Origin of the sequence: Streptomyces sp. NPDC029041 (genome assembly GCF_040637515.1) — a bacterium.
GTDB lineage: Bacteria > Actinomycetota > Actinomycetes > Streptomycetales > Streptomycetaceae > Streptomyces.
In genome coordinates this window covers 16,086-73,756 of sequence record NZ_JBEZWO010000008.1, presented here as the reverse complement: position 1 = coordinate 73,756, position 57,671 = coordinate 16,086, and the positions used below count along the sequence as shown (strand labels likewise).

General features: G+C 68.4%; 49 protein-coding genes and 2 tRNA genes (1 of these 51 only partly in view). 22 read left to right on the top strand and 29 right to left on the bottom strand.

Annotated elements, in window-relative coordinates; genetic code table 11:
* Window positions 1-132, bottom strand: the 5' portion of a protein-coding gene (locus tag AB0F04_RS21600; protein WP_362043586.1) for a peptidylprolyl isomerase. Its footprint begins 396 nt before the window's first position; 132 of the gene's 528 nt are visible here — the first part of the coding sequence; it begins with the start codon at window positions 130-132; its stop codon lies off the left edge, out of view.
* A gap of 338 nt (window positions 133-470) precedes the next feature.
* Here AB0F04_RS21600 and AB0F04_RS21595 point away from each other — a divergent pair, with 338 nt between their 5' ends.
* Complete coding sequence (locus tag AB0F04_RS21595) at window positions 471-1,172, top strand: DUF5324 family protein (RefSeq protein ID WP_362043585.1); 702 nt, start codon at window positions 471-473, stop codon at window positions 1,170-1,172.
* A 155-nt stretch (window positions 1,173-1,327) separates the two neighbouring features.
* On the opposite strand, the gene AB0F04_RS21590 is transcribed toward AB0F04_RS21595, so the two are convergent.
* Window positions 1,328-1,400 (bottom strand) — tRNA-Ala (locus AB0F04_RS21590).
* 181 nt (window positions 1,401-1,581) lie between these two features.
* Here AB0F04_RS21590 and AB0F04_RS21585 point away from each other — a divergent pair.
* Both AB0F04_RS21585 and AB0F04_RS21580 read left to right on the top strand, forming a co-directional pair.
* Window positions 1,582-2,130: a DNA-binding protein gene (locus AB0F04_RS21585; RefSeq protein WP_053670162.1), complete on the top strand. Its 549-nt coding sequence runs from the start codon at window positions 1,582-1,584 to the stop codon at window positions 2,128-2,130.
* A 299-nt stretch (window positions 2,131-2,429) separates the two neighbouring features.
* Window positions 2,430-3,899: a protein kinase gene (locus AB0F04_RS21580; RefSeq protein WP_362043584.1), complete on the top strand. Its 1,470-nt coding sequence runs from the start codon at window positions 2,430-2,432 to the stop codon at window positions 3,897-3,899.
* Window positions 3,900-4,118: 219 nt separating this feature from the next.
* On the opposite strand, the gene AB0F04_RS21575 is transcribed toward AB0F04_RS21580, so the two are convergent.
* Together AB0F04_RS21575 and AB0F04_RS21570 are read right to left on the bottom strand one after the other, a co-directional pair.
* Window positions 4,119-5,405 (bottom strand): hypothetical protein, encoded by a 1,287-nt coding sequence (locus tag AB0F04_RS21575; RefSeq protein WP_362043583.1) that lies wholly within the window; start codon window positions 5,403-5,405, stop codon window positions 4,119-4,121.
* 246 nt (window positions 5,406-5,651) lie between these two features.
* Complete coding sequence (locus AB0F04_RS21570) at window positions 5,652-5,780, bottom strand: DLW-39 family protein (protein ID WP_003999697.1); 129 nt, start codon at window positions 5,778-5,780, stop codon at window positions 5,652-5,654.
* Between the two features lie 337 nt (window positions 5,781-6,117).
* Here AB0F04_RS21570 and AB0F04_RS21565 point away from each other — a divergent pair, with 337 nt between their 5' ends.
* Window positions 6,118-6,480, top strand: a complete 363-nt coding sequence (locus tag AB0F04_RS21565) for a DUF6344 domain-containing protein (RefSeq protein ID WP_362043582.1) — start codon at window positions 6,118-6,120, stop codon at window positions 6,478-6,480.
* A 166-nt stretch (window positions 6,481-6,646) separates the two neighbouring features.
* On the opposite strand, the gene AB0F04_RS21560 is transcribed toward AB0F04_RS21565, so the two are convergent.
* From AB0F04_RS21560 to dnaA, 10 genes are all read right to left on the bottom strand, one after another.
* Complete coding sequence (locus AB0F04_RS21560; protein ID WP_362043581.1) at window positions 6,647-6,781, bottom strand: hypothetical protein; 135 nt, start codon at window positions 6,779-6,781, stop codon at window positions 6,647-6,649.
* A gap of 228 nt (window positions 6,782-7,009) precedes the next feature.
* Window positions 7,010-7,086 (bottom strand) — tRNA-Ile (locus tag AB0F04_RS21555).
* 112 nt (window positions 7,087-7,198) lie between these two features.
* Window positions 7,199-7,993, bottom strand: a complete 795-nt coding sequence (locus AB0F04_RS21550; RefSeq protein ID WP_362043580.1) for a DUF3566 domain-containing protein — start codon at window positions 7,991-7,993, stop codon at window positions 7,199-7,201.
* 19 nt (window positions 7,994-8,012) lie between these two features.
* Window positions 8,013-10,607, bottom strand: a complete 2,595-nt coding sequence (gene gyrA, locus AB0F04_RS21545) for a DNA gyrase subunit A (RefSeq protein WP_362043579.1) — start codon at window positions 10,605-10,607, stop codon at window positions 8,013-8,015.
* A 42-nt stretch (window positions 10,608-10,649) separates the two neighbouring features.
* Complete coding sequence (gene gyrB / locus AB0F04_RS21540) at window positions 10,650-12,710, bottom strand: DNA topoisomerase (ATP-hydrolyzing) subunit B (protein WP_362043578.1); 2,061 nt, start codon at window positions 12,708-12,710, stop codon at window positions 10,650-10,652.
* Between the two features lie 432 nt (window positions 12,711-13,142).
* Window positions 13,143-13,709: a DciA family protein gene (locus tag AB0F04_RS21535; RefSeq protein ID WP_362043577.1), complete on the bottom strand. Its 567-nt coding sequence runs from the start codon at window positions 13,707-13,709 to the stop codon at window positions 13,143-13,145.
* Complete coding sequence (recF, locus tag AB0F04_RS21530; protein ID WP_362043576.1) at window positions 13,706-14,827, bottom strand: DNA replication/repair protein RecF; 1,122 nt, start codon at window positions 14,825-14,827, stop codon at window positions 13,706-13,708. Before recF ends, AB0F04_RS21535 begins: the two co-directional genes overlap by 4 nt.
* Window positions 14,828-14,903: 76 nt before the next feature.
* Window positions 14,904-15,779: a phosphogluconate dehydrogenase (NAD(+)-dependent, decarboxylating) gene (gene gnd, locus AB0F04_RS21525; protein WP_104779130.1), complete on the bottom strand. Its 876-nt coding sequence runs from the start codon at window positions 15,777-15,779 to the stop codon at window positions 14,904-14,906.
* A gap of 207 nt (window positions 15,780-15,986) precedes the next feature.
* Entirely contained in the window at window positions 15,987-17,117 is a 1,131-nt protein-coding gene (dnaN, locus tag AB0F04_RS21520; RefSeq protein ID WP_362043575.1) for a DNA polymerase III subunit beta, read from the bottom strand.
* A gap of 1,082 nt (window positions 17,118-18,199) precedes the next feature.
* Window positions 18,200-20,293, bottom strand: coding sequence for a chromosomal replication initiator protein DnaA (dnaA, locus tag AB0F04_RS21515; RefSeq protein ID WP_362043574.1), 2,094 nt, complete (start codon window positions 20,291-20,293; stop codon window positions 18,200-18,202).
* 397 nt (window positions 20,294-20,690) lie between these two features.
* Between dnaA and rpmH the strand changes: the two genes are divergently transcribed.
* The 9 genes from rpmH to AB0F04_RS21470 all read left to right on the top strand — a co-directional run bounded on the left by rpmH (window position 20,691) and on the right by AB0F04_RS21470 (window position 27,679).
* Entirely contained in the window at window positions 20,691-20,828 is a 138-nt protein-coding gene (gene rpmH / locus AB0F04_RS21510) for a 50S ribosomal protein L34 (protein ID WP_003956500.1), read from the top strand.
* Between the two features lie 21 nt (window positions 20,829-20,849).
* Entirely contained in the window at window positions 20,850-21,221 is a 372-nt protein-coding gene (rnpA, locus tag AB0F04_RS21505; RefSeq protein ID WP_078625383.1) for a ribonuclease P protein component, read from the top strand.
* The gene (gene yidD / locus AB0F04_RS21500; protein WP_053670149.1) at window positions 21,218-21,592 is read left to right on the top strand and encodes a membrane protein insertion efficiency factor YidD; all 375 of its coding nucleotides are present in this window, start codon (window positions 21,218-21,220) and stop codon (window positions 21,590-21,592) included. Before rnpA ends, yidD begins: the two co-directional genes overlap by 4 nt.
* Before the next feature lie 3 nt (window positions 21,593-21,595).
* The gene (yidC, locus tag AB0F04_RS21495) at window positions 21,596-22,885 is read left to right on the top strand and encodes a membrane protein insertase YidC (RefSeq protein WP_362043573.1); all 1,290 of its coding nucleotides are present in this window, start codon (window positions 21,596-21,598) and stop codon (window positions 22,883-22,885) included.
* Between the two features lie 15 nt (window positions 22,886-22,900).
* Window positions 22,901-23,413, top strand: a complete 513-nt coding sequence (locus AB0F04_RS21490) for a R3H domain-containing nucleic acid-binding protein (RefSeq protein ID WP_053670147.1) — start codon at window positions 22,901-22,903, stop codon at window positions 23,411-23,413.
* 125 nt (window positions 23,414-23,538) lie between these two features.
* The gene (rsmG, locus tag AB0F04_RS21485; protein WP_362043572.1) at window positions 23,539-24,255 is read left to right on the top strand and encodes a 16S rRNA (guanine(527)-N(7))-methyltransferase RsmG; all 717 of its coding nucleotides are present in this window, start codon (window positions 23,539-23,541) and stop codon (window positions 24,253-24,255) included.
* Window positions 24,256-24,563: 308 nt separating this feature from the next.
* Window positions 24,564-25,640: a ParA family protein gene (locus AB0F04_RS21480; protein WP_078955964.1), complete on the top strand. Its 1,077-nt coding sequence runs from the start codon at window positions 24,564-24,566 to the stop codon at window positions 25,638-25,640.
* Window positions 25,637-26,737: a ParB/RepB/Spo0J family partition protein gene (locus AB0F04_RS21475; protein WP_362043571.1), complete on the top strand. Its 1,101-nt coding sequence runs from the start codon at window positions 25,637-25,639 to the stop codon at window positions 26,735-26,737. The genes AB0F04_RS21480 and AB0F04_RS21475 overlap by 4 nt, the downstream gene beginning before the upstream one ends.
* 324 nt (window positions 26,738-27,061) lie before the next feature.
* Window positions 27,062-27,679, top strand: coding sequence for a GNAT family N-acetyltransferase (locus AB0F04_RS21470; RefSeq protein ID WP_362043570.1), 618 nt, complete (start codon window positions 27,062-27,064; stop codon window positions 27,677-27,679).
* 98 nt (window positions 27,680-27,777) lie between these two features.
* Here AB0F04_RS21470 and trxA read toward each other — a convergent pair whose 3' ends face one another.
* From trxA to AB0F04_RS21435, 7 genes are all read right to left on the bottom strand, one after another.
* Window positions 27,778-28,110: a thioredoxin gene (gene trxA, locus AB0F04_RS21465; protein ID WP_030847066.1), complete on the bottom strand. Its 333-nt coding sequence runs from the start codon at window positions 28,108-28,110 to the stop codon at window positions 27,778-27,780.
* A 45-nt stretch (window positions 28,111-28,155) separates the two neighbouring features.
* Window positions 28,156-29,124 (bottom strand): thioredoxin-disulfide reductase, encoded by a 969-nt coding sequence (trxB, locus tag AB0F04_RS21460; RefSeq protein WP_362043569.1) that lies wholly within the window; start codon window positions 29,122-29,124, stop codon window positions 28,156-28,158.
* Window positions 29,125-29,288: 164 nt separating this feature from the next.
* Window positions 29,289-30,221, bottom strand: a complete 933-nt coding sequence (locus AB0F04_RS21455) for a hypothetical protein (RefSeq protein WP_362043568.1) — start codon at window positions 30,219-30,221, stop codon at window positions 29,289-29,291.
* Window positions 30,218-30,943 (bottom strand): RNA polymerase sigma factor SigM, encoded by a 726-nt coding sequence (gene sigM, locus AB0F04_RS21450; RefSeq protein ID WP_362043567.1) that lies wholly within the window; start codon window positions 30,941-30,943, stop codon window positions 30,218-30,220. The genes AB0F04_RS21455 and sigM overlap by 4 nt, the downstream gene beginning before the upstream one ends.
* A 24-nt stretch (window positions 30,944-30,967) precedes the next feature.
* Window positions 30,968-32,686, bottom strand: a complete 1,719-nt coding sequence (locus AB0F04_RS21445; RefSeq protein WP_362043566.1) for a protein kinase family protein — start codon at window positions 32,684-32,686, stop codon at window positions 30,968-30,970.
* A 140-nt stretch (window positions 32,687-32,826) separates the two neighbouring features.
* Window positions 32,827-35,103 carry a murein biosynthesis integral membrane protein MurJ gene (murJ, locus tag AB0F04_RS21440; RefSeq protein WP_362043565.1) on the bottom strand — a complete coding sequence of 759 codons (2,277 nt, stop codon included), beginning with the start codon at window positions 35,101-35,103 and terminating at the stop codon, window positions 32,827-32,829.
* Between the two features lie 43 nt (window positions 35,104-35,146).
* Window positions 35,147-37,567, bottom strand: coding sequence for a DUF6049 family protein (locus tag AB0F04_RS21435; protein WP_362043564.1), 2,421 nt, complete (start codon window positions 37,565-37,567; stop codon window positions 35,147-35,149).
* A 266-nt stretch (window positions 37,568-37,833) separates the two neighbouring features.
* Between AB0F04_RS21435 and AB0F04_RS21430 the strand changes: the two genes are divergently transcribed.
* The gene (locus AB0F04_RS21430) at window positions 37,834-39,279 is read left to right on the top strand and encodes a CCA tRNA nucleotidyltransferase (RefSeq protein WP_362043563.1); all 1,446 of its coding nucleotides are present in this window, start codon (window positions 37,834-37,836) and stop codon (window positions 39,277-39,279) included.
* 108 nt (window positions 39,280-39,387) lie between these two features.
* Here the strand turns inward: AB0F04_RS21430 and AB0F04_RS21425 are convergent, their stop codons facing one another.
* The 4 genes from AB0F04_RS21425 to AB0F04_RS21410 all read right to left on the bottom strand — a co-directional run bounded on the left by AB0F04_RS21425 (window position 39,388) and on the right by AB0F04_RS21410 (window position 43,154).
* On the bottom strand, window positions 39,388-39,867 hold the full coding sequence (locus AB0F04_RS21425) for a hypothetical protein (RefSeq protein WP_362043562.1): 480 nt from the start codon (window positions 39,865-39,867) through the stop codon (window positions 39,388-39,390).
* Window positions 39,868-39,990: 123 nt separating this feature from the next.
* Window positions 39,991-41,253, bottom strand: a complete 1,263-nt coding sequence (locus AB0F04_RS21420; RefSeq protein WP_362043561.1) for an MFS transporter — start codon at window positions 41,251-41,253, stop codon at window positions 39,991-39,993.
* 87 nt (window positions 41,254-41,340) lie between these two features.
* The gene (locus AB0F04_RS21415) at window positions 41,341-42,423 is read right to left on the bottom strand and encodes an inositol-3-phosphate synthase (protein WP_362043560.1); all 1,083 of its coding nucleotides are present in this window, start codon (window positions 42,421-42,423) and stop codon (window positions 41,341-41,343) included.
* Window positions 42,424-42,467: 44 nt separating this feature from the next.
* Window positions 42,468-43,154, bottom strand: a complete 687-nt coding sequence (locus AB0F04_RS21410; RefSeq protein ID WP_362043559.1) for a PadR family transcriptional regulator — start codon at window positions 43,152-43,154, stop codon at window positions 42,468-42,470.
* 402 nt (window positions 43,155-43,556) lie between these two features.
* Between AB0F04_RS21410 and AB0F04_RS21405 the strand changes: the two genes are divergently transcribed.
* Window positions 43,557-46,202, top strand: coding sequence for a transglycosylase domain-containing protein (locus tag AB0F04_RS21405; RefSeq protein ID WP_362043558.1), 2,646 nt, complete (start codon window positions 43,557-43,559; stop codon window positions 46,200-46,202).
* A gap of 143 nt (window positions 46,203-46,345) precedes the next feature.
* Window positions 46,346-47,860 carry a glycosyltransferase 87 family protein gene (locus tag AB0F04_RS21400; protein ID WP_362043557.1) on the top strand — a complete coding sequence of 505 codons (1,515 nt, stop codon included), beginning with the start codon at window positions 46,346-46,348 and terminating at the stop codon, window positions 47,858-47,860.
* A 103-nt stretch (window positions 47,861-47,963) separates the two neighbouring features.
* Here the strand turns inward: AB0F04_RS21400 and AB0F04_RS21395 are convergent, their stop codons facing one another.
* From AB0F04_RS21395 to AB0F04_RS21385, 3 genes are all read right to left on the bottom strand, one after another.
* The gene (locus tag AB0F04_RS21395; RefSeq protein ID WP_053670130.1) at window positions 47,964-48,995 is read right to left on the bottom strand and encodes an alanine racemase; all 1,032 of its coding nucleotides are present in this window, start codon (window positions 48,993-48,995) and stop codon (window positions 47,964-47,966) included.
* 81 nt (window positions 48,996-49,076) lie between these two features.
* On the bottom strand, window positions 49,077-50,198 hold the full coding sequence (gene femX, locus AB0F04_RS21390) for a peptidoglycan bridge formation glycyltransferase FemX (protein WP_031137685.1): 1,122 nt from the start codon (window positions 50,196-50,198) through the stop codon (window positions 49,077-49,079).
* Between the two features lie 169 nt (window positions 50,199-50,367).
* Window positions 50,368-50,673 (bottom strand): hypothetical protein, encoded by a 306-nt coding sequence (locus AB0F04_RS21385; RefSeq protein ID WP_362043556.1) that lies wholly within the window; start codon window positions 50,671-50,673, stop codon window positions 50,368-50,370.
* 263 nt (window positions 50,674-50,936) lie between these two features.
* Between AB0F04_RS21385 and rpsF the strand changes: the two genes are divergently transcribed.
* The 4 genes from rpsF to rplI all read left to right on the top strand — a co-directional run bounded on the left by rpsF (window position 50,937) and on the right by rplI (window position 52,639).
* Window positions 50,937-51,227 (top strand): 30S ribosomal protein S6, encoded by a 291-nt coding sequence (gene rpsF, locus AB0F04_RS21380; RefSeq protein ID WP_030847098.1) that lies wholly within the window; start codon window positions 50,937-50,939, stop codon window positions 51,225-51,227.
* 71 nt (window positions 51,228-51,298) lie between these two features.
* Window positions 51,299-51,892 carry a single-stranded DNA-binding protein gene (locus tag AB0F04_RS21375; RefSeq protein ID WP_351631814.1) on the top strand — a complete coding sequence of 198 codons (594 nt, stop codon included), beginning with the start codon at window positions 51,299-51,301 and terminating at the stop codon, window positions 51,890-51,892.
* Between the two features lie 45 nt (window positions 51,893-51,937).
* Entirely contained in the window at window positions 51,938-52,174 is a 237-nt protein-coding gene (rpsR, locus tag AB0F04_RS21370) for a 30S ribosomal protein S18 (protein WP_003949403.1), read from the top strand.
* A gap of 18 nt (window positions 52,175-52,192) precedes the next feature.
* Window positions 52,193-52,639, top strand: a complete 447-nt coding sequence (gene rplI / locus AB0F04_RS21365; RefSeq protein WP_033309881.1) for a 50S ribosomal protein L9 — start codon at window positions 52,193-52,195, stop codon at window positions 52,637-52,639.
* Between the two features lie 168 nt (window positions 52,640-52,807).
* On the opposite strand, the gene AB0F04_RS21360 is transcribed toward rplI, so the two are convergent.
* On the bottom strand, window positions 52,808-54,145 hold the full coding sequence (locus tag AB0F04_RS21360) for an MATE family efflux transporter (protein ID WP_362043555.1): 1,338 nt from the start codon (window positions 54,143-54,145) through the stop codon (window positions 52,808-52,810).
* A 460-nt stretch (window positions 54,146-54,605) separates the two neighbouring features.
* Between AB0F04_RS21360 and dnaB the strand changes: the two genes are divergently transcribed.
* Together dnaB and AB0F04_RS21350 are read left to right on the top strand one after the other, a co-directional pair.
* On the top strand, window positions 54,606-56,087 hold the full coding sequence (gene dnaB / locus AB0F04_RS21355; RefSeq protein WP_362043554.1) for a replicative DNA helicase: 1,482 nt from the start codon (window positions 54,606-54,608) through the stop codon (window positions 56,085-56,087).
* Between the two features lie 69 nt (window positions 56,088-56,156).
* Window positions 56,157-57,542 (top strand): serine hydrolase domain-containing protein, encoded by a 1,386-nt coding sequence (locus AB0F04_RS21350; RefSeq protein WP_362043553.1) that lies wholly within the window; start codon window positions 56,157-56,159, stop codon window positions 57,540-57,542.
* Window positions 57,543-57,671 lie beyond the last annotated feature (129 nt).

Here is a 57,671-nt window from a genome sequence, read left to right as displayed (position 1 = left end):
GTGGGTCCACTCCCGCTCGCCCTGGGCGAGCTCGACGAAGTTCTTGACCGTCTTGGGCGCGTGGTTCGGCAGGAGCCGGACTTCGATGTCGCCGTGATTGGTCTTCAGGGTGGCGTAGAGCTGCTCGGCCACGATCTGCCTTCCGTTGTCTTTCCGTGACTCCCCGATCCTCGCATGGACGGGCCGCCGCGTCGCCCGACGTCGGCGCAGCGGGGGGAAACCCTCGGCGGGCGGGCACAGAAAACCGGTCGAGCGGTGCCGGGGCGGGGGCGCTCGGCGGCGATCCGTGGCATTGTCGACGACAAGCTCCTGTTGTTCCCCATTCATCCGCTATCGCACGTGATCGGCTCTGGATGCCGGTTCGCGTGACCCGGATGCCCTTCCGCGCGTGCCCGTTCGTGCGTCGGGAGGCATGATCCGTAAAAGGGTGGAAAGTCGAAATACCGTACGCCACCGAGGAGGAGGAACCCGTGACCCGCATCGACAGCGTGCGCGCCGCGACTGGTTCGGCGAAGGACAGCGTGCTGCACGCCGCGGAAGTGGTGGCGCCCTACGCCGACACGGCCAAGGACAGGGCCGCGCACTACGCACACGAGGCACGCGTACGGCTAGCGCCCAAGGTGACGCAGGCCGCAGGGCAGGCGCGCGTCCAGTACGGCACTCATGTGCAGCCGTATCTGGAGCAGGCCCGCACGCATGTGCCGCCGAAGGTCGACCATGCCGCCCAGGAAGCCGCCGAGCGTACGCGCAAGGCTGCCCGCCAGGCGGCGGAGTACTCGCGACCGAGGATCGAGCAGGCGGTGGCTGCGGCCGTGCCTGTCACGACCGAGGCCGCGGCGCGCAGTGTGGCCGCTCTGTCCGCGCTGCGCGGACAGGTCTCGCCCAAGGAGATCCAGAAGCTGGTCCGCAAGCATGAGCGGCGGGCCAAGGCCGGTAAGGCCGCGAAGACGCTGGTGATCGTGGGTGTGGTCGCGGGCGGTGCGTTCGCCGCGTGGAAGTGGTGGGACAAGCAGGCCAATCCGGACTGGCTGGTGGAGCCGCCGGCCGCGACGGAGGTTCCCGAGTCGGGGCGCCTGTCGTCCGTGGACGGTACCGGCCCGTCGGTCCTGGACCCGGAGGTCGAGGCCAAGCAGGCCGAGGACGAGGCCTCCCGCCGCGACGACCGTTCCTGAGGGCGCCGGATCCAACGGCCCGGCGAGGCAGGAGACTTCAGGGTCTTCTGCCCCGCCGGGCCGTTTCACGTGAAACACGCGCTCCCGCCTCGGCACGGACACGCAGAAATGCCCTCCGAGACCACGTTTCCGCAGTTCGGAGGGCATTCTCAGAGTGGAGCCTAGGGGAGTCGAACCCCTGACATCTGCCATGCAAAGACAGCGCTCTACCAACTGAGCTAAGGCCCCGGAAGGGGACGTCCGACCGGAGAAACCGTGTCCCGGCGGGTGTCGGAGACCAGAGTACCGGGTCACCCCCGTGGTTCCGCAAAAAGATTGGGGGTCCCCGTCGTCGACCACTCTCCGTAAGATGCTCGGCGTGGTTCGCTACCGCGAACCGCCGTACATGGGGAAGCGATGGGGAGACGCAATGGACGCCGCACAGCAGGAAGCGACCGCAAGAGCGCGGGAACTGCAGCGGAACTGGTACGGGGAGCCGCTGGGGGCGCTCTTCCGTAGGCTCATCGACGATCTTGGTCTCAACCAGGCTCGTCTCGCGGGGGTTCTGGGACTGTCCGCACCGATGCTGTCGCAGCTGATGAGCGGTCAGCGCGCGAAGATCGGCAATCCCGCCGTGGTGCAGCGGGTTCAGCTGCTGCAGGACCTGGCGGGGCAGGTCGCGGACGGCAGCGTGAGCGCGGGTGAGGCCACCGAGCGGATGGAGGAGATCAAGAAGTCGCAGGGGGGCTCGGTGCTGAGCAACACCACGCAGACGACGAGCAGTTCGGGGGCGCCCACGGTCAAGCGCGTCGTGCGTGAGATCCAGTCGCTGCTGCGGTCGGTCGCGGCGGCGGGCGACATCATCGACGCCGCCGACACCCTCGCCCCGACCCATCCGGAGCTGGCAGAGTTCCTCCGGGTCTACGGGGCCGGCCGCACCTCGGACGCGGTCTCGCACTACCAGTCCCACCAGAGCTGATCCCACCGCCCGGCCGCCGAAGGGGGTTCGGCAGCGGGCGTGGGTGAGGCGACGGGGGACGCGTCGCGATACGGACGGACACGAGGGGGCGTGTGCCGTACGGGGGACCGGTCGACGCGAGGGGGACGTATCACTCATCGGGGGAACCGGCGGGGGCCGGGGAGAGCTGGGGGGATCGGGGGAGCCGGGTTTCGGGGGAGCCGGATTTCGGGGGAGCCGTTTCGCCTGCCGGGGAGTCGTAGTGCTCGCCGGAGGGGAAGCAAGGGGGAAAGCCGCAGGGGGAGGAGCGACGTACAGCCATGGGTGAGGTCTTCGCCGGCCGGTACGAATTGGTCGACCCGATCGGACGCGGAGGGGTCGGTGCCGTCTGGCGTGCCTGGGACCACCGCCGCCGCCGCTATGTGGCCGCCAAGGTCCTCCTCCAGAGCGACGCGCACTCACTGCTGCGCTTCGTACGGGAGCAGGCCCTGCGGATCGACCACCCGCATGTTCTCGCCCCGACCAGCTGGGCCGCCGACGACGACAAGGTCCTGTTCACCATGGACCTGGTCGCGGGCGGATCACTCGTGCACCTCGTCGGGGACTACGGCCCCCTCCCGCCGGCCTTCGTCTGTACCCTGCTCGACCAGCTGCTGTCGGGCCTGTCCGCGGTGCACGCGGAGGGCGTCGTCCATCGTGACGTGAAGCCCGCCAATGTGCTGCTGGAGGCCACCGGCACGGGCCGGCCGCGGCTGCGCCTGTCCGACTTCGGCATCGCGATGCGGCTGGGCGAGCCCCGTCTGACGGAGACCAACCTCGTGGTGGGGACGCCTGGTTATCTCGCACCCGAGCAGATGATGGGTGCAGACCCGGACTTTCCCGCCGACCTGTTCGCCGTGGGACTGGTCGCGCTGTATCTGCTGGAGGGTGCCAAGCCGGACAGCAAGGCGCTCATCCAGTACTTCGCCGAGCACGGGACGCCCGGCGCGCCCAAGGGCATCCCCGAGCCGCTGTGGCAGGTGGTGGCCATGCTGCTCCAGCCGGATCCCGAGGCGCGGTTCCGTACGGCCACGGGGGCGCGCAAGGCACTCGCCGCCGCCGCGGAGCTGCTTCCGGAGCCCGGACCGGACGACGAGCTGATCGAGATCTTCGACCAACTGGGCCCGCTGCCCAGGGGTTTCGCGCCCGAGGGGCCACTGGAGAGAGCGAAGGGATCGGGCCCGAGGGAGGCGCCGCACGAGCACTCCGGGACGAGCGGGGAGCGGTCTCGGCCCGGGCGGGACGACGGCGGGCCGTCGGACCCGGACGGACAGCACTCCGAGCCCCACCGGCCACGCGCGGAGTCGGCGCCGTCCGACCCGCGCCACACCGCCGGCCCGGCCCGGCCGCCCTCCATGTCGGACACCGGCAGCTTCCATCTGCCGCCGCCACAGGCCACGGTCACCTCATCCTCCGCGGCCGGTCCGTCCCAGCCCTCCCCCGTCCTCGCCCCGCGCCCGCAGGCGTCCGTCTCCCCTTCCGACCCCACACACCGGCTGTCCTCCGCACAGCCGCTCCCCCCGGCGTACTCCGGCCCTCCTCTGCCCCCTGCGGAGCATTACCGCACGGAAGCCTCCACAGCCACGTACACCACCCGGACACCGACCGCCCCGCCGAGCGGCCAGGCGCCGCCACGGCACCGGGCACACCGGCCCTCCCGCCCGGGGCCTCCGGCCAGGGTGGCGGTCCCGCTGCTGCTCCTCGCACTGGCCTGCTACGCCGTGGGATTCTGGGCGCTGACCCGCATCTGAGCGGCCGGCAACACGCCCGCATGAGATGGGTGGGGCGTCCGTGAGCCGCCCCGAGAGTGATGGCGCTGCCCTGAGCCGCATCTGAGTGATGGGGCAGCCCTGAACCGCGCTCTGAGCGTCGGGGCAGCCCGGATCGGCATTCGGCGATTCGGCGATCCGGCGGTCCGGCGATCCGGCGATCCGGCGATCCGGCAGCGGACGGCCCGCCGAAGCCCCCCGTTACGCGACAGTCCTGCGCCGGGCCACAAGGCTCCACACCCCGAGCCCCACGAGCAGTGCGCTCCCGGTGCCGATGCCGCCCACGGCGAGTGCCCTCATGGCGGTGTCACGGCCCGCGGCCACGCCCTCCGCGGCCGCCTCCCGGTCTTCGTCCGTGACCTCGAAGACACCCTCGGGCACGGACTCCCCCGCGTACTCGGGACCGCTCCTGGGCTCCCCGCTCACCGTCACCCGCAGGGTCATCTTGAACGGCCCGTCGCCGAAGGTGTCGGCGACGTCCTGCGAGAGGTGGGCGACGAGGTAGTAGGAGCCGGCGAAGCGCATCGCGCTGACCTGCGAGGTGGCGGAGTAGCGGTTGGCGTGGCCGACCGGTGGCAGGGGAGGCAGGCTTCCGGACCTCTGGCCGCCGTTGTAGCCGACTCCCACATCGGCGACGTCGCCGCGCGCGGGGTTGTAGAGGGTCAGGTGCAGCGCGTCGGACGTGTAGCCGGTGGCGCCGGTTTCCGAGCTGCCGAGGTCCGCGGTGACGGAGATCTGCTGTCCCCAGTCGACCGGTACCGCGTAGAAGAGGGTCTGGCCGGGCCGGATGTCGTCACGCCAGACTCCCTGGCCGAGGGGGGTGGCCCCGGTGAAGCCCGCGCCGCCCTTGCGGTGCCGGGCATCGCCTTGGAGCGGCTGGGGCGTGGCGGAGTTCCACACCTCGGGTGAGCCGGTGGCCTCGGTTCCCGCCGTCCGCGGTTCCGTCATGGCGACGAGTTCCAGGTCCCACGCGTCCGGTGAGGAGCCCTCGCCCTTCGGATCGACGCGTTCGACGGACAGGTAGTAGGCACCGGGCTTTGTGCACAGCGGCCGGTTGGGCGAGATCTCGCGCATGCCCCAGGCCGCGACGGGGTGGGGGCTGCGAGCGGCTCCGAAGCGCGTGGTGTCGTCGGAGCAGGTGTTGCCCTCGGCGTCCTGCACGGTCACCTTGATGCCGTCGATGACGGAGACGGTGCTGCCGGGGGCGGGGGCGGCGGTGACGGAGACGTACGCGTCGGACGTGGCGTCCAGGTCGAGGCGGTAGTTGACCTTGCCGTTGCCCGGCAGGGAGCTCCTGTAGGCCTCGCCGGGCTTCAGGAGTGCGGCGTCCCCGGTACTCCTCGCTCCCTGGACGCGCAGCGCGCCGTCAGCGAAGGCGTACGGGCTCGGCGTGCCGGAGGCCTGATGTGCGGCGGCGGAGGCCTGTCCCGGCACCATGGCCGCTGTCGTCCCCAGGACCACGGCCGCTGCGCCGACGCGCACGGCCACAGCCGGACCCTCGCGCCACGTCCCCGCGCGCCGCCTCCACGCCGTACGGCACCGTCCCCTCACGCGCCACCCCTCACCGTCGCCCCGGCCCTCTCCCGGTCCACGGACCGCTCACCGCCCCATGGGCCGCCATGCCGTGATCCGTCGGCCCATCCTGCCGCGCCGGCCGGCTTCGCGACCGGCCCTCGGCACACAAAACCCCGACCGCGAGGCGGCCGGGGTGTGCTCGGTCTGGGTTGTCGTGACTCACGAACCCGTGGGAACGGAGTCAGTCGCCTCCGTCCACAGATCCTGCTCGGCGCGATCCGCCTGGATCTGGCGGTACACGAGGAGCCCGCCGATGGCGGCCAGTGCGACCAGGAGAAGCTTCTTCACCGCGCGACCTCGTCTTTCGTTGACGTAGGGGACCTCTGGCGCCCGACTATACACACCGGCCGATACCGATCGGTGACCTGAGTCGGCACTCAACTCCCCTCCCGGAAACAGGGATAGAAGCGGAGTGTGCCGCTCCGATCGGAGGGTGATCACACCTCGACGGACGGTCACTTTGCCCGCTCTCCATCGCTTTCCTGACCTTTTCACCCTCCTTGCGCCCATCCGGGTGGTGTTCATCGGAACATCGACGCGCCACGGGCGGAGGTCCACCACTTCTCGACCCTCATACACATGATGAGGAAAGTACGCAAATCGCCCGACCCGAAAGTGAGGGGCCATGGCCCGGAACAAGGTCATGAAGCTGTGGACCACCATCGTCACCGCCTTCCTCGCGCTGTGCACGACGCTCGGACTCATCACCACGACCGCCGCAGCGGCGGTACCGCAGACCGAGCAGAAGAGCAACAGCAACCGCGCGAGCATCCCGCAGCAGCGGACGGCGGCACCGACGACGTTCTCCCGGTCCTCGCCAAGGGCCCTGCCCCCCACGATGAAGCAGCGCATCCGGGCCGAGGCCCACGGCAAGACCCCCCGCTGCCGGCACCGCTCACCCGAGGACACGGTGACCTCGCCCGGCACCGACTGCACGGACGAGGACCCCGACCCCGGGGCGAACCGTCTGACGCCCCTCCAGCGCTGAATCCCCCGGAACGACACCCAAGCGATCTGCGTACCAAGCCCGGCAGCTCGGCAGAGCGGCCGGGCTTACGCATGTCCTGATCCAGGGGCCCAGGGTCAGGACATGCCCGGAGGGCCATCTCGGCTCGGCCCGGACGGTGGGGCTGCCAGTGTGGACATGCCGTCTCTCAGGTGTCCGCGCCGTTGGTGGCCGGCAGGAGTGCGGCCAGTTCGGTGTTGTCCGGGCGGTGGGCCGCCTCGGCTGCCTTGCGCAGAACTGCGCGGTCGACCTTGTCCACATCAGCGATCAGACGAATCACCACGCCGTCGCGGGGTACCGCGTATTCGTGGCTGTCACCTGCCTTGCGGTACCAGACGTCGCCGTCATGTTCAAAGTGACCTGCTTCTCCGACGCCTCGCCCAGCGCCTGCTTGGGGCACCTCTCCGCCGTCATCGTGCCACGCCCTACGAAGAGGCCGAGCGAGCGGAAGCCGTCGGCACTCGCTGAATGTCAAAGACCCCCAGCCGGTATCGACTGAGGGTCTTTTCGCTGGTGGGGCTAACAGGATTTGAACCTGTGGCCTCATCCTTATCAGGGATGCGCTCTAACCAACTGAGCTATAGCCCCGCCGCGCTTTGCGGGGTGTGTCCCGCGCGCTGACTCCTGAAGATTAGCGCACGACATGGGAAGTCCCAAAATCGGTTGTCGGGCCACCGTCAGGGCGACGACGAAGGTGTCGTCACTCGTCCTCGGCGAGCGTCAGCTCCACGCCGCCCACGAAGCCCGCGGACAGGTTGTAGATGAACGCGCCGAGCGTCGCGAGGGCGGTCGCCAGGACCACGTCGATGACCGCGATGACCGCGGTGAACATCAGCACGTTGGGCAGCGACAGGAAAGCCTGCAGGTCGAAGCCGTTGGACTCGTTCGATCCGGTGGCCTCGGAGATCGTGCCGCCGACCGTCGAGAAGACGCCCATCGCGTCCATGACCATCCACAGCACGGCGGCCGCGACGATCGTGCAGATGCCCAGGGCGATGGAGAGCAGGAAGCTGACCTTCATCACCGACCACGGATCGGCCTTCGCCACCCGCAGCCGCGCCTTGCGGACGCGCGGAGTGGTACCCACCCCCGTGCGGGGACGCCGTGCGGCAGCGGGACCGGCTCCGGCCGCCGCCTGCTGCGCCGGGTAGGCCTGCGGCGGGTGGTACGGCCCGGCCTGCTGCTTCGTCTGCCGCTCCCCGGGCAGGGGCGAGGCCGGGCCCGGCTCCTGCCCGGCCGGCTGCGGCTGCGCGCCGGAGGTGGGCGCCCCCGCACCGCCCTTGGCCTGCTTGGTCTGCGGACCTCGGGTGTCCGTCACGGTTCCCCCCTGTGATCCATGCACGTCAGGCGTCGGCTCGTCCTTGGCCGGGGACTTGATCGCCTTCAGGTTGGTCGTCTGCGGGTCCGCCGCACGCGCGGCGGAGCCACGGCCGCCGTCGTCCGCCTCCGTACCCCTCGGGGTTCCGGCCGGTCCGGCGCCCGTGGCTCCGCTCACGCTGACTCACTCCTCGTGCCTACTCGGCCGAGGGCGCCTCACCCTCGTCCGTGCCGGTGGTCAGGGCGTCCTCGGCGGTCTCGTCGACGACCACATCGCCGTCGACCTCCTCCGCCTCGCGCCCCGCCTCGGCGTTGCGAGCGATGCCCACGACGGCATCGCGCTTGCCCAGATTGATCAGTTGGACGCCCATGGTGTCACGGCCGGTTTCCCTGATCTCGTTGACCCGCGTACGAATCACACCGCCCGACAGCGTGATGGCGAGGATCTCGTCGGTCTCCTCGACCACCAGCGCGCCGACGAGGGACCCACGGTCCTCGACGATCTTGGCAGCCTTGATGCCGAGGCCGCCGCGACCCTGGACGCGGTACTCGTCGACGGCGGTCCGCTTCGCGTACCCGCCGTCTGTGGCAGTGAACACGAACGTACCGGGTCGAACAACATTCATCGAGAGCAGCTCGTCGCCTTCGCGGAAGCTCATGCCCTTGACGCCCGAGGTGGCACGGCCCATGGGACGCAGGGTTTCGTCCGAGGCGGTGAACCTGATCGACTGCGCCTTCTTGCTGATCAGAAGCAGATCATCGTCCGACGAAACGAGTTCGGCACCGATCAGTTCGTCGTCCGAACCGTCCTGGCCCTCACGGAGATTGATGGCGATCACACCGCCGGAGCGGGGCGAATCGTAATCCTTCAGAGGCGTCTTCTTCACCAGTCCGGCCTTGGTGGCGAGCACGAGGTAGGGAACCGCCTCGTAGTCGCGGATCGCCAGGATCTCGGCGATCGCCTCGTCCGGCTGGAAGGCGAGCAGGTTCGCGACGTGCTGACCGCGCGCGTCCCGGCCGGCGTCCGGCAGCTCGTAGCCCTTGACCCGGTAGACGCGGCCCTTGTTCGTGAAGAACAGCAGCCAGTGGTGCGTGGTGGACACGAAGAAGTGGTCGACGATGTCGTCTTCCTTGAGCTTCGCGCCGCGCACGCCCTTGCCGCCGCGCTTCTGGGCGCGGTAGTCGTCGGTCTTGGTGCGCTTGATGTAGCCGCCCCGGGTGACCGTGACGACGATGTCCTCCTCGGCGATCAGGTCCTCGATGGACATGTCGCCCTCGTAGGGGATCAGCGTCGTCTTGCGGTCGTCGCCGTACTTCTCGACGATCGCGGCCAGCTCCGCGCTGACGATGCCGCGCTGGCGGACCGGGGAGGCCAGGATCTCGTTGTACTCGTTGATCTTCGCCTGGAGCTCGTCGTGCTCCTGGACGATCTTCTGGCGCTCCAGGGCGGCCAGCCGGCGCAGCTGCATCTCGAGGATGGCGTTGGCCTGGATCTCGTCGATCTCCAGCAGGCTCATCAGGCCGCCGCGGGCGATCTCGACCGTGTCGCTGCGCCGGATCAGCGCGATGACCTCGTCGATGGCGTCCAGGGCCTTCAGCAGACCGCGCAGGATGTGCGCCCGCTCCTCGGCCTTGCGCAGCCGGAAGCGCGTACGGCGGACGATGACCTCGATCTGGTGGGTCACCCAGTGCCGGATGAACGCGTCCAGCGAGAGCGTGCGCGGCACGCCGTCCACCAGCGCCAGCATGTTGGCGCCGAAGTTCGTCTGCAGGTCGGTGTGCTTGTACAGGTTGTTCAGCACGACCTTGGCGACCGCGTCCCGCTTCAGCACGATGACCAGGCGCTGGCCGGTGCGCGAGGAGGTCTCGTCGCGGACGTCCGCGATGCCGCCGATCTTGCCGTCCTTGACCAGGTCGGCGATCTTCTGGGCGAGGTTGTCCGGGTTGACCTGGTAGGGAAGCTCCGTGACCACCAGGCACTGGCGGTTCTGGATCTCCTCGACCTCGACGACCGCGCGCATCGTGATGGAGCCGCGGCCGGTGCGGTACGCCTCCTCGATGCCCCGGCGGCCGACGACGAGCGCGCCGGTCGGGAAGTCCGGGCCCTTGATGCGCTCGATCAGCGCGTCCAGCAGCTCCTCGTGGGAGGCCTCGGGGTTCTCCAGGTACCACTGGGCCCCGGCGGCGACCTCGCGCAGGTTGTGCGGCGGGATGTTGGTCGCCATGCCGACCGCGATACCGGCCGAGCCGTTGATCAGCAGGTTCGGGAAGCGGGCCGGCAGGACGGTCGGCTCCTGGGAGCGGCCGTCGTAGTTGTCCGTGAAGTCGACGGTCTCCTCGTCGATGTCACGGACCATCTCCATCGACAGCGGCGCCATCTTGCACTCGGTGTACCGCATGGCCGCGGCCGGGTCGTTGCCCGGGGAGCCGAAGTTGCCGTTGGAGTCGACGAGCGGCATGCGCATCGACCAGGGCTGGGCGAGGCGCACGAGCGCGTCGTAGATGGAGGAGTCGCCGTGCGGGTGGTAGTTGCCCATGACGTCGCCGACGACGCGGGCGCACTTGTAGAAGCCGCGCTCGGGACGGTAGCCGCCGTCGTACATGGCGTACAGCACACGGCGGTGGACGGGCTTGAGGCCGTCGCGGACGTCCGGCAGCGCACGCGAGACGATGACGGACATCGCGTAGTCGAGATACGAGCGCTGCATCTCCGTCTCGAGCCCGACGGGCTCGACGCGCATGGCCAGGGCGTCACCCTCGGACGTCGTCACAGGAGTGTTCTCGTCGGTCATTGCTGGTGAAAATCCTTCCGGGTGCGGTCAGCTGAGACCGACTCAGATGTCGAGGAAGCGGACGTCCTTGGCGTTGCGCTGGATGAACGCGCGGCGGGCCTCGACGTCTTCGCCCATGAGGACCGAGAACAGGTCGTCGGCCTGGGCGGCGTCGTCCAGGGTGACCTGGCCGAGAACGCGGTGCTCCTGGTCCATGGTCGTGATGCGCAGCTCCTCGGCGTTCATCTCACCGAGACCCTTGAACCGCTGGACCGAGTCCTCGCGGATGCGCTTGCCGGCGTTGCGGCCCATCTCGATCAGGGCGTCGCGCTCACGGTCGGAGTAGGCGTACTCGAAGTCGTCCTTGCCCCACTTGATCTTGTAGAGCGGAGGGCGCGAGAGGTACACGTGCCCGGCCTCGACCAGGGGCCGCATGAAGCGGAACAGGAAGGTCAGCAGCAGGGTGTTGATGTGCTGGCCGTCGACGTCGGCGTCCGCCATCAGGATGATCTTGTGATAGCGGAGCTTCTCGATGTCGAAGTCCTCGTGCACACCCGTGCCGAACGCGGAGATCATCGCCTGGATCTCCTGGTTCTGCAGGATGCGGTCGATGCGCGCCTTCTCGACGTTGAGGATCTTGCCGCGGATCGGGAGGATCGCCTGGTACTGCGGATTGCGGCCGGACTTGGCCGAGCCGCCGGCGGAGTCACCCTCGACGATGAAGATCTCGCACTTCTGAGGGTCGTTCGACTGGCAGTCGGAGAGCTTGCCCGGCAGGGACGCCGTCTCCAGCAGACCCTTGCGGCGGGTGAGGTCACGGGCCTTGCGGGCCGCCACGCGCGCGGTGGCCGCCGCGATGCCCTTGCGGATGATGTCCGCGGCCTCGTTGGGGTTGCGGTCCAGCCAGTCCGTGAGGTGCTCGTAGACGACCCTCTGCACAAAGGTCTTGACCTCGGTGTTGCCCAGCTTGGTCTTCGTCTGGCCCTCGAACTGGGGCTCGCTCAGCTTGACCGAGATGATCGCCGTCAGACCCTCGCGGATGTCGTCACCCGTGAGGTTGTCGTCCTTCTCGCGCAGCAGCCGCTTGTCGCGCGCGTACTTGTTGATCAGCGAGGTCAGCGCGGCGCGGAAACCCTCTTCGTGCGTACCGCCCTCGTGCGTGTGGATGATGTTGGCGAACGAGTACACGCCCTCGCTGTAGCCGCCGTTCCACTGCATCGCGAGTTCGAGGGACAGGCTCCGGTCCTTGTCCTCCGCCTCGAGGTCGATGACGGTGGGGTGCACCAGGTCTCCCTTGCGGGAGTTGAGGTACTTCACGAAGTCGACGATGCCGCCCTCGTAGTGGTACGAGACGCTCTTGACCTCGTGCTTCTCGTCCTCGCCCGCCTCGTCCGCACCGGCCGTGGCCTTCGCCGACTCGCGCTCGTCGGTGAGGTTGATCCGCAGACCCTTGTTGAGGAACGCCATCTCCTGGAAGCGCCGCGACAGCGTCTCGAAGGAGTAGTCGGTGGTCTCGAAGATGTCCGGGTCGGCCCAGAAGGTGACCGAGGTGCCGTGCTCGTCCGTGGCCTCGTGCTGGGCGAGCGGGGCCGTCGGGACGCCCAACTTGTAGTCCTGGGTCCAGCGGTAGCCGTCGGTCTTGATCTCGACGGACACCTTGGTCGACAGGGCGTTCACCACGGAGACACCCACGCCGTGCAGACCGCCGGAGACCGCGTAGCCGCCGCCGCCGAACTTTCCGCCCGCGTGCAGCACCGTCAGCACGACCTCGACGGCCGGCTTGCCCTCGGAGGGGACGATGCCGACCGGGATGCCACGGCCGTTGTCGACGACGCGCACGCCGCCGTCGGCGAGGATCGTGACGTCGATCGTGTCCGCGTGACCGGCCAGGGCCTCGTCGACGGAGTTGTCGACGACCTCCTGCACCAGGTGGTGCAGGCCGCGCTCACCGGTCGAGCCGATGTACATGCCGGGTCGCTTGCGGACCGCGTCCAGACCCTCGAGGACGGTGATGGCACTGGCGTCGTACGAGGCGGTGACCTCGCTGTGGGAGGTGATCGCCTCGCTGCTCACGCCTTCGTCGGTGGACGGGATGTTCTCGTTGGGGTTGCCGGAATCGGCCACGAAGCGCCCTTTCTGGCACAGCACGAGCCAGGCTCGTCGGCGGGTTGCCGGAGCGGCTGCGGCATGTTGCGTTGGTAAGCCTTGATCAGCGTTGCTCAGCTTGTCCCGGACGGTCCCCAGCGAGTGGGGCGGGATTGCTTCCAGTCTACCGGTAGCACTGACACTGATGGGGGTTTGCCGGTACCTGAGTCCGCATGTGCCGCCCTCGACGGGTCTTGTCCGACTCCCGATATGCGGATGGGGGCTCCAAGAGGCTCACGGCGGCACTCAGCGCTTCCGGCCGTCAACCCTTGGCTACTTCGGAGTCAGGTCATGATTCGCAACCGTGTGCGGGCGCGCGACAGGAAGGCCTCCGGCACCCCGGGAGAGCCACCGGAAGCCCTTGATGTGATGTCAGTCACGTACTGTCGGCAGGTGGGAAACCGGTGCCGATCAGCCGTAGGTGTCGCCCGGACCGGTACTGCCCGGAGCGCGCAACGGGCCGTAGCGGCGGGCGGGTCCGCCGGGGCCCTGCACCTTGATCAGCTTCACCCGGCCATGGCCCAGGTCCTCGTTCAGACGCGCGACCAGGGTGGGCGCGAGCAGCCGGAGGTTCGTGGCCCAGGCCGTCGAGTCGCAGCGCACGACCAGCACCCGCTCGTCCTCGTCGTACTTCTCCGGCACACAGTGCTTGGCCACGTCCTCGCCGACGATCTGAGGCCAGCGGCCCATCACACCGCCCACTGCGGCCGGCGCTTCCCAGCCGCGTTCGGTGATCAGCCGGTTGATCGCGGAGCCGAGCGCCATGGGGTCGCGGCCGTCGGCACGCGCACCGGAGCGCAGACCACCGCGGCGCGCCTGCTTCTTCTGCTGCGCCGCGTCCCCCCGCGCGCGTGCGGCTTCCTTGGCCGCACGCAGCGCCACGCGCGCGAGGTCGACGCCGGACGGCTCGGGAGGCTTCGGAGACCCGCCGGACGGCTGCGAGGGACTCGGGGCCCCGCCGGATGTGTTCTCCGTCATACCCGCTCCACCGCCCCCTCGGAGACGGCGAACCGCGCCCCGGACAGCACATGCGGTACGTCGTCGTCGACCGCGGCCGTCACCAGGACCTGCTCGCCCTCCGCGACCATTTCGGCCAGACGCTCACGACGACGGGCGTCCAGCTCGGCGAAGACGTCGTCGAGCACCAGCACCGGCTCGTTGCCCTCCGCTCTGAGCAGGTCGTACGAGGCCAGGCGCAGCGCCAGCGCGTAGGACCAGGACTCGCCGTGGGAGGCGTACCCCTTGGCCGGGAGCTGTCCGAGCTTGAGCTGCAGGTCGTCCCGGTGCGGGCCGACCAGGGTGACGCCGCGCTCGATCTCCTGCTTGCGGGCCTCGGCGAGCGCCGCCATCAACTGCTCGAAGAGGTCCTCGCGGGTGTGTGCCTCGCCGGGCGCGGACGGCTTGTACTCCAGCGCGATCGGGCCGCCGCCGGGCGCGAGTTGCTCATAGGCCTTGTCGGCCAGCGGCTGGATCGTCGCGATCAGATCCAGCCGCTGGGCGAGCAACTCGGCCCCCGCGCGCGCGAGATGCTGGTCCCACACGTCCAGCGTGGACATGTCCATCGTGCGACCGCCGTGCCTGCGGGCCAACGCGGCCGACTTCAGCAGGGTGTTGCGCTGCTTGAGGACCCGGTCGTAGTCGGAGCGGACCCCGGCCATCCGCGGGGAACGCGCGGTGATCAGCTCGTCGAGGAAACGGCGCCGCTCACCGGGGTCACCCTTGACCAGCGCGAGATCCTCGGGCGCGAACAGCACGGTCCGCACGATCCCCAGCACGTCACGCGGCCTGACCTGCGAAGACCTGTTGATACGGGCACGGTTGGCGCGCCCCGGGTTGAGCTCCAGCTCGACCAGCTGCTGCCGTTCGCCCTGCCGGACCTGGGCCCGGATGATCGCGCGCTCGGCACCCATGCGGACCAGGGGGGCGTCGGAGGAGACCCGGTGGCTGCCGAGGGTGGCGAGATAGCCGACGGCCTCGACGAGATTGGTCTTGCCCTGTCCGTTCGGCCCGACGAAGGCCGTCACCCCGGGGTCGAGCGGGACCTCGACCCCGGAGTAGGAACGGAAGTCGGCCAGCGACAGATGCGTGACGTGCATGGTCGTTTCGCCGACCTCCCCGGACGGTTGTGGACTGCCGTGCAGCCCTGTGGACTACTTCTTCTTCTCGTCTGGACTACTTCTTCTCGACCGCGTGGCCGCCGAACTGGTTCCGCAGCGCCGCGATCATCTTCATCTGGGGCGAGTCCTCCTGGCGGGAGGCGAACCGCGCGAACAGCGACGCGGTGATCGCCGGCAGCGGCACCGCGTTGTCGATGGCGGCCTCCACAGTCCAGCGTCCCTCGCCGGAGTCCTGTGCATAACCCCGCAGCTCATCCAGGTGCTCGTCCTCGTCGAGCGCGTTGACCGCGAGGTCGAGCAGCCAGGAGCGGATGACCGTGCCCTCCTGCCAGGAGCGGAAGACCTCCCGGACGTCGGTCACGGAGTCGACCTTCTCCAGGAGCTCCCAGCCCTCCGCGTAAGCCTGCATCATCGCGTACTCGATGCCGTTGTGGACCATCTTCGCGAAGTGGCCAGCACCGACCTTGCCGGCGTGCACGGAGCCGGAGTCGCCCTCCGGCTTGAGGGCGTCGAAGACCGGCTGCACCTTGGCGACGTTCTCCTTGTCGCCGCCGTACATCAGGGCATAGCCGTTCTCCAGACCCCAGACGCCGCCGGAGACACCGCAGTCGACGAACCCGATGCCCTTGGCCGCCAGCTCCTCGGCGTGCTTGACGTCGTCGGTCCAGCGGGAGTTGCCGCCGTCCACGACGACGTCGCCCGGCTCCAGCAGTTCCGCGAGCCGGTCGATCGTGGTCTGCGTGGCCTCGCCCGCGGGGACCATCACCCAGATCACGCGCGGTCCGCTGAGCTTGCCCACAAGCTCTTCCAGGCTGTGGACATCGGCGAGGTCCGGGTTGCGGTCGTATCCGAGGACGGTGTGACCTGCGCGGCGGATCCGCTCGCGCATGTTGCCGCCCATCTTGCCGAGGCCGACGAGACCGAGCTCCATCAGTTGTTTTCCTTAGGTTCTGCGACGTGGCGTGGCGGCACGTGCGTACCGCCAGGCACTTTCGTACCCACGTCCGACCCTAAACCCGGACGCTCGCGCACATCTGTGGGCATACGCGCTCAGTCGTACGCCCTCACCTGCGGATTTGTCCTCAGCCTGTGGACAGCCGCCGGTGATCCCCTGCCTGATTGCGGCCGCGGGGCCTGCTCAGCCGCTGAGGCGGACCGGCATGATCAGGTACTTGTAGGCGTCGTCCGCCTCGGCGTCCAGCGCCGGCTTGCCGCTGAGCAGGGCGGGCTTGGTGGACGTCGTGAACGACAGCTGGGCCACCGGGGAGTCGATGGCGCTCAGGCCGTCCAGCAGGAACGTCGGGTTGAAGGCGATCGAGATGTCGTCGCCCTCGAGCTGGGCGTCAACCCTTTCCACAGCCTGTGCGTCGTCACTGGAACCGGCTTCCAGGATGAGCACGCCCTGCTCGAAGCTGAGCCGCACCGGGGTGTTGCGCTCGGCGACCAGGGCCACGCGCTTGACGGCCTCCACGAAGGGGGCGGTCTCGATGACGGCGACGCTGTTGAACTCCGTCGGGAACAGCGTGCGGTACTTCGGGAGGTCACCCTCGAGCAGGCGGGTCGTCGTCCGCCGGCCGGCACCCTCGAAGCCGATCAGGCCCTCGCCGGAGCCCGAGCCGGACAGCGCCAGGATCACCTGGTCGCCGCTGGTCAGGGCCTTGGCGGTGTCCAGAAGCGTCTTGGCGGGCACCAGGGCGACCGCGGAGGCCTCCGGGTTCTCCGGCTTCCACAGGAACTCGCGGACCGCGAAGCGGTAGCGGTCGGTGGACGCCAGCGTGACGGTGTCGCCCTCGATCTCGATGCGCACACCGGTGAGGACGGGCAGCGTGTCGTCACGGCCGGCCGCGATGGCGACCTGGGCGGCGGCGGAGGCGAAGACCTCGCCGGGGACCGTGCCCGTCGCGTTCGGCATCTGGGGCAGGGCCGGGTACTCCTCCACAGGCAGGGTGTGGAGTGTGAACCGGGACGAGCCGCAGACCACGGTCGCCCGTACACCGTCTGTGGAGATCTCCACCGGGCGGTTGGGCAGCGCGCGGCAGATGTCGGCGAGCAGGCGGCCGGAGACCAGGACCGTGCCCTCCTCCTCGACCTCGGCCTCCACGGAGACCCGCGCGGAGACCTCGTAGTCGAAGCCGGACAGGCTCAGCTGGCCTTCCTCGGCCTTCAGCAGGAGGCCGGCGAGGACAGGCGCCGGCGGACGGGCCGGGAGGCTGCGTGCCGCCCAGGCCACTGCCTCCGCGAGTACGTCGCGTTCCACCCGGATCTTCACTGTTGCCGCCTCCTGCTGTTGCCGGCGCTTCTCGCTCTGCCTGGCCCTCGTCGTCTGTCTCGGTGCCGTCGGTCCCTGTGAGGGGGAGGACACCGGGGACCAGTCTGACGCACGGCACTGACAGTAGGTGCCTCTCGGGGTCAAGTCGTGACGAGGGGCGGTCGGGCACCGAAGAGCGAGTTGTGCACAGGGCCCCCTTCGAAACGGATTCCCAGCTCTCTCTAGTCGGGAGTAGTAGTAGGGCCTGTGGATACCGTGGATAACCTCGTTTGCCCAGCTCAGAGCGCGAATTTTGTCCACGGGGCCTGTGGGTGGAGGCAGTGGACAACCGGGTGCATCTGTGGAGAACAGAAAGTTCTGCACACGCCGTGCACAGGGGGAGGCGAGTTCTCCCCAGCGCCATCCCCAGCTTTACCCACCTTTCCCACAGCCCAACCCGGCACCTTTGTGTGACGCCTTTCACTCGACCCGGTGAGGAGGCGCGTCGTGTTGCCGAACAGTGGACAGGCATGTGGAGAAGCAGCCGATCGCTGGGGACAACGGCCCCCAGCCTGTGGGCAGCCGGTGGACAACTCGATGCACAGCCTGTGGATCCTCTCGTCGTCCACAGTCTGTGGAGATCCTTCGTCCACCAATCCACAAGCACCTGAGCTGGTCTGATGGTCTTTCAACAGCGGCCGCTGTGGACACGATCTGGACAACTCCCCGGTCCCCAGGATGTGGACGGCAGAAAGTCGCCGAATCTGTGGAGGGAGGCCGTAACCCGGCGCCTAATCGAACAGCGGGTTGCGGACGGGTGGCTGGGGACAGAGGCCGGAGCTGCGCACCAGCAGGGGTTCCGGGGGGCGCGGAGGGGCTCAGGAGCCCTGGGACGGGGCTGCCGCCGCGCCCGTCCGTGCCGCCCCGGCGGACCCCGGACATGCGACGTGCCGGCGGACCCCGGACATGCGACGTGCCGGCGGACCCCGGGCATGAGACGCGTCGGCGGACCCCGGGCATGAGACGCGTCGGTGGCTCAGGGGTATGAGAAAGGCGCCCCGTGAAGCCTCAGGGGCGCCTTCAGTGGCGTACCGCCGTCGCCATCAGCCGTTCTTGATGCGGTTGGTCAGCTCCGTGACCTGGTTGTAGATGGAGCGACGCTCGGCCATCAGGTTGCGGATCTTGCGGTCCGCGTGCATGACCGTGGTGTGGTCGCGCCCGCCGAACAGCGCACCGATCTTGGGCAGGGACAGGTCGGTCAGCTCACGGCACAGATACATGGCGATCTGCCGGGCGGTGACGAGGGCGCGCCCGCGGGAGGTGCCGCACAGGTCCTCGACGGTCAGCCCGAAGTAGTCGGCCGTCGCGCCCATGATGGCCGTCGAGGTGATCTCGGGGGCCGAGTCCTCGCCGCCGGGGATGAGGTCCTTCAGGACGATCTCCGTCAGCCCCAGGTCCACCGGCTGCCGGTTGAGCGAGGCGAACGCCGTGACGCGGATCAGCGCACCTTCCAGCTCGCGGATGTTGCGCGAGATGCGGGACGCGATGAACTCCAGCACCTCCGGCGGCGCGTTCAGCTGCTCCTGCACGGCCTTCTTGCGGAGGATCGCGATCCGCGTCTCCAGCTCGGGCGGCTGGACGTCCGTGATCAGTCCCCACTCGAAACGGTTCCGCAGCCGGTCCTCCAGCGTCACCAGCTGCTTCGGCGGCCGGTCGGAGGACAGCACGATCTGCTTGTTGGCGTTGTGCAGCGTGTTGAAGGTGTGGAAGAACTCCTCCTGCGTCGACTCCTTGTCCGCGAGGAACTGGATGTCGTCGACGAGCAGGATGTCCATCTCCCGGTACCGCTTGCGGAAGCTGTCGCCCTTGCCGTCGCGGATGGAGTTGATGAACTCGTTGGTGAACTCCTCCGAGCTCACGTACCGCACGCGCGTGCCCGGGTAGAGGCTGCGGGCGTAGTGCCCGATCGCGTGCAGCAGGTGGGTCTTGCCGAGTCCGGACTCCCCGTAGATGAACAAGGGGTTGTACGCCTTCGCCGGCGCCTCGGCCACAGCGACCGCGGCGGCGTGCGCGAAGCGGTTGGAGGCGCCGATGACGAAGGTGTCGAAGAGGTACTTCGGGTTCAGGCGGGCGGTCGGCTCACCCGGGCCGGTCGCCGGTGCCGGCTGAGCGGCCAGGGGGCCGGGCGCGCCGGTCGTCGGCAGGTTCGGACCGACCGGTCCGCCCCGGTGCACGTGGCCCGAACCGGCGGGCGGGTCGGGCAGCTCCCGGCGCACCGTGTCGCGCTGGTCGTACTCACCGCGTGACGTGTCGTACTCGGAACGCGGCTGCTCGTAAGAGGGGCGCTCCATGGGCTGCGGGCGGTAGTCCTGGGAAGGGGGGCCGTAGGAGTCCTGGGACGGGGGGCCGTAGGAGTCCTTGGGACCCTTGGATCCGTACGCGTCCTGTGAGCCGGAGCCGTAGGGGTCCTGTGGGGTGTACGAGTCCTGGTGGCCGTACGAATCCTGGCCCGGTGACGCGTACGGGTCACGCTCCGGGAAGCCGAGGCGCTGCTGCTGCCAGCCGTAGTCCTCCTGCTGTGCAGGCCGCGGCCAGGCGCCGGGCTCGGGGCGCTGGTACTCGGACGGGTAGGCGGGGCGGGCGGTCGGAAGCTGGTCTGCGCGCGTAGGCGGAAGCTGGTCGCCGGCCGGTCCGGGCGCCTGGTCGGCGCGGTGGCGGCCGTAACCCTCGTACCCGTCGCGGTCCGGGCGGTCGTAGCCGTCGCGCTCGGGGCGGTCGTACGCGTCGCGGTCCGGGCGGTCGTACGCGTCGCGCTCGGGGCGGTCGTAGCCGTCGCGGTCCTGGCGCGCGGCGGGGAGCTCGGGCTCCTCGTAGCGCTGCTGGGAGCGGGCCGGGGGCGCCGGCGGGGCGGGGGGCTCGCCGGCGGAGTCGTCGACGGTGATCGCGATCCGGATCGGGCGGCCGCACTCGCGGCTCAGCGTCTCGCTGACGATCGGCGCCAGCCGGCCCTCCAGTACGCCTTTCGCGAACTCGTTCGGTACGGCGAGCAGGGCGGTGTCCGCGACCAGTGCAAGCGGCTGACAACGCCGGATCCAGTGTTCGTCCTTGCCTTCGACCCCCTGGCCGCGGCCCTCCCCGAGGAGCTGCTCCAATACGCGTGGCCACACTGCGGCAAGATCGGCAGGTACGTCAGCCACAGGGCACGCTCTCTCACAGGTCCCACGAACGTGTGGTTCTGGGACGGCTTGGGATGTCATCCGGGTGGGTGGGCGGGAGCAAACCCGCCGCGGCAGGGACAAGGGAACGAATCGGAGTTCCGTCACGGTAGTCAGCGCGGCGGGTACGGTTCAAGTTGTTGTCCCCAGCCTGTGGACAAGTGTCTCCCGGCGACTCCCGGTTTGACCGGATGGCGTAGCCGCGCGTACCGTAACCAGGTCGAGTTGTCGATGGCTGCTGCCGCCTGCCTCCGATGGGCACAGATCATTTGGGTGATCGGTCAGCGGTGCACTCGGGCGTAACTGCGAGCTACTCGTGGGCGCACGGTGACAGCCAGGACGGCACCCCGCAACCACCGATTCTTTCTGGAGCCCCCGAGTGAGCAAGCGCACCTTCCAGCCGAACAACCGTCGTCGCGCGAAGACCCACGGCTTCCGGCTGCGTATGCGTACCCGTGCCGGCCGCGCGATTCTCGCGTCCCGCCGTAGCAAGGGTCGCGCCCGCCTGTCCGCCTGATTCCGATCAGGTCATGACGTCGTGCTGCCCACCGAGAACCGGCTGAGGCGGCGCGAGGACTTCGCGACCGCGGTACGGCGAGGCCGTCGGGCAGGACGCCCGCACCTCGTCGTCCACCTTCGAAGCGGTGCCACGGACCCGCATGCGCCTGGGGAGAGCGCTCCCCCGACGCGTGCGGGTTTCGTCGTGAGCAAAGCCGTGGGTGGCGCGGTCGTGCGCAACAAAGTGAAGCGCAGGCTTCGCCACCTGATGCGCGAGCGAGTCGCCCAGCTGCCCCCCGGTAGCCTGGTAGTCGTACGAGCGCTGCCCGGATCGGGCGACGCCGACCATGCACAGCTGGCCCGAGACCTGGATGCCGCTCTCCAGCGGTTGCTGGGAGGGGGCGCGCGATGAAGTACCCGCTGCTGGCTCTGATCAAGCTCTACCAGTGGACGATCAGTCCGCTGCTCGGGCCGGTCTGCAAGTACTACCCGTCGTGCTCCCACTACGGCTTCACGGCCATCGACCGGCATGGTGCCATCAAGGGAACGGCACTCACGGCCTGGCGCATCCTGCGGTGCAATCCGTGGTCGCTGGGCGGTGTGGACCATGTCCCGCCGCGCAAGCGCCCGCGGTGGCACGAAATGCTGCGCAACGCGTGGCATGCACGCAAGGGCGGGCCCTCCGCCGTCGGACCGGCCACCGAGGGACGGACTTCTCCCACCAGTCCGTCGAGTCCTTCGAGCCCGGCCGCAGAGACACCGTCCCATGCCCAAGGAGCATGATTAGTGGACACGATTGCCAGCCTCTTCAGCTTTATCACCACACCCGTCTCCTGGGTCATCGTCCAGTTCCACTCGGTGTACGGCGCCCTCTTCGGCCCTGACACCGGCTGGGCCTGGGGCCTGTCGATCGTGTCGCTGGTGATCCTGATCCGCATCTGCCTGATCCCGCTCTTCGTGAAGCAGATCAAGGCGACCCGGGCCATGCAGACGCTGCAGCCCGAGATGAAGAAGATCCAGGAGCGCTACAAGAACGACAAGCAGCGCCAGTCCGAAGAGATGATGAAGCTGTACAAGGAGACGGGCACCAACCCGCTCTCCTCGTGCCTTCCCATCCTGGCGCAGTCCCCGTTCTTCTTCGCCCTGTACCACGTGCTCAACAGCATCGCGAACAACGACACCATCGGTGTCATCAACGACAGCCTGCTGAAGAGCGCGCAGCAGGCGCACATCTTCGGGGCCCCGCTGGCCGCGAAGTTCACCGACAGCACCGCTGACGTCGCCGCCCTCGACGCTTCGCTGACCACCGTCCGTATCGTCACCGCGGTCATGATCGTCCTGATGTCGGCGTCGCAGTTCTTCACCCAGCGCCAGCTGATGACGAAGAACGTCGACACCACGGTGAAGACCCCGTTCATGCAGCAGCAGAAGATGCTGATGTATGTCTTCCCGGTCATGTTCGCTGTCTTCGGCATCAACTTCCCGGTCGGTGTCCTCGTCTACTGGCTGACCACCAACGTGTGGACCATGGGCCAGCAGATGTACGTCATCCACAACAACCCGACCCCGGGTTCCAAGGCCCAGGCCTCGTACCTCGACCGCCTGAGCAAGCACGTCACGCAGCACGAGAAGGTCGGTCGGCGCCGCGACCGTGCCATCGTGAAGGCGATCGTCGCCAAGGGCCGCGACCGCAACGAGTTCGAGCGCAAGTTCATCAACGGACTCAGCAAGGCCGGCCTCGCCGCCCAGGCCGACGGCACCGTGATCAAGAGCGACACCGCGGCCGCAGCCCAGGCCGAGGACGGCACGCCGACCACCGCCGTCGGCACCCCCAAGCGTCAGCAGCCGAAGCGGCAGAGCAAGTCGCAGCGGCAGCACGGCGGCGCGGTCGGCCCGAAGGCGGCCGGTGAGAACGAGCCGAAGACATCGCTCACCAAGTCCGACGAGCCCGAGGGTGCCAAGCCCGCCGCCGCTGCCAAGAAGGGCGGCGCGAAGCCCGCCGGCGGTACCCGCAGCAAGGCCCAGTCCGGACAGCGCAAGGGTCCGCAGCGGCCCAAGTCCCCGTCCAAGAAGTAAGAAGGAGTCCATCCCGTGACGGAAGGCACCACCTCCGCCGCTGCCGAGGGTGCAGACACCCTGACTCGCCTGGAGCAGGAAGGCGAGATCGCGGCGGACTACCTGGAGGGTCTGCTCGACATCGCCGACCTCGACGGCGACATCGACATGGACGTCGAGGCCGACCGCGCCTCCGTCTCGATCATCAGTGACACGGGCGGCCGCGACCTGCAGAAGCTGGTCGGCCGTGACGGCGAGGTGCTGGAAGCGCTCCAGGAGCTCACCCGTCTGGCTGTGCACCGGGAAACCGGTGACCGCAGCCGCCTGATGCTCGACATCGCGGGGTACCGGGCACAGAAGCGTTCCGAGCTGTCCGAGCTGGGCGCCAAGGCCGCCGCGGAGGCCAAGAGCAGTGGTGAGGCCGTCAAGCTGAAGCCGATGACGCCCTTCGAGCGCAAGGTCGTGCACGACGCGGTCAAGGCAGCGGGCCTGCGCAGCGAGTCCGAGGGCGAGGAGCCGCAGCGCTTCGTCGTCGTGCTGCCCGCCTGACCGGCCTCTACGTTCTCCGGCCCCGTCTGTTGCGCAGGCGGGGCCGAACTTTGTCAGCCTGATAGTTCTGGTGGTTCTGGTGTCGGCGCCGGGTGCGCTGATGCGGTACGGAAGGACGGTCCCCCGTGACGGAGGCAGCGGAGCTTCCCCCCGCGCCCGAGCAGGCGCGCGAGGTGTTCGGTGATCGCTTCGCGGATGCGGTGCGGTACGCCGAGCTGCTCGCAGAGGCGGGCGTGCAGCGCGGTCTCATCGGCCCGCGAGAGGTGCCCCGGCTGTGGGAGCGGCACCTGCTGAACTGCGCGGTGCTCTCGGAGGTCGTGCCCGATGGCGTGACCGTGTGCGATGTCGGCTCCGGCGCCGGGCTCCCCGGCATTCCGCTGGCGCTGGTCCGCACCGACCTGAAGATCACGCTCCTGGAGCCGCTGCTCCGGCGCACCAACTTCCTCACCGAAGTCGTGGAGCTGCTCGGCCTGGACCATGTGACGGTCATGCGCGGCCGGGCCGAAGAGGTCATGGGGAAGATTCAGCCCGTCCACGTCGTGACGGCCCGAGCCGTCGCGCCGCTCGACCGGCTCGCCACCTGGGGCATTCCGCTGTTGCGACCGTACGGGGAGATGCTCGCACTCAAGGGCGACACCGCCGAGGAGGAGCTGAAGAGCGCTTCGGTGGCGCTGAGCAAGCTGGGTGCGGTGGGGACGTCCATCCTGCATGTGGGTGAGGGCGTGGTCGATCCGACCTCCACCGTCGTACGGGTCGAGGTCGGGGAGAGCCCCGGCGGTGTGCGCTTCGCTGCGAAGCGCGCGAAGGCGGCTCGCACGGGGCGGACCCGGCGTCGGCGCTGAGCGGATCCGTCCCTGCGCGGCTGATCCGTCCTTGCGACGCTGATCCGTCCTGAGGAAGAGACGTACTCCACACAAGCTGCCAAACCCATGCATGCCGGAGTGTCGCGACAGTCCGGCCACGACTGCTGTGCATCGTGTTTCACGTGAAACGTCGCTCACTGCTGCACGGCATCATCAGTCGTGGCCGCGCTGCGGCCGAACCCCGCGACCGAAAGCCTCTTGGTTCACTCGATGAGGGACCTGAGGTATCCACAGAGGTGGATTTCTCCACAGAACGCCAGGCCTCACTGGTTCGCGACCCCGAAGACATGGGAGGCTCTGTTCATTGCGAGCCTGAAGTCGAGGAGAGTGAATCCTTGCGGTCCGACGCCAACATCGCGGGACCGATGACCGATCCGGTCCCCGGTCCCCGTACCGAGTCGATGGGGGCGGATGTTTCACGTGAAACACCGCCTCCGATGGACGACACTCCCATCGGTCGTGCTGCCCAACTGGCGGTGGAGGCTCTGGGGCGTGCCGGCGAGGGCCTGCCACGGCCCGAGCAGACGCGCATCATCGTGGTCGCCAATCAGAAGGGCGGTGTGGGGAAGACGACGACGACCGTCAACCTCGCCGCATCGCTGGCGCTGCACGGTGGCCGGGTCCTGGTGGTCGATCTCGACCCGCAGGGCAACGCCTCAACCGCTCTGGGCATCGATCATCACGCCGAAGTCCCTTCCATCTACGACGTGTTGGTCGACAGCAAGCCGCTCTCCGAGGTTGTCCAGCCGGTCCCGGATGTCGAGGGACTCTTCTGCGCCCCCGCCACAATCGATCTCGCCGGTGCGGAGATCGAGCTGGTGTCCCTGGTGGCACGGGAGAGCAGGCTGCAGCGCGCGATCCAGGCGTACGAACAGCCGCTGGACTACATCCTCATCGACTGCCCGCCTTCGCTCGGTCTTCTGACGGTCAATGCCCTCGTGGCGGGCCAGGAGGTCCTGATCCCCATCCAGTGCGAGTACTACGCACTGGAAGGCCTTGGGCAGCTGCTGCGCAACGTCGACCTGGTGCGGGGGCATCTCAACCCCGCCCTGCATGTGTCGACCATCCTGCTCACCATGTACGACGGCCGGACGCGCCTCGCCTCCCAGGTCGCGGATGAGGTGCGCACCCACTTCGGTGACGAGGTACTGCGGACGAGCATCCCCCGCTCCGTCCGTATCTCGGAGGCACCGAGTTATGGGCAGACGGTGTTGACCTACGATCCTGGATCGAGTGGTGCCCTCTCCTATCTTGAGGCGGCACGAGAGATCGCGCTGAAGGGCGTCGGCATCAGCTATGACGCGACGCACGCGCATATCGGCGCACAGCAGAACGACCCGAGCATGGTGGAGGGCATTCAGTGAGCGAGCGACGGAGGGGGCTGGGCCGTGGTCTCGGCGCACTGATCCCTGCCGCACCGACGGAGAAGTCGGTGGCCCAGGCGGCGTCGGGAAACGTTGTGTCCACGTCCCCCGCGGCAGTGCCTGCGCTGCCGAACGACCGTGGGGTGGCCGCGGCGAAGGTGGCGACGCTGCCGTCTGTTTCACGTGAAACGGAGGAGCCGCCGCTGTCGACTGCTCCTGCCGCGCCTGCGGCACCCATTGGTGCGCACTTCGCCGAGATCCCGCTCGACTCCATCTCGCCGAACCCGCGCCAGCCACGTGACGTCTTCGACGAGGACGCGCTGTCCGAGCTCATCACTTCCATCAAGGAAGTGGGGCTCCTCCAGCCGGTCGTCGTGCGGCAGGTGGGTCCTGGCCGCTACGAGCTCATCATGGGCGAACGTCGCTGGCGGGCCTGTCGTGAAGCGGGGCTGGAGGCGATCCCGGCCATCGTGCGCGCCACGGAGGACGAGAAGCTCCTCCTGGACGCCCTGCTGGAGAACCTGCACCGCGCCCAGCTGAACCCTCTGGAAGAGGCGGCGGCCTACGACCAGTTGCTGAGGGACTTCAACTGCACGCATGACCAGCTGGCGGACCGCATCGGCCGATCCCGTCCTCAGGTTTCCAACACCCTGCGACTGCTGAAGCTCTCCCCGGCCGTGCAGCGCAGGGTCGCCGCCGGGGTGCTCTCCGCCGGCCACGCGCGGGCCCTGCTCTCCGTCGAGGACTCGGAGGAGCAGGACCGGCTCGCACACCGCATTGTGGCCGAGGGTCTCTCCGTGCGTGCCGTCGAGGAGATCGTGACCCTGATGGGGTCACGACCCCAGAAGGCTCAGAAGCCCAAGGGCCCTCGTGCCGGTGCGCGGGTCTCTCCCGCACTGTCCGACCTCGCCACGCGGCTGTCCGACCGCTTCGAGACACGAGTGAAGGTCGACCTGGGCCAGAAGAAGGGCAAGATCACCGTCGAGTTCGCCTCGATGGAGGACCTTGAGCGGATCCTCGGCTCACTCGCTCCTGGTGAAGGACCGGTCCTGCAGAAGAGTCTCCTCGAGGGTGACTCCGAGGAGAACGAGTCCTGAGCCTCCGGCAAGGAGCCTCCGCGGTGCGGGAGACGGAGCGGGCCATGTCCGGTGTGTGCCGGAACGTGGCCTGCTCTGTTCCTTTCTGGCGGTATCGATGGAATCTCGTCGTGGATACGATGCGTTGGGTACGGCGCAACCACTTGGCAGCACCTCTGAGAGGGAGGCAGGGGCCATGCGAACCATGAGGCGCACCGGATTGGTGAGCGCCGGTTTGGGACTGGGGGCAGTCGGTGGGTTCATCGGCAGTCTCCTCAGGGAACGGAGTGCTCTGACAGCCGCCCGCGACGCGGCGGCGGGCGAAGGAAGCGAGGATCAGCCTTCATGGGCCGCCGGCTCGTACCGCTCACGCTGGACAACCTCCAGGACCTTCCCAAGCGTTGTCGATCGTGTGTCTTCTGGGAACTCGACCCCGTCAGCGGTGAGGCCGCGGTAGAGGCGGGCACGTCTGCTGCGGAGAAGGAAGCCTGGATCTCGGCGGTCCTGCTGGACTGGGGCTCCTGCGGGCGCGTCGTGTATGTCGACGACGTTCCCGTGGGCTTCGTGCACTACGCCCCGCCCGCCTACGTTCCCCGCTCCACGGCGTTTCCCACGAGTCCTGTCTCGCCTGACGCGGTGCAGTTGATGACCGCGTTCATCGTTCCCGGTTACCAGGGGCAGGGACTCGGGCGCGTCATGGTGCAGACGGTCGCCAAGGATCTTCTGCGGCGCGGCTTCAAGGCGATCGAGGCCTTCGGAGATGCGCGCTGGAAAGAGCCTGCCTGCCTCCTACCCGCCGACCATCTTCTGGCTGTGGGCTTCAAGACGGTTCGCCAGCACCCCACTCACCCCCGGCTGAGGCTGGAACTGAGATCCACGCTCTCCTGGAAGGAAGACGTCGAGATGGCACTGGACCGGCTCCTGGGAGCGGTGCAGAAAGAGCCGGCGCTGCGACCGCTGTAGTCGCTGCAGTGCAGTCAAACAAATGGGCCAGCCCATCCGGGCTGGCCCATTCGTGTTTCACGTGAAACATGCGCCGTCGGTGCGACGGCCCAGCCGATTCACTCGGCGATGAACTCCTCGAGGTCGCGAACGATCGCGGCCTTCGGCTTCGCGCCGACGATGGTCTTGGCGACCTCGCCACCCTGGTAGACGTTCAGGGTCGGGATGGACATGACGCCGTACTTGGCGGCCGTACCCGGGTTCTCGTCGATGTTCAGCTTGACGATCTCGATCTTGTCACCGTACTCGGAGGCGATCGCCTCAAGGGACGGGGCGATCTGGCGGCACGGACCGCACCAGGCGGCCCAGAAGTCCACCAGAACAGGCTTGTCGCTCTTGAGGACGTCCTGCTCGAAGGAGTCGTCGGTCACATTCTTCAGGGTGCCGGCCACGGCGGGCTCCTTAACTGGTTGGTGCGTGGGGCGGGTAGGGAGAGGTCAGACAGAGGTCTTCTCGGGCTCCGGCTGCTCCTCGTCCGCCAGGGCGGCGAGGTAGCGCTCGGCGTCGAGAGCCGCGGAGCAGCCGGTCCCGGCTGCGGTGATCGCCTGACGGTAGGTGTGGTCGACCACGTCGCCGGCGGCGAAGACCCCGGTCAGGTTCGTGCGCGTCGACGGCGCCTGCACCTTCAGGTACCCCTCTTCATCCAGGTCGAGCTGACCCTTGAAGAGTTCGGTGCGCGGGTCGTGGCCGATGGCGATGAACAGTCCGGTGACCGGCAGGTCCGAGAGCTCACCGGTCTTGAGGTTGCGAAGCTTCAGACCTGAGAGCTTCGGGTCGCCCTGAATCTCGGCGACCTCGCTGTCCCAGACGAAGGAGATCTTCGGGTCGGCGAAGGCGCGCTCCTGCATGGCCTTGGAGGCGCGCAGGGTGTCACGACGGTGGACGATGGTCACGGACTTGGCGAACCGCGAGAGGAAGGTCGCCTCCTCCATCGCGGTGTCGCCGCCACCGATCACGGCGATGTCCTGGTCCTTGAAGAAGAACCCGTCACAGGTGGCGCACCAGGACACGCCACGGCCGGAGAGGGCGTCCTCGTTCGGCAGGCCGAGCTTGCGGTGCTGCGAGCCGGTGGCGACGATGACGGCCTTCGCCCGGTGCACGGTGCCTGCCGTGTCCGTGACGGTCTTGATCTCACCGCTCAGGTCGACGGCCACGATGTCGTCCGGGACGAGTTCGGCTCCGAAGCGCTCTGACTGGGCGCGCATGTTGTCCATGAGCTCGGGGCCCATGATGCCGTCCTGGAAGCCCGGAAAGTTCTCGACGTCGGTGGTGTTCATGAGCGCACCACCAGCGGTGACGGCGCCCTCGAACACCAGGGGCTTCAGCGACGCGCGCGCGGTGTAGAGCGCCGCCGTGTAGCCGGCGGGCCCGGAGCCGATGATGATCACGTTACGGACGTCGCTCACGGCTTGATTCCTCGTCTCTGGACTGCGTCGTTCGACCGGTGGGAGTGTCTCTAGGACCTCTCACCCCACCCAACGGATCCTAAGGGGCGCGCATTCCCACTGTGTCCGGGCACACGGAGATGCGGCACCAAGCGGTGACCCCGGGGGTGTGGACGAGCGCTCGCTCAGGCGGAGGGGTAGGTGCGCTTCAGAAGGACCTCGCCGGCCGCGGTGGCTGCCGCGTGCTCGACACACGTCGCGTCGACGATGTAGGCGGTGACCCGAGTGGCGTCGGAAGCGTCGGGAAGCAGCACGAGCATGGCCTTCTTCCCTTGATAGATGCCGTTCTCTGTAGCCAGTGCCGGATCATCGCGTCCGATGCCGTCGCGGACGCAGCCGGGCACCACGGGTGCTTCGAAGACCTTGTACTGGTTGGAGCCGGGGGCCGTCGCCGCGCCGTAGGGGGTGCGGGAGCCGCCACCCTTGGCCTTGTCCTGGGCCAGGAGTTCGGTGACCTGCTTCTGCAGCTTTCCTTCGGAGAAGGTGTCCGCGGCGGTGGTCTGTCGTCCGCCCTCATGAGGCGGGTTGTTGTCGCCGAGGGACGACAGCAGGACCGAGCCCAGTCCCAGCGCGGCCACCGTGAAGACGGTCCCCAGGACGGCGACCCTGCGGCGTCCCATGCGTGTGCGGCCCTTGCGTCCCGGACCGGTGGTGGAGGAGCGCGGGCGGCCGACAGGCCGGTCGGCGGGTGTTGATGTTTCACGTGAAACATGCGCACCGCTGTGGTCACCGGAGGGGGCATCGGCAGCGCCGGGACGGGGCGTACGCACCGGCTCAGGGCTTTCCTCGGACTCCGTACCGTTGGCGTTCAGCAGAGCCTCGGCGGCGAGAGCGGCATCGATGCGGCCCGCGACATCGGCGGGCATCCGCGGCGGGCCCGGCAGCGTGCCGAGCAGCCCGCGGATCTCCTCCAGGGAGGCGTACACGTCCGCGCAGAGTTCGCATGCGCCGAGGTGCCCGCGCAGATCGGTGGTCCGGGCCGGTGGGAGGAGCCCCTCGGCGAGGTCGGAGATCTCCGCGACGTCCGGGTGCCCGGCCATGTCTGTCGTCGACGTCACGCTCGTCCACCTCCGCCCTTCACAGCAGCTGAGTCGGTCGGTCCTGTATTAGGGGCTTCCGTCTGGTGCGGCCCCGCTGCGGGTGGGACGGCTGTCCCCTGCGTCCGGTTCCGTTCTCCGCCCGGGTTCTTGCTCCCGCCGCCGCTGTCCGGCCGCAGGTGGGTGAGCAGCGGCAGAAGTCTGGCCCGTCCGCGCGCGCATCTGCTCTTCACCGTGCCGGTGGGCACTTCGAGAATCCGGGCCGCCTCCGCGACCGGGTAGCCCTGCATGTCCACCAGGACGAGCGCGGCACGCTGGTCGGCCGGCAGAGTCCCCAGGGCTTCGATGAGCTGGCGGTGAAGATCGTTGCGCTCGGCAGGGGCCGAAGCCGACTCGTGCGGCTCCAGCAGCTGCTCCAGGCGCTCGGTGTCGTCCACGGGGGAGGTCTTCCGGGAGGCCGTTTTACGGGCACGGTCCAGGCAGGCGTTCACCGTGATCCTGTGCAGCCACGTCGTGACGGCCGACTGGCCCCGGAAGGTGTGGGCGGCCCGATAGGCGGACACGAGGGCGTCCTGCACGGCGTCAGCGGCCTCCTCGCGGTCACCGAGCGTCCGCAGGGCGACGGCCCACAGCCGGTCACGATGCCGCCGCACGATCTCACCGAAGGCGTCGGGGTCGCCTTCGACGTGCCGTGCGAGGAGATCCTGATCACTGGCACCGCTGTGCTCGGTGCGGTCTGCCATCGGACCCCCTCCCTCGTTCGGCTCTCAGCCCGTGAACTTCACTTCGGTGATGGCCTGCTTGTACCCCTTGTTGCTGTAGTTGGCCGGGTCGTCGCCGGAGTATGGCAGCGCGGTGAGCCAGACCAGGACGTACCGGCTCTTCACAGGCTTGTCGACGCTCACTTTGAGGGATGTGCCGCTCGTCGTCGCCGTGCCGAGCTTCCGCATGGAGCTCAGCGGCGTCGACGACCCCAGGGAATCCGTCGCGTACAGCTCGGCCGTGGTGTGGTCATTGCCGTACCGCAGCGACAGGGTCGCGGCTGAGACCTTCTGCTCGGATCCGAGGTCGTAGACGATGCCGACACCCGGCTTTATCACCATCTGCGGACCGTCCAGGTAGCTGCTGGTCCGCCAAGCCGTCGAGGTGTTGCCGTCATAGGTCTTCCCCACATCGGCGGGGTGCTGGGCAGCCCCCTTGGCGACGTACTCCTCGGCGTCCTTGATCGGGATCGGCCTCGACGGCGCTGCGTTCTTGTTCTTCTCGCCGCCCTCGTGGTCCTGCGTCTTGGTCGGCTCGTCGTTCTTGCCGCCCTGCTCCATCAGCGCGTCTGCCAGCTGCCAGCTGCCGAGGCCCAGTGCGGCGATCAGGAGCGCGGAGACGGTCCACTTCAGTGCCTTGCCCGTGCGGCTCTGCAGCGGGGGCGGCGGGGTCGGCACCGGCTGTGCGGCGCCCATGTGCGGTGCCGGGCGGCCGTACGTGCCCTGCTGGTACGTCGTGCGCTGGTACTCGGGCGGGGCGGTGAACGCCGGCTCCGGCGGGCGGATGCGGGGCATCTCGCCGATCGCCTTCACCAGCTCCTCCGGCGTGGTGCACGGCGACTCGTGCCGGGAAGCGGTCGCGCCGTCGTTGACGAGCGCGCGCATGGAGAGCTCGGACAGGCCGCGGTGCACGCCGGCCCGCACCTGGTCGGGTGCGATCAGACCGATGTCCTTGGGCAGGCCCGACAGGCCGTAGGCGTCACTCTCGTACGGCCAGCGCTGCGTGAGCGCCGCGTACAGCAGGGCGCCGATCGCCTCGGTGTCCGTGCGCTGCGGGGTGTCGGACGAGACGCCGCGCAGGGCGGCGTTCACGGCGAGGCCGCGGATGCGCCACTGGCCGGTCGAGGCGCGCAGGACGGCGTTGGGATTCAGCCGCAGATGGGCGAGGCCCTCGCGGTGGGCGGCCGCCATGGCGGAGGAGACCTGACTGACCATCTGGTAGGCGTCGTAGGGCTCCAGGGGGCCGGAGGCGAGGAGTGTGGTCAGCTCCGTCGCGTCGGGAAGCCACTCGTGGACGACATAGACGACGTCGTTCTCCTCCACCGCGTCCAGCACCTGGACGAAACGCGGGTCACCCAGCAGGGCGGAGGAGCGGGCGGCCGCCAGGACGGACCGGGCCCGCGCGTGGTCGGCGGGCAGGATGTGCACCCCGACGGCACGGCGGAGTTTCTCGTCCACGGCACGCCAACTGCTGAAACCGTCCAGCCGGGTGATGCACTCCTCGAGGCGGTAGCGTCTGGCGAGCTTGTGGCCACTGTGCAGTTCGGGAGGCGAGGTCGTTCCGGCACCGTCGGTCCTGGTGCTCTCCTGTACCTCGTCGCTGTCCGTGTCCCGCTCCCGGTTCTTGGCCACCCCGTCGGCCGTGGACTGGTCCGCCTGTGCGGTCAGCGACGCCTCGTCGCTGTTGTCTGCCACGTCGACGGCAGCCGTACTCCGTTCCGCCACCGTCGTTCCTGCCTCCCCATCCATTACGCGCCGGCCGGCGTCCCATGTCCGCCGTGCGACGCCGAAACCAATTGTGCCCACAGTCCGCCGCTAAGCACGACACGCGGTGGCTGACGATGGTTGTGCGCCTACCCCCCGACTCAGCGTCCCAGGCGCCCGCGCACCATGCCGACCAGGGAGTTGAGCTCCTCGATGCGCATGCGGCGGGCGGCGACGAAGAAGATCCCGAGGAGCACGGCGCCGCCTGCCAGGACCGCGACGAGAGAGCCGACCGGGCCCTGGCCGAGTGTGTGGCCGATGCCGTAGCAGGCCGCGCCGCTGAGCAGGGCGGCCGGGACCGACGCGATGCACAGCCGGGCGTAAGTCCGCAGGACCCGGGCGCCGTCGAGGTCCCCCCCGAGGCGCTTGCGCAGCCGTTGCCAGGCGACGCCGACGCCGATCGCGTAGGCCAGGCCGTACGAGGCGGCCATGCCGACCACGGCCCAGCGGGAGGGGATGACGAAGAAGCAGATCGCCGAGGCGCCGGCGTTGACCGCGGCCACGATGACCGTGTTGTAGAAGGGAGTTCGGGTGTCCTCGTAGGCGTAGAAGGCACGCAGGACCACGTACTGCACGGAGTACGGGATCAGTCCGAGGCCGAACGCCATCAGCATGAAGCCCATGTTGGTGGCTTCGCTGGTGCCCGAGGAGCCGAACATCAGCGTGCACATGGGGATGCCGAGGGAGAGGAAGCCGAACGCGATCGGCACGATCGCGACCGCCGTGGTGCGCAGGCCCTGGGAGATGTCGTCGCGGACGGCTCCCCCGTCGCCCTCCGCCGCGGAACGCGACAGGCGCGGCAGCAGGGCGGCCATGAGGGAGACCGTGATGATGGCCTGCGGCAGGCCCCAGATGAGCTGTGCGTTGGCGTAGGCGGAGAAGCCGGTGCCGTCCACGGGCGAGGCCTTGCCCGCCGCGGTGGACAGCTGGATGACGATCATGGCGCCGGCCTGGTTCGCGAGGACGAACAGCACCGTCCACTTGGCGAGCGTGACGGCCTTGCCGAGGCCCTGGCCCTTCCAGTCGAAGCGCAGCCGCAGCCGGAAGCCGGTCTCCCTCAGGTAGGGGATCATCGCGAGCGCCTGGACCACGAGGCCGAGGAGGACGCCGATGCCGAGCAGGCGCTGGCCCTCCGGCGGGATGTTCGCTGCCTTCATCCCGGAGTCGGCCGCGGTGCCGTAGACGTAGATGAACATGCCCAGCGTCACGATGATGACGATGTTGTTCAGGACCGGGGTCCACATCATCGCGCCGAATTTGCCGCGGGCGTTGAGGATCTGGCCCATGACCACGTGGATGCCCATGAAGAAGATCGTGGGCAGGAAGTACTGGGCGAAGGTGACGGCGACCCGGTTCGCCGCCGGGTCGCTGGCGACCGGGTCGGACAGCACGCGGATCAGGAACGGCGCGCCGACGACCGCGAGCGCCGTGAGCGCGCCGAGCGTCACGATGACCAGGGTGAGCAGACGGTTGGCGTACGCTTCGCCGCCGTCGTCGTCCTCCTTCATGGCCCGCACGAGTTGCGGCACGAAGACGGAGTTGAGACCACCGCCGACGGTGAGGATGTAGATCATCGTGGGCAGCTGGTAGGCGACCTGGAAGGTGTCACCGAGGAGGCCGACGCCCAGTGCCGACACGATCAGCGCGGAACGGATGAAGCCCGTGAGGCGGGAGACCATCGTGCCGGCGGCCATCACGGCGCTGGACTTCATCAGTCCCGCCGCGCGGCCGCTCTTCTTCGGAGCGGGCGCGGCGTCGGGCTCAGGATCCTGTGCCTCGTCCACGAGGGGCGGTACGGCCATGGTCTGGTCAGCGGCCGGGTACGGGCCCTGCGGTGCGTAGGGGCCCTGTGCCGTCTGCCCCGGGGCCGCGGAAGGGCCGGGTACGGACGGCGACTCGTAGGACGGGTGACCGCTGCTGTGCTGCTGGTCACGGAAGAGATGCGCGAACGCGTCCGGTTCCTGGCGAGGCTGGCCCGCCTGGGAGACGAGGTCGTCCACGCCCACGAACTGGGTGGTGCGGGGGTCGTCGCCGTACGGCAGATGCCGCGTAGGGCCGTCCGGCTCCGGGGCGGGCGTCTGCGCCCACACCTGCGGATCGGGCGCGTACGGCGACTGCGCGGGCGGCCCGTACAGCTGCTGCTGCGGCTGGTACGTACCGGGGGCGGGCGGCTCGTGCGCGGCACGGTCGTAGAACGCCTCGTCGACCGGATCCTGCGCGCGGTAGGGGTCCTGGCCGTAGGCGTCCTGGAGGTAGATGTCCGCGGGCGGCTGCGGCACCTGGCCGTGCTCGGGCGGTGAGCCCTCGGGCCCGCCCGTATCGGGGTAGCCCGGGCTGCCCGCGGCACGGCCGCGGTCACCGTCGTACGGCGCGTTCATGGTTACCCCACCTCATCGTCCCGGGCCGACCGGCCACGATTTCTCAACGGTCCACTCTCTCACCCGTGCCGGACGGGTCGGCGCTTCCCGCTGCGGTGTCCGGGGCCGGGTCACTCGGCTGCTGGGGGGCGTCCGGCCGCGCGCCGGCGCCGGACTCCTCCTCGAGACGTGTGCCGGATGCCTCCGGGTTCCGCGAAGCGGCGGCCCGGTCCTGCGGCTCGCCGGCCTCGTCGTCCGCCTGCGTGGTCTCGCCTTCGGCGGTTTCGTCCTCGGCGGCCTCACGGGCGGCGGCGCGCTTGCGCTGGGTGTACATGCGGAAGCCCGCGAGGACCAGGAGCAGGACACCACCGCCGATGACCAGCATCACCGTGGGCGTGACTTCGGTGACCCGGACGTCGAAGGTCATCGGGGCGCCGTACCTCTGGCCGTCCTCCGTGTAGAGCTGGGCGACGACCTCCGCCTGGCCGTTGGCGTTGGCCGACGTGGTGAACTTCACCGACTGCGCGTGGCCGCCGTTGACGGTGACGGGCTGCTCCTCGTAGGCGCGGCCGTTGATCTTGAGGCGGGTGGGGTTCGTCGACGTGAGCCGCAGCTTCAGGTTCTCGACGCCCTGGACCAGGTTGTTCTGCACGGTCACGGGGATCGTGGCGCTGCGGCCGGAGAGCTTGGTCTCCGACTTCTGGATGAGCTTGACCCCGTCGATGAGTCCGTTGAGGTACGACTCGATTCCGTCGCGGTACCCCACCGCCTCTACGCCCCGGCCGCGCCACGACGTGGACATCTCGCGGTTCATGGCCCGCCCGAACGGGGTCACCACCCGGGCCTGGCGAGTGAGGATCACCTGGAACTTGTCGAGCTTGCCCTGCGTCCTGGCGATCTGTTCGAAGGCGGCTCGTGGCAGCTCCTGCTTGCGCAACGCGGAGGGGTACACGGAGGCCGACGGCACCTTCGTGTTGGCGGACGGATCGGGCTTGGCCTTGGCGGCGGCCGTGAGGTCCTGTGACTCGGACCAGTTCCCGACCTGGAGGGCCCCCATCGCCTGGGCCATGGCCTGGGCCTGGCTCACGGACGGCATGCGCTGCGGGGCGACGACCACGCTGCGCTGCTTGCCGGTCTGCAGGCCGAGCGTCAGGCTCTGGGCCAGGAAACGCTGCACGGCGAGCGTGGAGGCGGAGGCCTTGGTCAGGTCACCCTGGAACGCCGTGGACATCCGGGAGTCCGCGACGACGGCCGTGGTGCCGCCACCGATGGGCCGGGCAGCGGACGGCGTGTACGACAGGTTGTCCTGGAGGCTGTCGCTGCGGGTGATCACCTTGTCGGCGCCGGCGGATGTGGCGACCTTCACGATCGAGGGGTCGACGGCGCCGTCCACCGGCCACGCGAAGTCCGTGGACGGTTTCACGTGGAGGATCGTGTTCACCGTGTCGTCGGCGACGTCGGTGGCCTCCTTGAGGTGGTTCAGCGAGCCGGTGACGCTCGTGCCGTTGTGGGCGAGGGAGGCCAGGTCCGGGTCACCGGACGGCAGAGCGGCGATCTCTTCTCCCGTCACCGCCTGCTGGAGCTCGGCCAGCCAGTGCTTCGCGAGTTCCTGGTTCTTGCCGGGGGCGGTGGTGCCGTCCGCACCGCGGACCTCGTAGCTCCCCGTCATCGCGTCGACGGACGCCAGCAGGTCCGGGTCGATCACCCAGGTGACGTCGAGGCCCTTGCCGAGCGTCACCATCTGGTCGAGGCGGCCGCCCGGGGCGATCTCCCTGGCCAGCCCGTCATCACGGAAGACCGGCGTCTGCTGTTCGTTCGACCCCGTCTCGGCTGTCATATGGGCGCCGGAGATGAGAGGCCACAGGAACGTGGTCTTCGTCTTGGTGCCTGCCTCCTCCGGCTGCCACGGCAGGAACGTGCGCTGGACGCCCAGAACCTGGTCCCAGGGCTGTGCCGTGGTCTCCCCGGAGAGCGCGACGGCCAGCTGGTAGACGCCGTCCCGGCCGAGATCCAGCTTGTCGGCCGGTACCGAGATGCTGAAGGGCTCCGCGACGCCGGGGGTGAGCGCCGCGAACTTCTCGGTGTACTTGCCGCCGACCTTTTCGCCGGAGGGCCCTTGGAGGGCGTTGCTCTTCTTGGCCAGGGTGTCGATCGCCGAACGAGTGCCGAGCGGAGGGCCCACCTGCAGGTCTACGTGGGCGCCGGTCACCGTCTGCTTGCCGTTGTTGGTGACCGTGCCCGACACGGTCACCGTGTCCCCCTCGGAGGGAGCACTGGGGCTGAGCGAATTGATCGCGACCGACACCGAGCCGGTGCCGGCGGCAGCCTGCGAGAACTCCTGTCCGGCCGCTTCCGCCGCCGTCGCGGCGGGCAACTGGAGGAGTCCGGCCAGCAGCGGCGCGCCTGCGAGCAGTGCCCCTGTGCGCCGCAGCCAGCGGCGGGCAGGTGAGGCACTGGCCCTCTGGAAGTCTGCCGCCTCGGCCACGCGCTCGTCCGTCCCTCGTCGTCGTCAGTGGTCGTCGGAATGTGCGTCCACGCATGGTAACGATGCCCGCTGAGGGGAAGTGCCGCGGTCCGCTCCACAAGATCGCGAACGAGCAGCACACGGTCCTGTATGGAGCTCTATGGGGGAGGACGCTTCATTACAGGCCAAAAGTTCTACTTGTGCGTGTGAAGCGGATGGGTTCCCATGCTCGCGCACGCTGTATAGGAGGAGCTCGCGGTGGCCCGGGCCACGTACCCTCTTCTGTTGTGCCGAACGCCAACGAAGAAACGTCCAGTGCCCTGAGCCAGGTGCAGCACCGCGCGGTGAGTGAACTGCTGCGGGTCGCCCCTGTCGCCGACGACCTCGCCCGCCGCTTCCAGGAGGCCGGGTTCTCGCTTGCCCTGGTCGGCGGGTCGGTACGGGACGCGCTGCTGGGCCGGCTCGGCAACGACCTGGATTTCACGACGGACGCGCGCCCGGAGGACGTCCTCAAGATCGTCCGCCCCTGGGCGGACGCAGTGTGGGAGGTCGGAATCGCCTTCGGCACGGTCGGTGCGCACAAGGGCGGCTACCAGATCGAGGTGACCACCTACCGCTCCGAGGCCTACGACCGCACTTCACGCAAGCCCGAGGTGTCGTACGGGGACTCCATCGAGGAGGATCTCGTCCGCCGCGACTTCACCGTGAACGCGATGGCGGTGGCGCTGCCGGAGAAGGAGTTCGTCGATCCGCACGGTGGACTCGACGATCTCGCGGCGCGGGTGCTGCGCACTCCGGGGACCCCGGAGGAGTCGTTCTCGGACGACCCGCTGCGGATGATGAGGGCCGCACGCTTCGCGGCTCAGCTCGACTTCGAGGTCGCCCCCGAGGTCGTCATGGCGATGACGGAGATGGCCGGGCGCATCGAGATCGTCTCCGCCGAGCGGGTGCGGGACGAGCTGAACAAGCTGATCCTCTCGCAGCAGCCGCGTAAGGGCCTGACACTTCTCGTCGAGACGGGCCTGGCCGAACGTGTCGTGCCCGAGCTGCCGGCCCTGCGTCTGGAGCGTGACGAGCACCACCGTCACAAGGACGTGTACGACCACTCGCTGATCGTCCTGGAGCAGGCGATGGCACTGGAGGAGGACGGTCCCGACCTCACCCTTCGGCTGGCCGCACTGTTGCACGACATCGGCAAGCCGCGCACGCGCCGCTTCGAGAAGGACGGCCGGGTCTCGTTCCACCACCATGAGGTGGTGGGGGCGAAGATGACCAAGAAGCGCATGACGGCTCTGAAGTACTCCAACGAGCTGGTGAAGGACGTCTCACGTCTGGTCGAACTCCACCTGCGCTTCCACGGCTACGGCACCGGCGAATGGACGGACTCGGCGGTCCGGCGCTACGTCCGTGATGCCGGCCCGCTCCTCGACCGGCTGCACAAGCTGACCCGCTCGGACTGCACGACCCGCAACAAGCGCAAGGCTGCGGCCCTGTCCCGCGCCTACGACGGGCTGGAGGAGCGGATCGCCAAGCTGCAGGAGCAGGAGGAGCTGGACTCGATCCGTCCGGACCTCGACGGCAACCAGATCATGGAGATCCTCGGCGTGGGGCCCGGGCCGGTCATCGGCCGCGCGTACCAGCACATGCTGGAGCTGCGCTTGGAGCACGGGCCGATGGAGCCTGACGCCGCGGTGGCCGCGCTCAAGGAGTGGTGGGCCGGCCAGGAAAGCTGAGGTAGCAGAACGGGGTCATGTTTCACGTGAAACATGACCCCACAGCCGTACTCGAGGTAGGCGCAGGGGCGGTGTTTCACGTGAAACACCGCCCCTGCGCCTGTGGTCCTACTTGACCGACTTCAGGCAGAGGACGACATCGTGGTTGTCGCCCGACTGGTAGTACGCGATCTCCGCTTCCTTGACGGTTCCGCACTTGCTGCCGTTGCTGGTGTTGTCGAACTTCTCGATGACTTCGTACTGGGCATCACTGGATGAGCAATCGACCGTCGACAGGTCCGGCTGCGACTGCGAGCCCTTGTTGTGCATGCAGCTGCCCACCGATGTGGTCTCCGCGTCGGTCTTGCCTATCTGCCACTTGACCACGCCGATGATGATGGCGACGACGATGATCCCGACGACGCGCAGCAGCTTCTTGCTGAAGCGCCGGGCAGGGGCCGGCGGAGGAACCGGAGCCGCGCCCTGGGGCGGGAAGCCGGGCTGGCCGGGCTGCTGCGGGTAACCGCCCTGGGGCGGGAACGGAGCCGGGGGTGCAGCCCCGGGCTGGCCCTGCGCGAACGGATTGCCCTGGGGCGGCGGAGTAGTCACTTGGGGGTCCCCCTAGAACATGATGAGTGACGCGAACATGTCGCGAGATAAGACCCACGTAAAGTAGCGCTCTCCACTGACAACGCAGTAGCCGGAAGTGGCTCTGTGTCATTGATGTGACACTTACTGACGTCCAAACCGGGCCATACTCCCAGCTACCGCCGCGTAGATAACGGCGATCGCGATCACCAGGGGCACGGATCGGCCGTCCGGCGGCAGCATCAGGGCCGCGACGGCGGCCGCGCCGACGAAGAAGACGTTGAAGAGGACGTCGTAGACCGAGAAGATCCGGCCACGGAACCCGTCCTCCACCGAGGACTGGACGATGGTGTCGGTGGCGATCTTCGCGCCCTGAGTGGTCAGCCCCAGAACGAAGGCGGCGGCCAGCAGCGGGGCCGTGGCGAACGGCAACCCGAGGGCGGGCTCCAGCAGCGCCGCGGCCCCCGCACACACGACGATCCAGCGGCCCGGCCCGAGTCGTCCCGCGGTCCAGGGCGTCACCACCGCCGCCGCGAAGAACCCTGCCCCGGAGACACCCAACGCCAGCCCCAGCAAGGCAAGTCCGTCGTCCGTGGTCGAGGTGAGGGCGTACCGGCACAACATCAGCAGCATGACCAGCAGAGCGCCGTAGCAGAACCGCATCAAGGACATCGCCGCGAGTGCCCAGGCGGCCTCCCGGCGCTGTGGAGCGGCCAGGTGGCGTACGCCGGCCACCAGTTCGCGGGCGGTGCCCGTCAGAGCCGTCCCGATCTGCTCGCGCGGCAAGGGCCGGTCAGGTCCGAGGAGTTCCCGCGCCATGCTCAGCGACGCCAGAGCGGCGCACAGATAGAGCCCGGCTCCCACGAGCACCACCGCGGCGTCCGAGTCCGCCACCGCCAGGCGTACGACGAAGGCGAGTCCGCCGCCGGCGGTCGCCGCCAGCGTTCCGGCGGTCGGGGAGAGGGAATTGGCGATGACCAGGCGATCGGCGTCGACGACACGCGGCAGGGCGGCGGACAGCCCTGACAGGACGAAGCGGTTGACGGCGGTGACGCACAGAGCCGAGACGTAGAAGAGCCAGTCCGGAGCCGGACTGAGGATCAGCACGGCCGTGGCGCAGGCCAGCGCAGCGCGCAACAGACTCCCGTACAGCAGGACCTGACGGCGCCGCCAGCGATCCAGCAGGACACCGGCGAAAGGGCCGACGAGGGAGTACGGAAGCAGTAGCACGGCCATCGCGGAGGCGACCGCGGCCGCCGAGGTCTGCTTCTCCGGGGAGAAGACCACATACGCGGCGAGCGCGACCTGGTAGACGCCGTCGGCGCCCTGGGACAGCAGACGCACGGCGAGCAGGCGCCGGAAACCCTGGAAGCGCAACAGGACGCGCAGGTCACGGACGACGGCCATGGAGTCCAGCCTCACATATGGGGAGGGTCCCCGGGTCGTGCGACCCGGGGACCCTCACAGCCCTGGCAGGAGCGACTGTTGCGCGCGTCAGCGCTCGACCTCACCCTTGATGAACTTCTCGACGTTCTCACGGGCCTCGTCGTCGAAGTACTGCACGGGCGGGGACTTCATGAAGTAGCTCGACGCGGAGAGGATCGGACCGCCGATGCCGCGGTCCTTGGCGATCTTCGCGGCGCGCAGGGCGTCGATGATGACGCCGGCGGAGTTCGGGGAGTCCCAGACCTCGAGCTTGTACTCCAGGTTCAGCGGGACGTCACCGAAGGCACGGCCCTCGAGGCGGACGTAGGCCCACTTGCGGTCGTCCAGCCAGGCGACGTAGTCGGACGGACCGATGTGGACATTGCCCTCGCCCAGTTCACGGTCGCGGATCTGGGAGGTGACGGCCTGCGTCTTGGAGATTTTCTTCGACTCGAGGCGGTCGCGCTCGAGCATGTTCTTGAAGTCCATGTTGCCGCCGACGTTCAGCTGCATCGTGCGGTCCAGGACGACGCCCCGGTCCTCGAACAGCTTCGCCATCACACGGTGCGTGATGGTGGCACCCACCTGGGACTTGATGTCGTCGCCGACGATCGGGACGCCCGCCTCGGTGAACTTGTCCGCCCACTCCTTGGTGCCGGCGATGAAGACCGGAAGCGCGTTGACGAAGGCGACCTTGGCGTCGATGGCGCACTGCGCGTAGAACTTCGCCGCGTCCTCGGAGCCGACGGGCAGGTAGCACACGAGGACGTCGACCTGCTGGTCCTTGAGGACCTGGACGACGTCGACCGGCTCCTCGGCGGACTCCTCGATGGTCTCGCGGTAGTACTTGCCGAGGCCGTCGAGGGTGTGGCCGCGCTGCACCGTGACGCCCGTGCTGGGCACGTCGCAGATCTTGATGGTGTTGTTCTCGGAGGCGCCGATGGCGTCCGCCAGGTCGAGACCGACCTTCTTGGCGTCCACGTCGAAGGCGGCGACGAACTCGACGTCGCGTACGTGGTAGTCGCCGAACTGGACGTGCATCAGGCCCGGCACCTTGGACGCCGGGTCGGCGTCCTTGTAGTACTCGACTCCCTGCACCAGCGATGCGGCGCAGTTGCCCACACCGACGATGGCTACGCGAACCGAACCCATTCCGGTTGCTCCCTGTGTGTACGAGTGAGGCCCTGAGTGGGCTCTCACGTGGCGGTGTCGCCGGGCGCATCCGGACGGGGGTCTTCCCCCGGCCGGGGCAGGACGCCCGACGCTCCAGATGTGGTGTCACGCGAAGCGGGCTCTCCGGTGGCCGGACCCTTGAGGTCCCGCCCCGCCCGCTCGCTCTCGATGAGCTCGTTCAGCCAGCGCACCTCGCGCTCCACGGACTCCATCCCGTGGCGCTGAAGCTCGAGCGTGTAGTCGTCGAGACGCTCCCGGGTCCGGGCCAGGGAAGCGCTCATCTTCTCCAGCCGCTCCTCCAGCCGGCTGCGGCGGCCCTCCAGCACGCGCATACGGACATCGCGTGAGGTTTGCCCGAAGAAGGCGAAACGGGCTGCGAAGGTTTCGTCCTCGTACGCGTCCGGCCCGGTCTGCGAGAGCAGCTGCTCGAAGTGCTCCTTACCCTCCGCCGTCAGTCGGTAGACGATCTTGGCGCGGCGCCCCGTGAGGGGGGCGGCGAGGGTGTCCTCGGCGGCGCTGCTGCCCGTTTCCTCGATCAACCAGCCGTTTGCGACCAGCGTCTTGAGGCAGGGGTAGAGCGTCCCGTAGCTGAACGCACGGAACACCCCCAGCGAGGTGTTGAGCCGTTTGCGCAGCTCATAGCCGTGCATCGGAGATTCGCGGAGCAGGCCGAGTACGGCGAACTCGAGGATCCCGGAACGCCGGCTCATCGTCGCCTCCTCTCGCCGCGGTGCGCGTGTATCAGTCCGATGTGTCGGGCCGATGTGTCGAGCTGATGTATCGAGTCGATACATCACGACGATAGAACGGCCTTCCGGATGCGACAAGAGGGGGGTGGGTGAACGGGATCACATCACCGATTGATCCGACGTGAGTTGCCTGATTTGAGGTGAAGTTCGGGGCTCGACAGGTTTTGGCGGTGCGTAGTCTGTGCGCCATGCACATCACCGGGAACCGAGTGACGCCTGAGAGCGTCGTCGTCTTCGGTGTAGTACGGGTGCATGCGGGACCGATGAATGCGGAGCCGACCGCATCCGTACTTCGGGGGGACCGGAAACAAGCCGCCGTTTCCAGGCGCGCAGGGGTGCGCCTGCCCGAGGAGTAGTCGTTCGATGAGCGAGCACCGTCGCAAACCGCCGCAGCCGCAGGGAGGCGGACGTGCCGCGGCCCGACGCGGTCAGTCCGGCCCGGCCTCCGGCCGCCGCGCGGCACCGCGAGGCGCCACCGGGTCTCCGTCCGACTCCTATGGGTCGTACGACTCGGGGGGTGAGGAGCGTCAGTACGGCGGCCGAGCCGAGGCCCGCCGTGCGGCGCAGAGAAGTACGGGTGGCAGCCGCCGCAGAGCGGCCGAGCCGGTCCGTGGCGGCCGGCGCGCCGCCCCCGGTGGGCCGAACGGGCCCGGACGGGGCAGAGGACGCGCGGCCGCCGTCCCCGACAAGAAGCGGCTGATCGACTATCCGCGAGCCGGCAAGTACGGCTGGCAGCGCTGGATGCCGTCCTGGAAGCTCGTCAGCGGACTCTGCATCGCCTTCTTCGGCAGCCTGGTGGCCGTGGCGGGCATCGGCTACGCCATGGTGGGCGTCCCCAACGAGGAGAACGCTGCGGCGCGGTCCCAGAACAACGTCTACCTCTGGTCCGACGGTACCCAGATGGTCGCGGCTGGCAGCGGTCAGAACCGGCAGAACGTCCCGCTCGCGAGGATCCCCAAGGAGATGGGGTGGGCGGTGATCTCGGCCGAGAACAAGAGCTTCTACAAGGACTCCGGTGTCGACCCCATGGGTATCGCCCGGGCCCTGGCGAACATGGCGCGGGGCGGCGACACGCAGGGTGGTTCGACGATCACCCAGCAGTTCGTCAAGAACACCTACCTGAGCCAGGAACAGACGGTCAGCCGTAAGTTCAAGGAGATGTTCATCTCGATCAAGGTGGGCACGAAGCTCTCCAAGGACGACATCCTCCAGGGATACCTGAACACCTCGTACTACGGCCGTGGCGCGTACGGCATCCAGGCTGCCGCCCAGGCCTACTACGGCAAGGAGGCCAAGGACCTCAAGCCGAGTGAGTGCGCCTTCCTCGCCGCCCTGCTCAAGGGCCCGACGTACTACGACCCCGCGGGCAACGAGAGCATCGACACGAACGCGAGCAAGGACAAGAACGAGAAGCGGTCCAGGGAGCGTTGGGCCTGGATCCTCGAGCAGATGCACAACGACAAGAGGATCACGGACGAGCAGTACCAGGAGGCGATCAAGAAGTACCCCATGCCCGACCCCCGCAAGGCCTCCAAGGGCATGACCGGCCAGATCGGGTATCTGGCGGAAACGGCCAAGAAGTACGTCCTGAACCACTCGAACATCTCCGAGAAGCAGTTCGACCTGGGCGGGTACCAGATCAAGACGACCTTCAAGAAGGCCAACGTCGAGGCATTGGCGAAGGCCGTCAAGAAGGTCGAGAAGGAGAAGCTCGACCCGGAGAACCGTGAGCTGGACAAGCACGTCCAGTTCGGCGCGGCGTCGGTGAAGCCGAACGACGGCGCGATCGTGGCGCTCTACGGTGGCGCGGGGTACGAGAACGGCCACTTCAACAACAATGCGGACACCGCGGGTGTCCCCGTCGGTTCGACGTGGAAGCCGTTCGTGCTGGCCGCCGCGATGGAGCACGGCACGTACCGGAGCAACGGCCCGCTCTCGCCGTTGAGCAAGTACAACGGCAACGACCACCTCAAGGTCAAGAACAACGACGGAAGCTACGTCCTGAAGAAGGACAACACTCCGTTCTTCCAGGAGAACGAGAGCGACTACCCCTGGGGCTACATCTCCTTGCGCAAGGCGATGGAGCAGTCCGTCAACACGCCGTTCGTGCAACTCGGCATGGACGTGGGGATGAAGAACGTGGCCGAGCTGGCCGAGAAGTCCGGCATCCTGAACAGCAGCTTCGCCGACCTCAACGCCTCATTCGCGCTCGGTACGTCGACGCCCAGCGCGATCCGCATGGCCGACGCCTACGCGACCTTCGCCGCAGCGGGCAAGCAGGCCGCCCCGTACTCGGTGACCAGCGTCAAGTTCAACGGTCAGGAGGTGGACGGCTTCAAACCTCCAAGGATCACGCGGGCGATGTCCGAGCAGGTGGCCCACAACGTCACGAACGTTCTGGAGAACGTCATCCAGAACGGTACGGGTAAGAACGCGCTCTCCCTGGGCCGCACGGCGGCCGGCAAGACAGGTACCACCGACGAGAACAAGTCGGCCTGGTTCGTCGGCTACACCCAGCAGCTGTCGACCTCCGTCGCGATGTTCCGTGAGGACCCCAAGAGCGCCAGGCTGCTCTCCATGAACGGCACGGCGGGTGAGAAGTCCATCCACGGTGGTGACGTCCCCACGCTGGTGTGGACCGAGTACATGAAGGCCGCGCTGAAGGGCGAGCCCGACCTCGGCTTCCCGGAGGCTGACGAGATCGGCAAGATCCAGGACGAGGCGGGCGCTCCGACGCCGACTCCGACGCCCAGCGTGGAGCCCAGCGAGACCGTGACCGAGTCGCCGAGCCCCACGCCGACCGAGAGCTCGTCTCCGTCCCCGTCACCGAGCGACACCTGCGGGTTCTTCGGGTGTGAGGAAGACGGTGGCGCGCAGAACGGCGGCACGGACAATGGAGGCACAGACGGAGGGGTCTCCCCCGAGCCCACCCCAACGGACACGAACCTGGATGGCGGCAACAGCAGAGGCAACGGCAACGGCGGCATCTTCGGAGGCCCCGAGGGATAGCCGGCTGACTGCCCGGCTTGGGTGTTTCACGTGAAACGCGAGGGTGTTTCACGTGAAACGCGAGGGTGTTTCACGTGAAACGAGGGCCGCCGCCCCCGTGAGGGGCGGCGGCCCTCGGCGTATTCCTGGACGCGTACGGCAGGATGTGCGGCATGCCCAGTGCAGAATCGACGCAAGCGAGCGTCCATGAGCGGGAGCCGGTGCGGCCGACCAAGGAGGACGAGGTCGCCGCGGCCGGCAGCGAGCTGATCGGCGGCCCGCTCGGGCGGCGTGCCCTGCTCGGGACGTCCTGGTGGGCGCCCGTGCGGGTGATCGCGCTGGTGGCGATCGGTATGTTCGCCCTCGGCCTGGTCCAGAAGGCGCCCTGCTACAACGGCGCCTGGTTCTTCGGCGCCAGCTCCCAGTACACGCACGCGTGCTACTCGGACATCCCGCACCTGTATCAGGGGCGCGGTTTCGCCGACGGGCTCGTGCCGTACTTCGACCGGCTCCCCGGCGACATGCAGTACCTGGAGTACCCGGTGCTCACCGGCGTCTTCATGGAGGTCGCCTCCTGGCTCACGCCCGGCAGTGGCGCCATCCAGGACCAGGAGCAGTGGTACTGGATGGTCAACGCCGGAATGCTCATGGTGTGCGCGGCCGTCATCGCCGTCTGCGTGACCCGCACCCACGCCCGGCGTCCCTGGGACGGCCTGCTCGTCGCCCTGGCGCCTGCCGCCGCGCTGACGGCGACCATCAACTGGGACCTCCTCGCGGTCGCCCTGACGGCCGCGGCGATGCTGATGTGGTCACGGGGACGCTCCCTCGCCTTCGGCGTCCTGCTGGGGCTTGCCACGGCCGCCAAGCTCTATCCCTTCCTGCTCCTCGGGCCGCTGATGGTGCTGTGCTGGCGCGCGGGCAGATGGCGCGAGTTCGGGACGGCTCTGGGCGGCGCGATCGTCGCCTGGGTCGTCGTGAACGGACCGGTGATGCTCTTCGCGTTCGAGGGCTGGTCGAAGTTCTACACGTTCAGCCAGGAGAGGGGCGTCGACTTCGGTTCCTTCTGGCTGATCATGGCCCAGAACTCTGACGACCCGCTCAGCACGGAGACCGTCAACACACTGGCGACGCTGCTGATGCTGCTGTGCTGTGCGGCCGTCGCGGCCCTCGCGCTGACCGCCCCGCGCCGCCCGCGGTTCGCTCAGCTCGCCTTCCTGATCGTCGCGGCGTTCATTCTCACCAACAAGGTCTACTCGCCGCAGTACGTCCTGTGGCTGGTCCCGCTGGCCGCTCTCGCCCGTCCGAAGTGGCGGGACTACCTGATCTGGCAGGCCTGTGAGGTGGCGTACTTCCTGGGGATCTGGCTGTACCTCGCGTACACGACCAGCGGAGAGGCCCACAAGGGTCTGCCCACTGACGGCTATCACTGGGCCATCGGCCTGCATCTGCTGGGGACGCTGTACCTCTGCGTGATGGTCGTGCGCGACATCTTCCTGCCGGAGCGGGATCCTGTGCGCCGGTCCGGTGACGACGATCCCTCGGGCGGAGTGCTCGACGGCGCCGGGGACGTTTTCGTCCTCGGTCCAGCGGCCCGCGCACGGCAGCACGAGACCGCCCAGTTCGACGGCGGGACACCGGTCGAGTGGGGAAGGCCTGGCGCAACGGGCGGTTCGCTCTGAGCGAACGGCGCGAGACGCCGTGGCCGGAAACGCCGAAGGCCGTACACGGGAAGCCGTGTACGGCCTTCTTGCTGTCTTACGCGGGACGGTGCGCCGGGTGGGGTCAGCGGTCGACGATCCGGTCGAACTGCGTGGTGGTGTGCCGCAGATGGGCCACCAGCTCCTCGCCGACCTTCGGCTCGGGCGCGTCCGCCGGGACGAACAGGATCGACACCTGCATGTGCGGCGGCTCCGCGAACCAGCGCTGCTTGCCGCCCCAGACGAACGGAGAAAGGTTCCGGTTCACCGTCGCGAGGCCGGCGCGGGCAACCCCCTTGGCGCGTGGCATGACGCCGTGCAGGGCCTTGGGGGCCTCCAGACCCACTCCGTGCGACGTACCGCCCGCCACGACCACCAGGAAGCCGTCGGAGGCCGCCTTCTGCTGCCGGTAGCCGAAGCGGTCGCCCTTGGCGACGCGTGTGACGTCCAGGACCGCGCCGCGGTACTCGGTGGCGTCGTGGTCCCCCAGCCACAGCCGCGTGCCGATGCGGGCCCGGAAGCGGGTCTGCGGGAACTGCTGCTGGAGCCGGGCGAGGTCCTCGGCCTTGAGGTGACTGACGAACATGGTGTGCAGGGGCAGCCGGGCGGCACGCAGCCGGTCCATCCAGCCGATGACCTCCTCGACGGCGTCCGAGCCGTCGGTGCGGTCCAGCGGGAGGTGGATGGCGAAGCCCTCCAGGCGGACGTTCTCGATGGCGGCGTGCAGCTGCGCCAAGTCCTGCTCGCTGATGCCGTGCCGCTTCATCGAGGACATCACCTCGATCACCACACGGGCGCCGACCAGGCCGTACACACCGTCTATCGAGGAGACGGAGCGGATGACCCGGTCCGGCAGCGGCACCGGCTCCTCGCCCCGCCGGTACGGCGTCAGCACCAGCAGGTCCCCACCGAACCAGTCCTTGATGCGGGCGGCCTCGTACGTGGTGCCGACGGCCAGGACGTCCGAACCCAGCCGCGTGGCCTCCTCCGCCAGCCGCTCGTGCCCGAAGCCGTAGCCGTTGCCCTTGCAGACCGGTACGAGACCCGGGAACTGCTCCTGCACGTGCTTGTGGTGCGCACGCCAGCGCGCGGTGTCGACGTAGAGCGTGAGCGCCATGGCCGGACCTGGAACCTTTCTCGTGGTGCCGTGTATCGGCGGTTTCCGTGTGTCAGAGGTATGGAAGCACTGAACGGGACATCAGCGACGCGACATGTAGATGTCGAGCGCCTTGTGCAGCAGCTTGTTCAGCGGGAAGTCCCACTCGCCGAGGTATTCGGCCGCCTGGCCGCCGGTACCCACCTTGAACTGGATCAGACCGAAGAGGTGGTCGGTCTCGTCCAGCGAGTCGGAGATGCCGCGCAGGTCGTAGACGGTGGCGCCGAGCGCGTAGGCGTCGCGCAGCATCCGCCACTGCATCGCGTTCGAGGGCCGCACCTCGCGGCCGATGTTGTCGGAGGCGCCGTAGGAGTACCAGACGTGCCCGCCGACGATCAGCATCGTCGCGGCGGACAGGTTCACGCCGTTGTGGCGGGCGAAGTACAGCCGCATGCGGTTGGGGTCCTCGGTGTTGAGGGCCGTCCACATGCGCTGGAAGTACGACAAGGGGCGCGGGCGGAAGTGGTCGCGCACGGCGGTGATCTCGTACAGCCGCTGCCACTCCTCGAGGTCCTGGTAGCCGCCCTGGACGACCTCGACGCCGGCCTTCTCGGCCTTCTTGATGTTGCGGCGCCACAGCTGGTTGAAGTTCTTGTGGACCTCTTCCAGGGAACGGTTCGCCAGCGGCACCTGGTACACGTAACGCGGCTGGACGTCACCGAAGCCGGCGCCGCCGTCCTCACCCTGCTGCCAGCCCATGCGGCGCAGCTTGTCGGCCACCTCGAAGGCGCGCGGCTCGATGTGGTCGGCCTCGATGTCACGCAGGCGCTTGACGTCCGGATTCTGGATGCCCTGCTTGATCGAGGGGGCCTCCCAGCGCCGGATGATCACCGGCGGGCCCATCTTCACGGAGAACGCGCCCTGCTGCTTCAGGTGCGCCAGCATCGGTTCGAGCCATTCCTGCAGATTCGGCGCGAACCAGTTGATGACCGGGCCCTCGGGCAGGTAGGCGAGGTAGCGCTTGATCTTGGGCAGCTGCCGGTAGAGGACCAGACCGGCACCGACCATCTCGCCCGTGCGGTCGTCGAACCAGCCGAGGTTCTCGGAGCGCCACTCCGCCTTGACGTCAGCCCAGGCCGGGACCTGCATGTGGCTCGCCGACGGCAGGCTCTGGATGTAGGCCAGATGCTGCTCGCGACTGATGGTCCTCAGGGTCAGGCTCATTTATGGGCGCTCCTCGGGCTGGTGTGTCCCCATGGGTACAGGGGCTCCGGCTCTCGCGCGAAGCCTACTGCGCCTTGGGAGCGCGCCGGTTGGGCGTACGGGTCCCGCGCCCCGGCCCGAGGCCGACCGGGGCGTGAGACCGGTCTTCGGATGGGGAGGTGTCCGGGCGTCAGCCGATGAGGCCGCCGTGCCCCATGCCCAGGAAGAACCCGACGCCCGAAGCGCCCAGGCCGAGGATGAGACCGAAGCGCTCCCGGGTCGTCTCCGAGATCCACTGGCCGTACGCACCCGTGAGGATGCCCACCAGGCCGGCCCAGGAGCTGAGTACATGCAGGTCTTCGTCGATGATCGCCGTGAGGAACGACAAGAGGCCCAGCACCAGGGTCACCGCCAGCAGGGCGTCCTGGAGGGGGTGGGGCTTGCCGTCCGTGGCGAAGAGGCCGCCGCCGGTGTTGGGTCGCAATGCCTGTGCCATAGGGCACCTCCTGCGAAAGTCGGCGCACCGTAGCGCCATACACACCCGATGTGTACAGATTGGCTGCCCTGGCGGCCGGATTTCAACCGCAAGCCGCTGTGCGGGTACTCTGTAGCGTCCGCACCGGTGTCTGCCCACGTCATGGCAGGGGCTTCTCCTCAGAACCCCGATTGTCAGTGGTGGCCGATACCGTTGCCTACGCATCACAACCCTCCTGCCACGGAACGACCGTGGCCGCTGAGTCCAAAGGAGGTGGGTTCCACATGCGTCACTACGAGGTGATGGTCATCCTCGACCCCGAGGTCGAGGAGCGCGCTGTCTCTCCGCTGATCGAGAACTTCCTCTCTGTCGTCCGTGACGGCGGCGGAAAGGTCGAGAAGGTCGACACCTGGGGCCGTCGTCGTCTCGCGTACGAGATCAAGAAGAAGCCCGAGGGCATCTACTCGGTCATCGACCTGCAGGCCGAGCCTGCGGTCGTCAAGGAGCTCGACCGCCAGATGAACCTGAACGAGTCGGTCCTCCGGACCAAGGTCCTCCGTCCCGAGACCCACTGAGCTTCCCAGCTCAGCTGATTCCGGGATTCGAGTAGCAAGCAGCCAGAGCAAACCCGCCGAGAGGTTCCCCCATGGCAGGCGAGACCGTCATCACGGTCGTCGGCAATCTTGTCGACGACCCCGAGCTGCGCTTCACCCCCTCCGGTGCGGCGGTCGCGAAGTTCCGTGTCGCGTCCACCCCCCGCACCTTCGACCGCCAGACGAACGAGTGGAAGGACGGCGAGAGCCTGTTCCTGACCTGCTCGGTCTGGCGACAGGCGGCGGAGAACGTCGCCGAGTCGCTCCAGCGAGGCATGCGCGTCATCGTGCAGGGCCGGCTGAAGCAGCGGTCCTACGAGGACCGTGAGGGTGTCAAGCGCACGGTCTACGAGCTGGACGTCGAGGAAGTCGGCGCCAGCCTGCGCAACGCCACGGCCAAGGTCACCAAGACCACCGGCCGTGGTGGACAGGGTGGCCAGGGTGGCTACGGCGGCGGTGGCGGCGCCCAGGGTGGCGGCGGCTGGGGCGGCGGCCCCGGTGGCGGCCAGCAGGGTGGCGGCGCTCCCGCCGACGACCCGTGGGCGACCGGCGCTCCCGCCGGTGGCAACCAGGGCGGTGGCGGCGGCTGGGGTGGAAACTCCGGCGGCGGCAGCGGCGGCGGCTACTCGGATGAGCCCCCCTTCTAGGGGCGGGTTCGCACTCACACTTCTTGATCACACAGGAGAAACACCATGGCTAAGCCGCCTGTGCGCAAGCCGAAGAAGAAGGTCTGCGCATTCTGCAAGGACAAGGTCACGTACGTGGACTACAAGGACACGAACATGCTGCGGAAGTTCATTTCCGACCGCGGCAAGATCCGTGCCCGCCGCGTGACCGGCAACTGCACGCAGCACCAGCGTGACGTCGCCACGGCCGTGAAGAACAGCCGTGAGATGGCGCTGCTGCCCTACACCTCCACCGCGCGATAAGGGAAGGGTGACCGACTCATGAAGATCATCCTCACCCACGAGGTCTCCGGCCTCGGTGCTGCGGGCGACGTCGTCGACGTCAAGGACGGTTACGCTCGCAACTACCTGATCCCGCGGAAGTTCGCCATCCGCTGGACCAAGGGCGGCGAGAAGGACGTCGAGCAGATCCGTCGTGCTCGCAAGATCCACGAGATCCAGACCATCGAGCAGGCCAACGCTGTGAAGGCCCAGCTCGAGGGCGTCAAGGTCCGTCTGGCCGTGCGCTCCGGCGACGCCGGTCGTCTCTTCGGTTCCGTCACCCCGGCCGACATCGCTTCCGCGATCAAGGCTTCCGGTGGCCCCGAGGTCGACAAGCGCCGCATCGAGCTCGGCTCGCCGATCAAGACGCTGGGCGCTCACGAGACGTCCGTGCGTCTGCACCCCGAGGTTGCCGCCAAGGTCAACATCGAGGTTGTCGCGGCCTGAGTGCCGCTCTGAAGTAGTAAGCGATGGGGCCGCACCCTCAGGGGTGCGGCCCCATTCGTGTCCTCTGTGCGCCGACCTGCCGGGTGGGCGCCTGTTTCACGTGAAACATCGCGTTCTGTGGAGCACTCCCTGTTTCACGTGAAACACATGCCGTTTCACGTGAAACGGTCAGCGGGTCGCGCCCGTCACGATCCAGCGGCCCGAGCGGGTGCGAAGCCAGAGGGTCAGCATCCGTACGGTCATCATCAGCGTCATCGTGGCCCAGAGGGCGGTGAGCCCACCGCCCAGTACCGGGACCAGCAGAGCGGCCGGCGTGAACACCACCAGGGTGAGCAGCATCGCCCAGGCGAGGTAAGGGCCGTCGCCGGCGCCCATCAGTACGCCGTCGAGGACGAAGACGATGCCGGAGATCGGCTGGGAGAGAGCGACGATGATCAGGGCGGGCAGCGCCACATCCGTGACGGCCGGGTCGCCGGTGAACAAGGGCAGGAAGGCCGGCCGGGCGAGAACCACCACGACGCCGAGGACGACGCCGACGGCGATACCCCACTCCACCATGCGGCGGCACGCCTCCCGGGCGCCCCGGGAGTCACCGGCACCGAGGTAGCGACCGATGATGGCCTGACCCGCGATGGCGATGGCGTCGAGGGCGAAGGCCAGCAGATTCCACAGGGAGAGGATGATCTGGTGGGCAGCGATGTCGGCATCTCCCAGACGGGCTGCGACCGCCGTGGCGATCATCAGGACCGCCCGCAGTGAGAGAGTACGCACCAGCAGGGGGACACCGGCTTGTGCGGAGGCCCTGATCCCGGCGGCATCCGGGCGCAGCGAGGCCCCGTGCTTGCGTGCCCCTCGCAGAACCACCATGAGGTAGACGGCGGCCATGCCGCACTGGGCGATGACGGTGCCCCACGCGGAACCGGCGATGCCCAGATCGGCACCGTAGACGAGCCCGACATTGAGGGCGCCGTTGGCGACGAAGCCCGCGATGGCGACATAGAGAGGGGTTCTGGTGTCCTGCAGTCCGCGCAGGACACCCGTCGCGGCCAGGACGATGAGCATGGCCGGTATGCCGAGTACGGAGATGCGCAGATAGGTGATCGCGTAAGGAGTTGCCGCGTCCGAGGCGCCGAAAAGGTCCACGAGGTGGGGTGCCGTCGGCAGAGCGGCGGCGACGACGGCAGCGCCGAGGAGCAGGGCCAGCCAGATACCGTCCATGCCCTGCCGGATGGCTGCTCGGAGGTCGCCCGCGCCGACACGACGGGCCACCGCGGCCGTTGTGGCGTAGGCCAGGAAGACGAAGACGCTGACGGCAGTCATCAGCAGGGCTGAGGCGATGCCCAGACCGGCGAGTTGGGCCGTGCCCAGGTGCCCCACGATGGCGGTGTCGGCCATGAGGAAGAGGGGCTCGGCGACGAGGGCACCGAAGGCAGGCAAGGCCAGCGTGATGATCTCTCGATCGTGCTGTCTCCGGCCGGAGGAGTGGCGCGCGGGGGCCTGTGTCATGTGCACTAATCTAATCGTCCACAGGTAAGAGATGCAAAGGACCTGAGGCCCTTACCCTTCGTCTCGGTGTGCGCACTGCTGTGCACTGTTCGAGGTGATCTTGCGCCGGTTGGGAAACTTTTTCTTCTGCACAGCCCGTGGACGGCAAAGGGGCAGGTCAGGGAGCTTTTCTGCCGGAGGGGCTCGGCTTGTTCACAGGCCTGTCCACCGGGTCGTGCACAGGTTTCGCGGGGTTCTCCACAGCATCTGGGCCGTCGTCCACATGGCCTGTGGATAACCAGATTGGCTGACGGTGCCGACGGGCCTACGGTAGTCCGGCGCCCGCTCCGTCCGCCGGTTTCCCAAACGCCACAAAACCGGCGCGAGCCAACCGGAGTTGGGCCTCTTATTTGTCAGTGCCGTGCCGTAGAAAAGAGGGGCACGGCTAGGTCTGCTTCGGCGGACGGGAGGAGGTCGCTCGGTGAGCATTTCCGAGCCCTTGGACGACCCGTGGGCCGACAGTGGTCCCAGTGATCGTCTGCCCGCTTCCCGCCGACGTGGTGACGGAGGCCGGGGCCGCGACGAGCAGCACGAGCGTGGCAGGGACAACGGCGCGTGGGACGGTGGATCGTCCCCGTCGTTCGAACGGGTACCGCCGCAGGACATCGACGCCGAGCAGTCCGTCCTCGGCGGCATGCTCCTGTCCAAGGACGCCATCGCCGACGTCGTCGAGATCCTCAAGGGCCACGACTTCTACAAGCCGGCCCACGAGACGATCTATCAGGCCGTCCTCGATGTCTATGCCAAGGGCGAGCCGGCCGACCCCATTACGATCGCCGCCGAGCTGACCAAGCGGGGCGAGATCAACAAGGTCGGCGGCGCCTCGTATCTGCACACCCTCGTCCAGACGGTGCCCACGGCGGCCAACGCGGCGTACTACGCGGAGATCGTTCATGAGCGGGCCGTCCTGCGCCGCCTGGTCGAGGCCGGTACGCGCATCACGCAGATGGGATACGCGGCCGACGACGATGTCGACGAGATCGTCAACCGCGCCCAGGCGGAGGTGTACGCGGTCACCGAGCAGCGCACCAGTGAGGACTACCTCCCGCTCGGCGACATCATGGAGGGCGCGCTCGACGAGATCGAGGCGATCGGCTCGCGCAGCGGCGAGATGACCGGTGTGCCGACCGGGTTCACGGACTTCGACTCGCTCACCAACGGCCTGCACCCGGGACAGATGATCGTCATCGCTGCCCGTCCCGCCATGGGCAAGTCGACGCTGGCCCTGGACTTCGCCCGGGCCGCGTCGATCAAGCACAACCTGCCGAGCGTCATCTTCTCCCTGGAGATGGGGCGCAACGAGATCGCGATGCGACTGCTGTCCGCGGAGGCCCGCGTCGCCCTTCACCACATGCGGTCCGGCACCATGACGGACGACGACTGGACGCGTCTGGCGCGTCGGATGCCCGAGGTGTCGTCCGCACCGCTCTACATCGACGACTCGCCGAACCTGTCGATGATGGAGATTCGTGCCAAGTGCCGTCGGCTGAAGCAGCGCAACGACATCAGGCTCGTGATCATCGACTATCTGCAACTGATGCAGGCCGGAGGCTCCAAGCGCTCCGAGAGCCGTCAGCAGGAGGTCTCGGACATGTCCCGGAACCTCAAGCTCCTGGCCAAGGAGCTGGAGGTTCCGGTGATCGCGCTCTCCCAGCTCAACCGTGGTCCCGAACAGCGCACGGACAAGAAGCCGATGGTGTCCGACCTGCGTGAGTCGGGCTCCATCGAGCAGGACGCCGACATGGTGATCCTTCTCCACCGCGAGGACGCCTATGAGAAGGAGTCACCGCGGGCGGGCGAGGCGGACATCATCGTGGGCAAGCACCGAAACGGTCCCACGGCGACGATCACGGTCGCCTTCCAGGGGCACTACTCACGGTTCGTGGACATGGCCCAGACCTGAGCCGACAGGCCTCACAGGCCGGCCCGAATGTGCTCGACGCGGGACTGGCCGACCGGGTGGACTGGGCCCATGACGACATCTCAGGAAGAGTTGCTCCCCGCCACCCGTCGTGCCTTGTTGCACCGGATCGCCGTCGCGCAGGCAGAGGGGCGGGCGCCCTCGCTCGTCGCGGCCGTCGTGCGCGACGGTGCGACGGTGTGGACGGGCGCACGGACCTCGGTGGAGGGCCACGCGCCGGACGAGAACGTGCAGTACCGGATCGGTTCGATCACCAAGACCTTCACGGCGGTTCTCGTACTACGGCTGCGCGACGAGGGCGCTCTGGACCTGGGTGATCCGCTCGAGAAGCATCTGCCGGGCACCGGCGTGGGGGAGGCGACCGTCGCCGAACTCCTCGCGCACTCAGGGGGACTGGCGGCCGAGACCCCGGGCCCGTGGTGGGAGCGGAGCCCCGGATCCCTGCGGCCCGAACTGGCCGACGTGCTGGGCGAACGGCCCCTGCTGACTCCGCCAGGCCGCCGGTTCCACTACTCGAACCCGGGCTACGCCGTGCTCGGCGCGCTCGTGGAGAAGCTCCGCGGGGCTTCCTGGGAGGACGTCCTTCGTCGTGAAGTGCTCGACCCTCTGGGTCTGCGGCGCACCAGTGTGCGGCCGCAGGCGCCTCACGCGGGTGGCTGGGCCGTGCATCCCTGGGCGGACGTGATGCTTCCCGAGCCCCTCGAGGATCTGGGGCTCATGGCGCCGGCCGGTCAACTCTGGGCGACGAGTGGTGATATGGCTCGGTTCGCGGCCTTCCTGCTCAACGGCGACGAGCGGGTGCTGAGCGCCGCTTCCTTGAGGGAGATGCGGACGCCGGCAGCGCCCCACGAGGCGGCGGATGTGGCGAGCGGTTACGCCTACTGCCTGGGCATGGAGATCCGGCAACGGAACGGGCGGTCCCTCGTCGGCCACACCGGGTCGCTGCCCGGCTTCCTCGCCTGCCTCATGATCAGCGTCGAGGACGATGTGGCAGCCATCGCCCTGGCCAATGCCACGTCAGGGCCACTGCTGTTCCCTGTTGCCGCCGATCTGGTCCGTATCGTCGCCGAGGCGGAGCCGCGTATCCCGGCACCGTGGAAGCCGCTCCGTGATGTCGATCAGTCGCTGCTGGAGCTGACGGGGCAGTGGTACTGGGGTACGCATGCCTTCGCTCTGCGTCTGACGTCCGAGGGGCTCGTGTCGCTGGGGCCGTTGACCGGCGGGGGCCGTCGCTCTCGGTTCCGTGCGAACGGTGACGGCACATGGACGGGGCTCGAGGGCTACTACGCCGGCGAGCTTCTGCAGGCCGTACGGCGGCCGGACGGGTCCGTGAGTCACCTGGACCTCGGCTCGTTCGTGTTCACGCGTCAGCCGTACGACGAGGGTGCTCCTGTACCGGGTGGGGTAGCCCCCGAGGGATGGCGCGGAATCGGTTAGCGCAGTGAGGTGTGGGCGTGCTGTTTCACGTGAAACAGCACGCCCACACCCCTGGGTAACAGCGTGATGATGTATCCCGGGTGTGTGGCCGTGAATAAAAGCCCGTAAAAGAAAGGGTGGGCGTCGGGG

Excerpts from the sequence above, each read along its gene's own strand:
- AB0F04_RS21585 (WP_053670162.1), top strand. The coding sequence starts at position 1,582 with ATGGACGCCGCACAGCAGGAAGCGACCGCAAGAGCGCGGGAACTGCAG.
- AB0F04_RS21580 (WP_362043584.1), top strand. The coding sequence starts at position 2,430 with ATGGGTGAGGTCTTCGCCGGCCGGTACGAATTGGTCGACCCGATCGGA.
- AB0F04_RS21565 (WP_362043582.1), top strand. The coding sequence starts at position 6,118 with ATGGCCCGGAACAAGGTCATGAAGCTGTGGACCACCATCGTCACCGCC.
- gyrA (WP_362043579.1), bottom strand. The coding sequence starts at position 10,607 with ATGACCGACGAGAACACTCCTGTGACGACGTCCGAGGGTGACGCCCTG.
- AB0F04_RS21535 (WP_362043577.1), bottom strand. The coding sequence starts at position 13,709 with ATGACGGAGAACACATCCGGCGGGGCCCCGAGTCCCTCGCAGCCGTCC.
- recF (WP_362043576.1), bottom strand. The coding sequence starts at position 14,827 with ATGCACGTCACGCATCTGTCGCTGGCCGACTTCCGTTCCTACTCCGGG.
- gnd (WP_104779130.1), bottom strand. The coding sequence starts at position 15,779 with ATGGAGCTCGGTCTCGTCGGCCTCGGCAAGATGGGCGGCAACATGCGC.
- yidD (WP_053670149.1), top strand. The coding sequence starts at position 21,218 with ATGAAGTACCCGCTGCTGGCTCTGATCAAGCTCTACCAGTGGACGATC.
- AB0F04_RS21480 (WP_078955964.1), top strand. The coding sequence starts at position 24,564 with ATGGGAGGCTCTGTTCATTGCGAGCCTGAAGTCGAGGAGAGTGAATCC.
- AB0F04_RS21470 (WP_362043570.1), top strand. The coding sequence starts at position 27,062 with ATGGGCCGCCGGCTCGTACCGCTCACGCTGGACAACCTCCAGGACCTT.
- sigM (WP_362043567.1), bottom strand. The coding sequence starts at position 30,943 with ATGGCAGACCGCACCGAGCACAGCGGTGCCAGTGATCAGGATCTCCTC.
- murJ (WP_362043565.1), bottom strand. The coding sequence starts at position 35,103 with ATGAACGCGCCGTACGACGGTGACCGCGGCCGTGCCGCGGGCAGCCCG.
- AB0F04_RS21420 (WP_362043561.1), bottom strand. The coding sequence starts at position 41,253 with ATGGCCGTCGTCCGTGACCTGCGCGTCCTGTTGCGCTTCCAGGGTTTC.
- AB0F04_RS21415 (WP_362043560.1), bottom strand. The coding sequence starts at position 42,423 with ATGGGTTCGGTTCGCGTAGCCATCGTCGGTGTGGGCAACTGCGCCGCA.
- AB0F04_RS21410 (WP_362043559.1), bottom strand. The coding sequence starts at position 43,154 with ATGAGCCGGCGTTCCGGGATCCTCGAGTTCGCCGTACTCGGCCTGCTC.
- AB0F04_RS21405 (WP_362043558.1), top strand. The coding sequence starts at position 43,557 with ATGAGCGAGCACCGTCGCAAACCGCCGCAGCCGCAGGGAGGCGGACGT.
- AB0F04_RS21400 (WP_362043557.1), top strand. The coding sequence starts at position 46,346 with ATGTGCGGCATGCCCAGTGCAGAATCGACGCAAGCGAGCGTCCATGAG.
- AB0F04_RS21395 (WP_053670130.1), bottom strand. The coding sequence starts at position 48,995 with ATGGCGCTCACGCTCTACGTCGACACCGCGCGCTGGCGTGCGCACCAC.
- femX (WP_031137685.1), bottom strand. The coding sequence starts at position 50,198 with ATGAGCCTGACCCTGAGGACCATCAGTCGCGAGCAGCATCTGGCCTAC.
- AB0F04_RS21385 (WP_362043556.1), bottom strand. The coding sequence starts at position 50,673 with ATGGCACAGGCATTGCGACCCAACACCGGCGGCGGCCTCTTCGCCACG.
- rpsF (WP_030847098.1), top strand. The coding sequence starts at position 50,937 with ATGCGTCACTACGAGGTGATGGTCATCCTCGACCCCGAGGTCGAGGAG.
- AB0F04_RS21375 (WP_351631814.1), top strand. The coding sequence starts at position 51,299 with ATGGCAGGCGAGACCGTCATCACGGTCGTCGGCAATCTTGTCGACGAC.
- rpsR (WP_003949403.1), top strand. The coding sequence starts at position 51,938 with ATGGCTAAGCCGCCTGTGCGCAAGCCGAAGAAGAAGGTCTGCGCATTC.
- rplI (WP_033309881.1), top strand. The coding sequence starts at position 52,193 with ATGAAGATCATCCTCACCCACGAGGTCTCCGGCCTCGGTGCTGCGGGC.
- AB0F04_RS21360 (WP_362043555.1), bottom strand. The coding sequence starts at position 54,145 with ATGACACAGGCCCCCGCGCGCCACTCCTCCGGCCGGAGACAGCACGAT.
- AB0F04_RS21350 (WP_362043553.1), top strand. The coding sequence starts at position 56,157 with ATGACGACATCTCAGGAAGAGTTGCTCCCCGCCACCCGTCGTGCCTTG.